We start from the raw sequence: 57,671 nt of genomic DNA, 5'->3' as shown, positions 1-57,671 counted from the left end.
AGCGCTCGAGCATCATCTGCATGCCACCGGGCGCGAGATAGGCACAGCCTGGTCTGAGCATATCGCCATTGACCGCTTCTTTGACTTCTATCTTGCACAAGCCATTGAGCCTGCTGGCAAAGGCCGGAGTAAAGGCTGCAGGCATGTGCTGTACCAATAAGATAGGATGCGGATAATCCGCCGGAAACTGGGTCAAAATTCGCTGCAATGCCACAGGGCCGCCAGTGGAGGTGCCTATGGCCAACAGCTTGTATTGTTTACCACTGGCTCTGGCTGGGGCCGCTCCGCCGCTGCGCCTCACCGGCTGGCGACTGGCGGCAGCACTTTCAGCTGTGGCGGCTTGACGCTGCAGACTGCTTGGCGCCGTGGGTCGGCTTGGGGTGGTTGCCGGCGTAGGCGCCACACTCGGACGGACTATAGGGCGGAATATACGCCTGCGTCCCAACGCCTTGACTCTTTGCTGAAGCAGTCGAATCGCCTCGTCCTTGTTGGTAGCAATGTCCTCAAAGCGTTTGGGCAGAAAATCGAGAGCCCCGGCGTCCAGCGCATCCAAGGTCGCCTTGGCTCCATCATGGGTCAAGGAGGAAAACATCAGGATCGGTGTCGGATGAGAGGCCATTATCTGCCGCACGGCAGTAATCCCGTCCATGACAGGCATTTCAATATCCATGGTAATCACCTGAGGCTTGAGCTCGGCGGCCAGTTTAACGGCTTCGGCACCGTTATTGGCCATACCTATCACCTCAAGCTCAGGATCCTGATTGACTATCTCGCTGACACGTCGTCGAAAGAAGCTCGAATCATCGACAACCAAAACTTTAATGGTCATTTAAATCCTTATACGGCACTTCAACGCTTGGATTTGGCGTAGTGCTTCAATAATCCTGGTACATCGAGGATCAGCGCGATTCCGCCGTCCGACGTAATTGTGGCCCCGGCCATACCCGGGGTGCCATGCAACATGGAGCCCAGAGGTTTAATTACCACCTCTTCCTGACCTATCAGGGCATCTACCACAAAACCTATCTGCATGGTGCCAAGCTGAACTATGACCACATGGCCATGTTTCTTGTCACCATGCTGGAAACTCATCGGCTTACGGCTGAGCCAACGCTCGAGATAGAAGAGTGGCACCGCTTTGTCCCGAACGATCACTGTCAATTGCCCATCTACAATATTGGTCTTGGTCAGATCCAGATGGAAAATCTCATTCACGCTGGAAAGCGGCAAGGCAAACACCTGCTTGGCAACTTCCACCATCAGAGTGGGCATAATCGCCAAGGTCAAAGGTACCTTGATCTCCAGACGGGTGCCTTTACCCTTGACCGAATCGATATGCACAGAGCCGTTAAGTTGAGTAATACGGGTCTTGACTACATCCATCCCAACACCTCGGCCGGAGATATCGGAAATCTCCACCTTGGTTGAGAAGCCGGGAGCGAAGATCAGGTTATAGGCTTCCTGATCGGACATTCGGGCGGCGCTGTCTTCATCCAGCACACCACGACTTATGGCAATCTCTTTGAGTTTGGCAGCGTCCATACCAGCGCCGTCATCCTCAATTTTAAGCAGGATATGGTCACCTTCCTGACTGGCCGCCAAGGTAATAACCCCGGTTCTGGGCTTACCATTGGCCTCGCGCACATCAGGCATTTCAATACCGTGATCCACTGAGTTACGCACCAGGTGAACCAGGGGGTCGGCAAGGGCTTCGACCAGGTTCTTATCCAGATCCGTGTCTTCACCTATCATTCGCAGATCTATCTCTTTATTGAGACTGCGGGCCAAGTCGCGAACCACCCGAGGGAAACGACCGAATACTTTCTTAATCGGCTGCATCCGGGTCTTCATCACGGCACCCTGCAGATCAGAGGTCACCAGATCCAGGTTGGCCAGCGCCTTGGACATCTCTTCATCTTCGCGGGATATCCCGAGGCTGACCAAGCGGTTACGTACCAATACCAGCTCACCGACCATATTCATGATCTCATCCAGACGAGCCGTATCTACCCGAACAGTGGTTTCCCCCTGAGGCACACTGGTCGCAGCCTTGGCTGGAGCTGTGTCTTTGGCAACAGCAGGAGCCTTGGCCTGAGGTTTGGCGGCCGCTTTAGGTGCCTCGACTTTGGCAGCAGCTGGAGCCGCCTTCGGCGTAGCAGCGGCATTCGCTGCCGGTGCTTTGGGTGCGGCTACTTGGGATGCAGATGCTTGAGATGCAGCAGGCGCTTTGGCACTTGCATTACCCGCAGCATGCTCTGAACCACTGGTGTTAGCGCCAGGACCGGCGCCTTTGCCGTGCAACTCATCAAGCAGCTTTTCAAACTCATCATCGGAAATTTCATCGGCATCGACACTGGCAGCAGGCGCTTCCTCTACGGCACAGTTGGCAGCGGGTGCAGCAGCAAACTGGCCTTTGCCATGAAGCTCATCGAGCAGCTTTTCAAACTCATCGTCTGTGATGTCATCGGAAGAGGTGTTGGCAGGTGCGCTATCGCTGGGCTTGGGAGCATCACCACTCGGGGCCTGAGTACTGTTGGCAGAAGGCCCCTTGCCTGAACCATGCAGGGCATCCAGCAGGGCTTCAAACTCGGCTTCATCGATTTCATCTATGCTGCCTTCAGCCCCTTGGGCCGGGGCCTTGGGGGCTTCAGGAGTTGGCGCTGCCGGCTCATCAAACAGTTCCACCCCGGCGCTGTCGAGCATGCCGTCAAACAGCTCATCAACACTCTCATCGCTGGGTTCTACTGCAACAGGAGTTTCCTCCTGAGCCTGCTCGGAGGGCAAAGGCGCTCCTGAACTGAGCAACTTGAGTTTGTCCAGCAAGACTTCATCCGCGGGCTCTTGCTCCTGACCGGACTGAGTTTGACCGAACATGGTATTTATACTGTCGAGCGCCTGCAGAATGATGTCCATCAATTCAGAGCTGACGCTGCGCTTACCGGTACGCAACAAGTCGAAGGTGTTTTCTGCCTCGTGGCATACATCCACCATGGGGGCCAATCCCAGGAATCCGGCACCGCCTTTGACCGTGTGAAATCCCCTGAAGATGGCGTTGAGCAGATCCGTATCTTCCGGATTGTTTTCCAGAGACACCAACTGTTCCTGCAACAGCTCTAGGATCTCGCCTGCTTCAATTAAAAAATCCTGGAGTATCTCTTCATCAACATCAAAGGCCATTAAATTGACTCCTAATTAGAAACCCAGACTCGAAAGCAGATCATCTACTTCATCCTGACCGTTCACCACGTCTTCGCGTTGCTCTGCGTTCAGGATAGGCCCTTCTGCCTCTATGCTCTTCTCTTCCTTGCCGCGAATTTCATCCAGCGGCTGCTCACCGAATACTGTCAGCATAGAAACCAAGCTATTTTCGACTTCCCGAACCAGTTCTATGACCCGGCGAATCATCTGTCCGGTCAAGTCCTGAAAATCCTGGGCCATCAGAATCTGATTCAGCAATTCCCGCAGGCGACAGGCATCGGCTTCGCTCTGCTGCATAAAGTGCTGTACGTCATGACACAAGCTCTTGAATTCATGCAAGGCCAGATCGCGGCGCATCAACTTGTCCCAGGCGGGCTTAACATTTTGCAGGTTGGTACTCAGAGCATCCGACAGCGGCAGACATTCCTCAACCGCGTCCATGGTCTTGTTGGCGGCTTGCTCTGTCATATCTATGACATAAGTCAGTCGCTCTTTGGCATCGGGAATATCAGTATTGGCAAGCTCAATAAGCCGGCTATCCACTTGAAAATCCACCAAGGCGCTATGCAACTGGCGGGTCAACTTGCCAACTTCATCAAACAGCTCCCGTTGCAGGGGAGTCGCCAGTTCCCGAAGTAATTCATCGGCCTTTTCCTGCTCGCCCTGACTGAGCAAGGCCACTAATTCCTGCGCCTGCTCCAGTGTCACCAGCCCGGATGTCTCTGCTTTCATCGCATCACCCCACTCAACCGAGCCGTTCGAAGATCTTATCCAACTTCTCTTTCAGCGTAGCGGCAGTAAAAGGTTTAACGACATAACCATTCACACCGGCCTGAGCAGCCGCGATGATCTGTTCGCGTTTTGCTTCGGCTGTCACCATCAATACAGGGATATGCTTGAGGTGCTCATCGGCGCGAATCGCCTTGAGCAGGTCAATCCCCTGCATACCTGGCATGTTCCAGTCGGTTACGACGAAATCAAAATCGCCCTTTTGCAGCATAGGCAGGGCTGTTGAACCGTCGTCTGCTTCCTGGGTGTTGTTGAACCCCAGGTCTCGCAACAAGTTCTTAATGATCCGTCTCATCGTTGAAAAGTCATCAACGATAAGAATCTTCATATTCTTGTCCAAGGTTTCCTCCGGTGAGCTGACATACTTAAAAGTTGCTCAATCATTAATTACGCTTGTGTCCAGTGCTTGAGTTTGGCTTTCAGCCTCAGCATGGCCTGACTATGGATCTGGCTCACCCGGGACTCACTTACCTCAAGAATGGCACCAATCTCTTTTAAATTCAGTGCTTCATCATAATATAGCGACAAAACCAAGGCATCGCGCTCTGGCAAGCGCTTAATTGCATCGGTCAAGGCTGATTGGAATTGGCTTTGGGCCAGATCCTCAAAAGTGTCGTCGGCCGGCATATCTTCCGACACCAGTACATCGGGCGCTACCCCCAGGTCTTCTATCCCTATGATTTTTCCGGTAGAAACATCATTGAGAATATGATGGTATTCATCCAGCGACATATCCAGTCGCTCGGCAATTTCACTATCACGGGCATCCCGGCCCAGCTCTTGTTCGAGCTCATCCATTACCTGAGCTACACGCCGGTTGTTGCGATGAACCGAGCGTGGCACCCAGTCGCCACGGCGTATTTCATCTATCATGGCGCCACGTATGCGGATCCCGGCAAAGGTTTCAAACTTTGCACCTTTGCTGCCATCAAATTTGGATGAAGCTTCCAGCAGTCCCATCATGCCGGCCTGCAGCAGGTCATCGAGCTGAACCGATGCAGGCAGACGCGCGAGCAGGTGATGGGCTATTCGTTTTACCAACGGTGCATATTGCTCAACGATCTGTGTCTTATCGTTTAAACCTGAGTATGCAGCCGCTTTATTCACTCGCACCTTCCTCCTGGTATTCAGTTCTTTGTACCAAACGTTCGACAAAGAACTCGAGGTGGCCTCCCGGTTGCTGAGGTATAGGCCAGCTCATAATCTTGTTGGCCAGCCCATGGTAGGCGATGCTGGCCGGAGATTTGGGATAAGCTTCCACTATCAGTTTCTGCTTTCGCACCGACTTGCGCAGGTTCTCATCGAACGGAATAGTTGCTACAAGTTCCAGTGCCACATCCAAAAATCTGTCGGTTACTTTACTGAGCTTAGCAAATAACTCCATACCTTCCCGCAAACTACGTACCATATTTGCGACAATTTTGAAGCGGAACACACCATGCTCACGACTGAGTATCTTAATCAGTGCATAAGCATCGGTAATTGAGGTGGGTTCATCACAGACAACCACGAGTACATCCTGTGATGCACGAGAGAAGCTGAGTACCATATCTGAGATCCCGGCGGCCGTATCGACTACCAAGATATCAAACTGGGTTTTCATTTCGCTGAAGGCGCGGATAAGACCGGCGTGTTGGGCCGCAGTCAACTCGACCATGGCCTGGGTGCCCGAGGTGGCGGGAATAATGCCAATTCCTTTTGGGCCACGAACAATAATATCATCGAGTTCAGACTCACCCGAGAGCACATGGGATAAGTTACGTTCGGCGCGCAGCCCGAGCATCACATCCACGTTGGCCAACCCAAGGTCAGCATCCAATACCAGGACGCGTTTGCCTTTCTCCGCCAGAGCAACCGCAGTATTGATGGAGACGCTGGTTTTACCCACCCCACCCTTGCCTCCGGTCACGGCAATCACTTTTACTCTTTCGTTATTTGGTTGATTCATCATTCGTAAACCGCTCGCTTGGTCCCGGGTCATAGCTTTACTCAAATGCATAGGTCATCTCTTCTGACCTGGCTTTATTATTAAAATGGCTTGCTTCTGTCTTGTTCAATACGGCCAATGCCTGCTTGGCCAAGGTCAGGGTATCGGCTACCTGCATATCCTCAGGAACCCTTTGACCGTCAGTAATATAACTTAATGATAACCCACTTTGGATCAACACGCTCAGCGCGGCGCCCAAAGAGACGGACTCATCAAGTTTAGTTAAAACCGCCCCTGCGAGATCAATTCGCTGGAAATGACTTACCGCCTCTTCAAGCACACGGCGTTGACCGGTTGCCGAGAGCACCAGATAGCTACGAATAGGCAAACGGTTATTGGCGGCAAGGTTATCCAGTTGTTGGTACAGGCGCATATCCCTTTGTCCCATACCTGCGGTATCTATCAAAACCAGTTTCCGGCTGCGGAACTGATACAGTATCTGCTCCAACTCATTGAGATCATGAGCTTGCTTCACCGGACATCCCATTATTTTGCCATAAGTTGCCAATTGCTCAAAGGCTCCGATGCGATAATGGTCCATGGTGACCAACAATACAGAATCCGGGCCATGATGGGCAATGAAACGGGCCGCAAGTTTGGCCAATGTTGTGGTTTTACCAACACCGGTAGGACCGACCAACGCGACAATGCCGCCCTGGCGCATTAAATCATCACCTTGATTATCAAGCAGGTTTGCCAGACTTTGCGGCAAGGCACGGCCAAGTTCAGCGCTTTGATAGTGCTGGCTTAAAGATGCCAGGCGCTCGGCAACATCAGGGGAAAACTCGGCTTCCAGTAATTTACGCTTCAACATGGCGCCGACAGGATCTGTACGGCTGCGCTGATCCGACATCAAACTGGAAAGCTGATGGGTCAACAAACCACGCAGGGAAGCCAGCTCTTCACGCATGGCTTCCATCTCTTGCTGTTGCTTGGCGCTGTTGCCCTTGCTTGCCCGCTCAGGCGTTTTTTCACGCAGCTGTGGCGCTGGCTTGTGCTCTTCGCCAAGCCCTTTGGCCCAGGCAGGCATATCTAAATCTTTGGCGCTGTTTTGCTGCCCCAGCTGTTCATTCAAACGGCTCTGTTGCCGCTCAAGCAAAGCTTGCAGAGAATCGGCAACAGGCTCCGGGTTGGTCTTACTATTGCTGCGCACATGACCACTGCCGAGGGAGACTTTGTCCTCACCCAACTCCATAAAAGGCGATGCGGTTGGCGCCGCAGCAGGCTTGGGAGAGTCGTAATCAACCGCCGCCACTATCTCTATGCCGCCGGTAACCTTCTTGTTGGACATGATTACGGCATCTGCCCCCAGAGTCTCTTTCACCTGAGCCAGCGCAGCACGCATATCTTTGGCAAAAAAACGTTTAATCTTCACTTTCGGTTACCCCTGTTGGCCAACGGCTGACACTATGCGTATCTGTTTCTCATCGGGAACCTCCTGATAGGAGATCACCCGCAGATTGGGAATAGTGTGCTTAACAAAACGTGACAGAGTAGAACGCAGCATGCCGGATGTCAGCAATATGGCGGGCTGACCGACCATTTCCTGCTTCTGGGCCGCTCCGGCCAGTGACTGCTGCATACGCTCTGCCAGTCCCGGCTCGATATTCGGACCTTCGCCCCCTGTCGCCTGCATTGACTGATGCAACATCTGTTCCAACTCTGGCGCCAAAGTTATGACGGGGATTTCAGGCTCAGGACCGGCTATCTCCTGCACTATCATGCGTTTAAGGGCAATACGTACCGCGGCGGTCAACACCTCGGTATCATTGCTCTTGGGACCGTACTCCAGCAGGGTTTGGACTATGGTGCGCAGATCCCGAATCGATACCCCCTCGTTAAGCAGGTTCTGCATCACCTTAACTACATTACCCAGGGTCATCACATCGGGAATAAAGCCATCGACCAACTTGGGCGAATGCTTGGCCAGCATATCCAGCAACTGTTGCACTTCTTCGTAGCCCAGCAGTTTGGAGGCGTTGTTGGTCAGAAGTTGACTGAGATGAGTGGCCACCACTGTGGCGGCATCCACAACCGTGTAGCCCAGAGTCTGGGCGTGCTCTCTGAGCTCGGGGGCAATCCATACCGCATCCAGACCAAAGGCGGGATCCTTGGTTTCTATGCCATCCAGCTTACCGAATACCTGTCCCGGGTTAATCGCCAGTTCGCAATCGTGACGTACTTCGGCTTCACCACTTGCCACCCCCATCAAAGAGATGCGATAGGCATTGGGAGAAAGGTCCAGGTTGTCGCGGATATGTACCGCCGGCACCAGGAAACCCAGTTCCTGAGACAGCTTCTTGCGTACCCCTTTGATACGGCCGAGAAGCTCGCCGCCCTGACCTTTATCCACCAAAGGAATAAGGCGATAACCCACCTCCAAGCCAATGGTGTCCACATGACGTACATCGTCCCAACTGAGTTCTTTGGGTTCGTTGAGGCTCTTCTCGGTGGGCCCTTTCTTGGCGAGCTCCAGCGCTTGCTGTTTGTTCTTTTCATTACGTTTGTAGATAAAGAAGGCGCCCACTGAGGCCAGCAAGGCAAAGGTTAAAAACGCCAGATGAGGCATGCCGGGCACTATCCCCATCACAAAGAGTACCGCAGAAGCGATGAGCAATGATTTGGGGTTGTCGAACATCTGCTGCACGACCTGCTGTCCCATATCGCCGGACTCATTCTGACGGGTCACCATCAGCGCGGCAGCGATGGACAACAACAGCCCGGGTATCTGCGCTACCAGGCCGTCACCTATGGTCAGCAGGGTGTAAATCTCTACCGCTTGGGAAAAGCTCAGTCCGTGCTGAACTATCCCTATGATGAAACCACCCAAGATGTTGATCACCAAGATCAAAATACCGGCAATCGCATCCCCTTTCACAAACTTGGAGGCACCGTCCATAGAACCGTAGAAGTCGGCCTCACGGGTGACTTCTTCCCGGCGTACCCTGGCCTGCTCCTGATTGAGGATCCCGGCATTGAGGTCGGCATCAATCGCCATCTGTTTACCCGGCATGGCGTCCAAGGTAAAGCGGGCACTCACTTCCGAAATACGCCCGGCACCTTTGGTTACCACGGCAAAGTTGATGATAATCAGAATGAGGAACACCACCAGACCTACGGCATAGTTACCGCCGATCACCACAGAGCCGAAGGCCTCAATCACTTTACCGGCAGCATCACCGCCGTTATGACCTTCGAGCAACACCACCCGGGTAGAAGCAACGTTAAGTGCCAGTCTGAGCAGAGTGGCTACCAGCAAAACGGTCGGGAAAGCAGCAAAATCCAGTGGCCTTTGAGTGTAAACAGCCACCAGCAGCACCACCAGCGCCAAGGCGATATTGAAGGAAAACAGGATATCCAGCAGAAAGGCCGGCATAGGCAAAACTATCATGGCCAGCGTCGCCAGGACCAGAAGCGGCGTGCCTACGCCCTTGAAGTTTGCCGGTTTTACTTGCCTCAGTTGCCCGAGCGTCGCTTTAACATCCATTCACTATCAGCCTGAAGTTTGACACTTAGACCAAGTTCAGCAAGTTTCGCGCCAAGTTAACTTCAATACTGCTTGTATTCATCCGGGATGGGTTGATTGAGGGGGATAGGTTTGGGCCGAGTGCCCTTGCCTTTTTGGTATTGCCTGAGCTGGAACACATAGGCGAGCACTTGGGCTACAGCGGTGAACAGGCCTTCGGGGATCTGCTGATTGAGCTTGGTAGTATGGTAAATCGCCCGCGCCAGAGGCGGCGCCGACACTATGGCAACCTGGTGCTCTCTGGCAACTTCACGAATTTTAAAGGCCACATCGTCGACGCCCTTGGCAAGCACAAAGGGCGCAGGTGACTTGTCTACATCGTACTTTATCGCTACCGCGAAGTGCTCGGGGTTAACCACTATCACATCGGCCTTGGGCACTTCACTCATCATCCGCCGCTGGGCCATCTCCCTTTGCAACTGGCGAATACGGCCTTTGACCTCGGGCTTTCCTTCGGTGTCCTTGTACTCGTCTTTGACTTCCTGCTTGGTCATCCGCAATTGCTTGGCGTGGTTCCAAATTTGAAACGGCACGTCAATGACCACTATCACCAGGGTGGACGCACTCAGTAGAATAAACATCCATACCAAGAGATCCAATGCATGGCGTATGTTGCCCGGCAGGTGATCCTGCGACAACCTGAGAATATCTTCAAAGTAGAAGCTCAGCAGCAGATAGGCTGACAGTGCCACCACGGAAAACTTGGCGATCCCCTTGGCCAGCTCCACCAGCGCCTGTACCCCGAACATCCTTTTAAAGCCGGTCATAGGGTTCATCTTACTGCCCTTGGGCATAAATGCCTGGGTCGAAAAACTGATACCGCCAAGAACAATATTACCGACAAAGGCCACGAAACCGAGAAACAGAATAAAACCGGCCATGGGCCAACCCAGCTCGGCGGCAACTATACCCCAGACATTGAACATGCTGTTGGTATCGAATATCTGATCCCGTTCCATGGAGAAGATACGGCTCATGACAGAGGCCAGACTGGCGGCCAGACTTGGCCCCAGCATGGCAAAGCCCACGGCTGCGGCCAACAATACCGCCGAGGTCCCCAACTCTTTTGACCTTGCAACCTGCCCCTTCTCTCTGGCCTGTTGCAAGCGCCTGGAGGTTGCCTCCTCGCTTTTTTCCTGCCCGTCTTCGTTCTCTGCCATCAGGGGACTCCATCCAGATTACAGGTCAGCTCCAGCATGTCACACAGCAACAGCTGCGCCGCATGCCAAACCTCATCGAAGTGAGCCATCACAGGCCCCAGTGTCAGCCAAAGAATAATCAGGCCACCTATCATGGTAACGGGAAAACCTATGGCAAAAATGTTCAGCTGGGGCGCCGCCCGGGTCATCACCCCGAAAGAGAGGTTAACGGTAAGCAGTGCGATAATGGCCGAGATAGACATGGTCAACGCGGCGCCGAACATATAACTGCCCCACTCAGCCAGGGTGCGATAGTTGGCAATTTTGATCCCTTCGCTGGATACCGGCAAGGTTTCAAAGCTTGCCACCAGCATACGTATCATTACCAGGTGGCCATCGACCGCCAGGAAGATCATGGTGGTCAGCAGCAAAAAGAAGTTACCTATCACAGGCGTTTGCTGCCCTGAGCTGGGATCCACCATGGAAGCAAAGCCCAAACTGGTTTGCATGCCGATTATCTGCCCGGTCAGCACAAAGGTTTGCATAATGAGCAAGGTAACAAACCCCATGGCGGTACCGATAAGAATCTGTTGAGTAGTAATAAATACTGCTGCGAGAGAGAAAAGATCCACTCCGGGCATGGGCGGCAAGACAGGCGCTATTGCCACAGTCAGGGCCAGCGCCAGCAACAAACGGACTCTGGCAGGTGTGGTATTGGCGCCAAAAACCGCCATCACCATCAACATGCTGGCCACCCGAAACAATGGCCAGAGGTAGGCGGCCAGAGTTTGTTGGATGCTGTCGAACAGTATCTCCATGGCTCAGCCCACCACTTGCGGGATCCTGTGAACCATCTCGATAAAGAAATCCATCATGGTGCGCACCAGCCAGTGACCGATAAACATCAGTGCAAACAGGGTCATCAAGAGCCTGGGCAGAAAACTCAGAGTCTGTTCGTTAATGGAGGTAGCCGCCTGAAACACTGCCACAATCAAGCCTATAATCAACCCGGGCACCACTATGGCCGAAACCATCATCACGATCACCGCCAGGGCTTCGCGGAAAATGTCGATCAGTGACTCGGGAGTCATCTGCGCCTCCTATAAACCGAAGCTGCCGGCGAGAGTGCCCATCACCAGGGTCCAGCCATCAACCAGTACAAACAGCATGATCTTGAACGGCAAGGAAACAATCATGGGGGATAACATCATCATACCCATGGCCATCAGAATACTGGCCACCACCAAATCCAGCACCAGAAAAGGCACAAACAGCATAAAACCTATCTGGAATGCGGTCTTGAGCTCACTGGTGATAAAGGCCGGGATCACCACTGTCATAGGAGCATCTTCAGGGTTGTTGATGTTCTGGTAGCCGGAGATCTCAATAAAGGAGTTGAGATCCGTGGTGCGGGTTTGTGACAACATAAACTTTTTCAGCGGCGATTGTCCGGCATCGAATGCTTGCTGCAAGGTCATGCTGTCATTCATGTACGGCTGCACCGCGTCATCATAGATATGGTCAAACACAGGCGCCATGATAAAGAAGGTCATAAACAGGCTCATACCGATAAGAACCTGATTGGAAGGGGTTTGTTGCAGGCCTATAGCCTGCCGCAGGATAGACAAGACCACTATGATACGGGTGAAAGAGGTCAGCATGATCACCATGGCCGGCAGGAAACTCATGGCAGTCATCAGCAGCAGGATCTGCATGGTCACCGAATACTGAGTCGAGCCATCCGGCCCGGTAGTCACGGTTACCGCCGGAAACAATGCATCCTGAGCCTGGGCAAAGCCCGGCAGCAGCATCAGAGGTAATAGCAGCAGTGGCCAATATTTCATGATGGTTTCACCCTGGCCTGCCTGAGCTTGGCGGCGAAGCTCTCATTGTCTATGGTCACCGGCCGCTCCAGCTTATCTACCAAAGAGACTTGCGCCGCGGTGACTCCCAGCAGGTATTGCTGCCCATCCAGTTCCACCAATACCAGCTTCTCTTTCTGCCCGAGCGGGGTAACTGCCAGCGTCTTGATAGCCGATTGGCTGCCCGGCACCAGATTGAGGCGTTTCACCAGGTAGGCCAGCACAAAAATCAACGCCAGCACCAGAATAAGCCCGCCCATCATGCTGGCCATGGTCGCCAGGCTGCTGCCACCGTCGTGAGTCAAGGCGGTAGCCGCCTGGGTCGTCGTTTGAGTCATGGCCACCGGCTTATTTGAGTTTCTTGATACGTTCGGTCTGGCTTATCACATCAGTCAGACGAATACCGAACTTGTCGTTGACCACTACCACTTCGCCGTGGGCAATCAAGGTGCCATTGACCATCACATCCAGAGGTTCACCGGCGACTCTATCCAGCTCCACTACCGAGCCCTGATTGAGCTGCAACAGATTGCGGATACTGATAAAACTGCGCCCCACCTCCATGGAGATAGTCACGGGGATATCCAAAATGGTATCCAGTTTGGCGGCTTCCTCTTCAGACAAGGGTTTGGCATCGCTCTTGAGCTCATCCAAATCAACCGCCTTGGCCTCCTCTTCAGCCTGCTCGGCCATGGCGGCAGCCCAATCGTCCATCTCTTCAGTACTCATTCTCTATCACCTTATATATCCGAGATATCCTTGGATTTACCCTTGCGGGTTACCAGCTGCAGTTCGGTCTTGACCGTTTCCGGACGCGGGATCTTGTCGCAGATCTTCAGCGCCAGGTTTTCCCTTACCCGCCCCAGCTTACATCTGTAGGTAGGCAAGTCCTCAATCTTCATCACTATATGCTCAGGCAACTCAACCGGGATCACATCACCGGCCTTGAACTCCATTACTTCCCTGAGAGTCATCTCTTTTTCAAGCAGACGTGCATCCAGCCCCACTTCGACATCCATGATCTCGTCTTTCAGCGCCTGAGACCAGCGCATATCGGTATCTTGCTTATCGCTTTGAACCCCGGCGTCCAGCAGTTCCCTGATGGGTTCAATCATAGAATAGGGCATGGTAATGTGAAAATCGCCACCGCCGCCGTCCACTTCAATATGGAAAGAGTTGACCACTACCACTTCGGTCGGGCTGACAATGTTGGCCATCGCCGGGTTAACTTCTGAATCCAGATAATCGAATTCGACATCCATCACAGGCGCCCAGGCATCTTTGTAATCTTCAAAGATAATCTTCAGCAACAGCTGTACTATGCGCCGCTCTGTCGGGGTAAATTCCCGCCCTTCGATCTTGGCATGAAAGCGGCCATCGCCACCAAAGAAGTTATCCACCAGAATAAACACCAATCTGGCTTCCATGGTAATCAGCGCCGTCCCCTTGAGTGGACTGAAGCGCACCATATTCAAACTGGTGGGCACAAACAGAGTGTGCACATACTCACCAAACTTGAGCATTTGCACGCCGTTAATGGAGACTTCGGCTGCCCGGCGCATCATGTTGAACATGCTGATCCGCAGGTGACGGGCAAAGCGCTCGTTGACAATTTCCAGGGTCGGCATCCGGCCACGGACGATACGATCCTGGGAAGAAAAGTCATAGGATTGGGCGTCGTGTCCCGACTCCTGGGCATCCTCTTCTTCGACGTCGTCCACGCCATGAAGCAGCGCATCAATTTCGTCTTGGCTTAATAAATCACTCACGATATTGCCTTCGCCTCTTGTCCCTGTTACTGCATCACAAAGCCGGTGAACAGCACTTTCTCAACGACTTTACGGCCGGTAACCGGTTGCAGTGTGTTTTGTACATTGAGCAGCGCCAACTGTCTGAGCTCATCCTTGCCTGCCTGGCTGCTGAGCTTTTCAACATCGGCACCGCTGAAAGTGGTCAGCAGTGCATCTTCAATCAAGGGAATATGCTTCTTGAGAGTGACATCGTCATCGCTGCCACGCACCATGAGCTGTACCTTTATCTCCACCAACCTGGAACGGTTGGCCCCCGGCAGGTTGAACAGAAATGGTCTGGGCATGGCCACATAGAAGGCTTCCCTGCTGTTATTGGCCTGAGCTTCTTCGGTTACCTGCTCACCTTCGGCCGCATCGACCGCAGTGTCATCTGAACCGCCCAGGAAAAACCACAAGCCAGCACCGACCAGCAGCAACACCACCAAACCAATGCCGCCGAAGATAAAGAGTTTCTTTTTGCTTTTGGGCGCCGGCGCCTCTTGCAGCTCAAGCTCTTCTTGCTCTGCCATTCTCTACCCTTTCCCTTAATCAACCGCAATGCCCGCGGAAAAATACCATCCCTATAGGTTACCTGCTCAGGCGTAATAATCTATACCCGAGCCATAACTTGTTGTGTGATTTGTGCTTTGTGCCGTTTCTTCGGCGGAAATTTCACCATTGGCACCCTCTTGGGCAAAACCACCTCCATTGCCACCTTGCTGCTCGCCTTGCTCCCGACCACCTTGAGAGATGTGGCTATCGGCCAGGTTCATTCCCTGCTCCTGCAGCATTTCTCTCAATCTGGGCATGGCCTGTTCCAGCATATCCCGGGTTTGTGGTTGGGTGACATGGAACTGCACCTGAGTCTGATCACCATGCACCTGAACTCTGACCATCATGGCTCCAAGCTCTGGTGGGTCGAGACGAATCTCAGCCTGCTGCACACCATTACTGACCATGGTAATCAACTGCTGCCGCATCACGGGGGCAAAACGCTGCACCATATCGGCGGTTTGCAGTGATTGCTCCATCCCCTGCCTCAAGGACAGTTGATATTGGGCCATCTCTCCCCTCTGGGGATGCTGTAATCCCTGTTGATGCAGCTGTTGCTGGAATGGGCTGATATCTGTCTGGGTTGATGCAGCATCGCCCTTGAGCGCCTGATGTATGGCGTCACTCACGGGGCTTCGTACCTCGGCAACAGTCTGAGCACCTTTCACCTCAGCCTTGAGTAAGCTGGCGAGAACATCCTTGGCTGCAGCTTTGTCACTCTTGCCGTCAGCGCCGACAGACGTTGCCGCCGCGGCCACCGCAGCACCCAACTTGCCGGCAGTATCTGCCTTGGCCTTATCGGCAATTGCGCTTTGCGCCAAGATCTTGTCACTCTTTTCCTCAGCGGCATTGAGCACAGCTTCACGAACCACTGCAGCCATACCATCCTGAGTCGCCGCCTTACGCGTTGCCTTATCAGCATCCGGCCAACCCATTTGTTGCTCGCCTTCCTGAGACTTGGCCTTTTCCGCTGTTGCAGCCGCCTTGTCGAGAGCCAGCAAAGGAGCATCGATAGTTTCATCCTCTGCTTTGCTATCGCCTTTGCTTGCCGCTTTCTCATCTGTATCGTCCAGTTTGGCACTGTCTTGTTCACTCTCGTCGCCTTCGTCAGCGGCAATCATCTCTGCGCCGTCCAGACTATCTGTCACTACCATGCCAAGCTCGGCACTCCCCTGCTTGAGGTTTTCCAAGAGCTTCATCTGCTCTTCGGGAGACATGGCCTTGATCTCATCTTCTTTGAGCCCGGTGAGAGCGGCAATCTGTTTCAGCAGGCTCACCTCATCCACTTCGGTGACTATGGTTCCGTCTTCAGACGGCAATTTCTTGCCCATGGCTATCTGCCCCAGAATAAGCGAGACATCGACGGCCTGCTCAGCTTGGGCACCTTCTCTGTTAAGACTGCCAGCGCTAAATCCCGGCTTGGCGCCTTGCGAGTCGAACGAAAACTTAGCCTGCGCCTGTTGATAAGCGGCGAAAAAAGCTTCGTTATCAGTAGATTGTAGTGCATCTGTGGCGGCGACTCCCTTGCCGCCCGCATTGCCGATCAGGATATTGGATAACTGCTGCATGCCTTCCTCCAGCACCTAGGCCCTCAATAGATAAAGATAGGCCGAGTCAGAATTAATGTCTCTGTCTCAAACAAAGCAAAATTCACGCCAACAAAAAATATAGAATGAATATTAAGGAATTGTCCGGGAATGGATGTCGGAATGGGCTCAATGGTTGAGCTTGCGACGGAAAAACTGCTGGGAAGCAAACTCATCGATGAGTTTCTGCTCTTGTTTGGCGGCTTTGGCTTCGGCCTGCAGGGCTTTTTTCTCCAACAACATCTCCACCGCCTTACGCTTTTGCTGCTTCTCCAGCCAATATTGCTGTCTATAGCCCCGCTGCTTATCGGCCTCGGCGACCACGGCAAGTTGTTGCCCTATGGCATCATCTACCTGACGCACAAATCGATGAAACTGCTGGTAATAGGAGGCGCCAATGCTCTGCCCCTGCTGGGCATCGAGTTGCTTCATATAGTCGAGACGGTATTCCTGCAGCGCCTGCAGCTGAGATTTACGCCTCTGGCATTCCATTTGCGCGGCTTTAAGCTGCAGCGCCGCCTGCTCTTCGGCTTCGACCGCCAGTTTCAACACTGTGTGCAAAGGATCGGATTTAGCCATCTGTAGTATTATTCCTTAAAATTGCCTGCCTTACGGGCCTTAACCCGGCTCTCTATTGAGATCAGGCTCCCCTATTGTCACTGCATTTTTGTCGAGCACGCAAACTCCCGCACTGAATGGCATTACACCTTACATTGGGCAGCAAGCTGCCCCAACATTTGCTGGCAATCGCTGAAACTAATGGCATCGCGCATCCCCTGCCGCAAAAAGGCGTTCATGGCGGGTTGCAGGCGTATGGCGTTGTCGATACGCGGATCCGAGCCTTGGGAATAGGCACCAATGGAGATCAGATCCCGGTTTTGTTGATAGAGCGAATAAACCTGCTTGACGCGCCGCATCGCTTCCAGGTGCGCCTCGCTGATCACCATAGGTGCCACCCGACTGATGGAAGCTTCAATGTCTATCGCCGGATAATGCCCTGAGTCGGCCAAGGCCCGTGACAACACTATGTGACCGTCCAAAATGGCCCGCGAGGCATCGGCAATGGGATCTTGCTGATCGTCCCCTTCGGTAAGCACAGTATAGAAGGCAGTGATCGAGCCCTGCCCTTCACCGCCATTACCGGCGCGCTCCACCAAACGGGGCAACTTGGCAAATACTGAAGGCGGATACCCTTTGGTTGCCGGCGGCTCACCGACCGCCAGGGCGATTTCCCGCTGCGCCTGGGCGTAACGGGTCAGGCTATCCATCAACAGCAGGACGTCATAGCCGAGATCGCGAAAATACTCGGCTATCCGAGTCGAGGTTTCGCAGGCACGAAGGCGCATCAAAGGGGAGGTATCGGCCGGGGCGGCTATGACCACAGAGCGGGCCCGCCCCTCTGCGCCCAGGATCTCTTCGATAAACTCTTTCACCTCCCTGCCACGCTCCCCCACCAGGCCAACCACAATAATGTCGGCCGTGGTGCCGCGGGTCATCATGCCAAGGAGCACACTCTTACCCACGCCGGAGCCGGCAAAGAGCCCCATACGTTGGCCCTTGCCCACGGTAAGCATGGCGTTGATGGCTCTGACGCCTACATCGAGCGGTTCGGTAATCGCCCGTCTGGCCAAGGGATTGATTGCCGGGCTATGGCGCGAGGCTTGTTCGTCTGTGTGCAGGGCGCCCATACCATCGAGTGGCTGGCCATTACCGTCCAGCACCCGACCAAGAAGACTCAAACCGACGCTGAGCCCGGTTTGTTCACCGAGCGGCATCACTTTGGCTCCGGGCAGCACGCCCCTGAGTTCTTCCACCGGCATCAGATACAATAGCTCATCGTCAAAACCTATCACCTCGGCAATAAGCTTACCCGCCATGGTATCTATGGCACAGAGACTGCCGACCGGCGCCCGGCAACCACTGGCTTCCAGCGTCAGGCCAACTACCCGCACCAACTGGCCGCTGGCAACAGCTTGAAACGGCGCCTGCTTTTCTGCCAAGTGTTTGAGTTCACTCAGCAGTTGGCTTCGGCGCTGCTGCATCATGAGTGTCTCCTTCGCTGGGCTGTTCGCCCTCTTGGCTTGCGTTCTCGGCCTTGTCGCTCACTGCGGCTTCATCTGCAAGCGTTTGCTCCTGCTCGCTGTCCTGTGGCGGCGGGCTTGGCCTATCGTCTATTGCGGCCTGCTGCTGGGCGGCCTTTTTCGCCAACATGGATTGTTCGGCTTCAAGATTGGCAAACACCCCTTCCAAACGGGTTTCCAGGCGCATATCCACTTGCGAGCGTTGGCTGTCCACCACACAATCGCCACGATTGAGGCCGGGATCGGCTTCCAGTGTCCAGCGGTTACGTGTCAGTTGCTCTTCACCGTAGAGCTCGCTGACCAAAGCCATATCTTCAGGGTGCAAACGCAGATTCACTTTCTGCTCTTTGAGTGGCAGGGCATCTATCCCTTGCCTGAGCGCCGCCAGTATATGTTCCGGGTGGGTCTTCAGCTCATGGGCTATGAGGTTGCGCGCCAAAGTGCCGACCAAGGTCAGTAACGATTCTTCTATCTGGGTATCCAGCAGCGCCAGCGGCGCCTCGAACTGAGCTAGCAAGGCATCGAAACGCTCTATCATGGCGGCGGCCTGTTGCAAGCCTTCTTCCCGGCCTTGCTCAAGCCCCTGGGCAAAACCTTCACTGTGGCCCTGCTCCAAGCCCTGAAGACGGCCTTCCTCCAGGCCTTTGGCCAGCCCTTGTTCCTTGCCTTCGGCAAAACCTTCCTGCTCGGCTTGCTCGCGGATAGATTCGATTTCAGCCAAAGTCGGTGGTGATACAGCCTCTTCGGCGGTCTTGGGCTCTATACGTCCAGGCTTATAGCCAAACAGATTACTCGGCTTAAGCGGCATGGCGTCACCCACATCGGGCAACTGCCAATTAACAAACTCGTCCGCTTCATCCGGCGGCAAAATGTTGTGGGACACCTTTTTGTCTGTCATTCAAACTCGCCTGTCAGAGGAATTCTTCACTGCCGCCGCCACCGAGCATAATCTCTCCGGCATCGGACAAGCGACGGGCGATGGACAATATCTCTTTCTGGGCCACTTCCACTTCGCTGATACGAATTGGCCCCATGGCCTCGAGATCGTCACGCAGCAATTCGGCGGCACGTTTGGACATATTGCCGAGGATCTTTTCCTTCAATGGCTCGTCGGCGCCCTTGAGCGCCTTCATCAGTACATCCTGCTGCACTTCCCGCAGCAGCGTCTGAATGCCACGGTCGTCGACATCTATAAGGTTTTCGAACACGAACATCAAGTCCTGGATCTGCTGCGCCATCTCTTCGTCGGACTCGCGCAGGGTTTCCATCAGTTGGCTCTCCACCCCGGTATCCAGGTAGTTCATAATGTTGGCAGCAGCCTTCAAGCCACCCATCTTGGCGGCCTGGGCGCCACCCTGACCGGCAAACTGTTTCTCCATGATGTCGTTAAGCTCCTGCAGTGCTGCAGGTTGCACCTCTTCGAGGTTGGCGATACGCATCATCAAATCGAGACGGGTGTTTTCAGGGAACTGGGCAAAGATTTCCGCCGCCTGATCCGGTTCAAGATAGGACAAAACAATGGTTTGGATCTGCGGGTGTTCGTTTTGGATAATAGTCGCCACCTGTCTGGCGTCCATCCACTTGAGCGAGTCGAGGCCTTTGGCGCCACTGCCCATGACAATCTGCTCGATAAGGTTACCGGCCTTGTCTTCACCCAACGCGGTAGTCAGTGCCTTACGCACAAACTCTTCGCTGTTAAAGCCTATGGAGGAGTATTTCTGGATATCATCCAGAAACAGCTTGTGAACCGCAACCACCTTCTCCTGGCCGAACTCCTGCATGGCCGCCATGGCCATACCCACCTTTTGAACCTGTTTGGGTTCCAAGTGTTTGAGAATAGAGGCCGCATCGGCTTCACTGAGACTCAGCAACAAAATGGCGGTCTTCTCAATCCCGTTGAGATTCTTGACGTCGAAGCCGCTCTCGGCTGGTTTATCCGCTTTTTTTTCAGGCATCTTCTTGCAACCAGTTCTTCACCACTTGGGTGGACAGTTCAGGTTCATTGGCCACCAGAGCACGTATGGCCTTAATCATATCATCATCTTTGTGCAGATCCGGTATCAGAATCGAACCGTCATCGGCATAGCTGTATTCACTTTCAGGGCGGTTGAGCATGCCCAGGGTGTCGGCAGCGTACTGATCTTCAATATCTGCCAGCTCGTGCCCCAGCGCAGGTTCATCCGGCATATTCTGGCCATCGGGGTAGATGAGGCGCTTGAGCATGGGACGCACCACGAACAGGATAAGCACCAAAATCACCAAGGCACCTATGCCGAGTTTCATCGCCCGCCAGAACCAGGGCTGCTCCCACAGAGGTGGCTCAGGCAGGTCTTCAACCAGCTGATCCATAAAGGGCACAGTCACCACTTCTATCATGTCGCCCCTTTGGCTGTTGAAGCCAACGGCGCCTTCCAGCAAGCGACGGATATTGGCCATCTCTTCACCTGTGCGAGGCACTCTGGCAACCTGCCCATTTTCACCGGCAGCACCTGCCTTGTAGTCGACCGCCACAGAGACACTGACCCGGCGTACCACACCTATCTGCTGACGGGTATGGCTGATGGTGGTATCCAGCTCAAAGTTACGGGTCGCTTCCCTATGGCTGTTGCCTGAAGTAACACTGCTGTTTTCTGCGGCATCGGCAGCGTTTTCAGGAATATTGGACTCCATCGGCGGCTGATTGGAAAGGGCTCCGGGGATACCGCCACTGCTGCCACCAACGCTGTTGTTTTCCACTGTCATTTCACTGCGAAGTGATGGCAGATCCGGGTTGAAACGTTTGGCAGTTTGCTCGACTGCGGTGAAGTCCATGCTGACATCCACCTGGGATGTGAAGTTTTCCGGACCGAGGATCGGCATTAGAATCGAGTCAATCTTGGTGCGGTATTCGTTTTCTTTTTGCTGCACCAGCTCAAGCTCGCGTCTGGCGCGGGCAGAGACCCCATCCTGACTGCCTGAGTTCAGCAAGCGGCCGTTGGAGTCTGTCACTGTAACCCGGCTGGGTTCCATGCCATGAACCGCAGAGGCAACGATATCGACTATCGCATCAACCTCTTCCTGCCCCAAACCGCCCCTACGGGTATTGACCACCACAGTGGCACTGGGTTTGGCGCGATTGCGGGCGAACACATTTTCCTTCGGCAGCGCCAGGATCACCTTGGCACGGCTGACACTATTGAGCTCTTCAATCGCCCGCGCCAAGTTCATCTCCTGACTCTGTTTCAGCCTGGCCTGTTCCATCCGCTGACTGACACCAAAGCCGGAATCCTGGCTCAGATAATCCTTGGCCTCGGCGCTGGAATCTATGCCGGCGCGGCTCAGCATCATCTTCACGTCCTGATACTTGTCTTCAGGCACAGTGATCACATCGACTTCAATCTTGTACGGTACCCGGTTCTTATCCAGCACATCGAGTACCTGCACCATCTCCTGGGTATCCATCTTGCCCAGTGGCCGATATTCTGGCTCCTGGGCCCAGATCATCACAAATACCGCCAGAGCCAGACAGATAGCCAATGCCAGGATCATGGTGATCTGCCGCAGCATATCCACTCCCCCGAGGGAGCCCAATACACCCGACTTGTTTTCCTGTTGGACCCCTTCCAGCGTTGTTCCACCGGCGGAAACATTGGATCCTGCTACTAATTCTGTGCTCACGGTGCGTTCCTGTTATCCGGGATCTGTGATGCAAGCAAGCCTTAAACAGGCATGCTCATAATCTCTTTGTAGGCTTCGACCAGCTTGTTGCGCACCTGCACTGTGGCCTCGAATGCGACGCTGGCTTTCTCGCGGGCAATGACAGTGTCAGACAGAGACACTGTGGTATCGCCCATCTCCAGCCGGGTGGCCAGATTGGATGATGTGCTTTGCAACTCACTGACATTGCCTACGGCCTGGGCCAGTAATTGGCCGAAGTCAGTTCCTGTGGTATTGCCCACCTGGCGTACAGGCGAAGACTGAAATCCCGTTGGGGCAATTTCACCTTTAAGTGATTGCATTTCTTGCAATAAAGAATTGGCACCTATTTGCATCTTCTCACTCCTGTCGTCAGCGAATTGACGAAAAATCTGGGTTACCAGACTCTATGCAATTAGTTTGCCAAAAATGGAATAGTCAAAGTTAAGCTAGGTAAACGCCCTGAATTCCCCCAGGGCCTGAGGAAAAACAATGGAATTGGAAAGCGGCCGTCAGGCCGCTTTGGAGATGACTCAGGCGGGCACCTCTATGCCCATCTCGCGCATGCGCGCCATCTTGTATCTGAGAGTGCGGGCACTGATCCCCAATTTCTCGGCCACCAGTTTGCGACTGCCCTGACACTGGGCCAGAGTCTCGAGAATAATCACATGCTCCTGAGCCTTGAGCTCATCACCGAGCGCCTCCGGTGTTTCCGGGGCCGTGGTCTCTCCCAAAGCAACATCCTGCAAATCGATAATAATATCGCCCGCTTCTATCTGCCCTTGACTCAAGATCAACGCCCGCTGGATCACGTTATCCAGCTCACGGACATTCCCCGGCCAGCGGTAGGCCAACAAACGCCGCACTGCAGCATCACTGAGCGCTGGAACCGGGTTAATCGCCGCATTTTCAGCGTGACGCGCCAACAGATGTTTGGCCAACGGGATGATATCCGCCGGTCTTTGGTTCAGTGCCGGCCAGGCAAGCGGAAACACATTGATCCTGTAATAAAGGTCTTCGCGAAACTCGCCCTTGGCCACCATCTCTTTCAGATCCCGGTTGGAGGTTGCCAGCACCCGGACATCGAGCTTGATGGTCTTGCGCCCCCCCAAACGTTCAACCTCGCGCTCCTGCAGCACCCGCAGCAGCTTGGCCTGCAATGCCAGCTCCATCTCGGAAATTTCATCGAGCAACAGAGTGCCGCCATGAGCCTGTTCAAACTTACCGGGGCAAGCCTGATAAGCCCCGGTAAAGGCGCCTTTCTCGTAGCCAAACAAGGTGGCTTCCAGCATATTTTCCGGGATGGCGGCGCAATTAATCGCCACAAAAGGCCCGTCAGGCCTTTGGCTGTGCTGATGAATGTAGCGAGCCAGCACTTCTTTACCCGAACCGCTGGGGCCACTTATCATCACAGAGGCTTCTGAGGCGGCCACCCGTTGCGCCAGTGCCAGCAAGGCCAGGCTCTTTTCATCGGCCACCACTGGGCCGCCGCTAACCACCTTGGGGCGTAAATAGCGACTCACCTGATTGAGCAATACCTGAGGGGCAAACGGCTTGGCGAGATAATCCACGGCCCCCAGCTTGATTGCGCTGACGGCATTGTCGATGGTGGCATAGGCTGTCATCAACAGGATCGGCAGCTGCGGATGTTGCTGACGCAGATAATCCAGCAGCCCCATACCGCCGATACCTTCCATCTGCACATCGCTTATCACCATATCAAAACGATTACCTTTCAAAGCGGTTATCGCTTCTTCGGCGCTGGCGACATCGACGCACTCATAACTGGCGAGCAGCAAGGTATCGAGCAGTGCTTCCCGAAGCGCGGCATCGTCTTCCACCAACAGAATTTTTGCTTCGCTCATGCCGTGCCTCCTTGAGAGTCTGTCGTTAACGGGAATGTCAGCGTGACGGTGCAACCTGCACCCAGCTTACAGCTGAGGTCCAATTTGCCGCCGTGGCTGCGCACCACTGACTGCACCACCGCCAGCCCAAGTCCTGTGCCCTGACGCTTGGTGGTAAAGAAAGGCTCCAGCACCTGCTTTTGCATCTTGCTGTCCAGGCCCTTGCCGTTATCTATCACATCAAGGCGCAGTGTCTGATCGCAGCTCAGGCGCAAGATGACTCTTGTGGCACCGGCTTCCAGGCTATTGATCACCAGATTATTGATGGCAGAACTCAAGCCATGAAGATTGACCTGCATCTCGCTATCACCTTCAATTTGCAGGCTCAATTCAACGTTTTGCCTGGCAGCGATGGGCTCACAGTTGGCCATGACTTTTTCCAGCACCGTCGAGAACGGCACTCTGTCGCAGGCTTCCTCTTGCTTACCTTTGGCAATCAACAACATATCATTGACCTGCTGCTCCAGCTCGGAAAGCCTTTCGAGCAATTTGCCCTGAAAACGCTCTCTGGAGCCGGCATCCAGCCTTGGACTGCCCAAGTTGGCGGCATAGAGTAAAGCGGCAGACAGAGGGGTGCGTATTTGATGCGCCAGAGTGGCGACCATTTTCCCGAGCGCAGACAAGCGTTCAAGGTGGGAAAGGTTTTGCTGCAACAGTCGGGTTTCGGTGAGATCGGTCAGCATAATCAGCTGCCCCTGCTCCGGGGTCAGAGGCGTAATCGCCAGCTTCACCCGACGGCCATTACGCAGGGAGACTTCATGACCATCGTCTTTTTGCGGCGCAAAGGCGCGATTGATGATAGTCAGCCAGCGCTGACCAACCAGAGGAACACCCAACAAAGATTCGGCAACCGGGTTGGCTTCACTGACCAAGCCGTCACCGTTTAGGATAACGACGCCCGAAGGCATGGCCTGCAGAATATGCTCCATACGATTGGACATATTGGCGGCTTCCCTTACCGGGATCCATTCGCGGCCATGATGAGAGATGGTTTCGAGCTGAGCCAGTGGGCTTGCAGACATATTAACCCCGTCAAAAATAAGATGCTGACAGGGTTAATGCAGAGTTTATGCCAATTTAAAAATCTAAATTATCAGTAGCTTAGTCTTTACTCATGCCGTATTTGCGCATTTTCTCCACCAAGGTGGTGCGGCGAATACCCAGCATTTCAGCGGCGCGGGCAACGACGTTGTCCTGCTGATCCAGCGCCTGACGTATCATGTCGATTTCCAATTCGGCCAAGAGATCCTTGAGATTGACCCCTTCCGGAGGCAGCTCACTGGGAAAACGGGTCTCTGGCAAATCGACCGGCTCTTCGTCATTGAAGATGGATGCCAAGGCATCACGCTCCAGTTGCTCTTCACTGACCTCGACCGAATACTCGGGCACATCGATATGGCGATACTTGACCGGCAGGTCGTTAACATCGACCAGGCCGCCCGGATAGAGGATTGTCAACCTTTCTACCAGATTGGACAGCTCGCGGACATTGCCCGACCAGGCGTGTTCCTTGAGAGAGTCGATGGCGCGTTGGGTAAAGCGCACCCGTCCCTTGCCTTCGTTGAATACCCGACTGACCAACTCCTGCAGCAGCAACGGAATATCATCCCGACGCTCACACAGAGGTGGCATTTCGATGGGGAACACATTGAGGCGATAGAAGAGATCTTCGCGGAATTCACCACCTTCAATCATGGTTTCCAGATCTCTGTGGGTCGCAGCTACCACTCGCACATCGGCGGTAATCGCCTTATTGCCACCCACACGTTCAAATACTCTTTCCTGCAGCACCCGCAGCAGCTTGACCTGCATCTGCAGCGGCATATCACCTATCTCATCGAGGAACAGGGTGCCGCCTTCGGCCAGCTCAAAACGTCCCTTACGGGCACTGATAGCACCGGTAAAGGAGCCTTTCTCATGGCCAAACAGTTCACTTTCCAACAGCTCAGGTGGAATGGCACCGCAGTTGACCGGAATAAAAGGGCCATCGCGACGCTCTGAAAGATAATGAATATTACGGGCGACCACTTCCTTGCCGGTACCAGAGGGCCCGAGCACCAGCACAGTGGCATCAGATCCCGAAACCTGGTTAATCAGATGGCGCACATTGGCAATGCCGTCGCTGCGCCCTACCAGGCTGCGGAACAGCTTGGTCTGGTTGGCACTGGTTGGTACCTGTGGCCGCTTGACCTGACCAAAGACCTGGCAAAAATGCAACAGTTCGGTCAGTTGGGAATAGCTGAGGGGTTCTTCAATCTTGCCGAGTAGATTGGAAGGATTGGCATTGCTGTGCCCCAACAGCAACATAGGCTGCCATGGCAGTTTAAGCATCAGCGACTGCAGCGCCTCGTCCTCTATGCCGTCACTGACCAATATCATGGCCCGACATCGAGTTTCCGGAGATTGCGCGTCGATAGCCTCGGGAGCCACAACTTCCACTTGCTCACCAATAAACTCTAAAACACAAGATAAGCGACTGGTGCGCTCAGAGGGGTTTCCGACAAGTAAAATTCGTTGATCTGTATGCATCATTCAGTGGGCCGCTAAGCTTTGGCAATTATGGATTCGCATTAATTATTAGTGTTAGTTGCTCTGGAAAGTCTGGCAATGCTTTCTTCACATACTCAGCTAAATTTGTAGCAATGCTGAATATTGTATTATCGGCACGATATAAGCAAGCCTAGGATGGCTTTTCTGCCTAACCCTTCCTGATTTTAGTCCAAATTCAGCACTTAAGAGCCAATATCGTCAATTAAATGGCGCAAGTCAAAAAGGCGCCAAAGGCGCCTTTATCTCGAATGGTTAATAACTCAACGGTTTTCTTCGTGAGCCGTAAGGTGATGTTTATCAGCGGGAATGGCATCCCAGGCTTCTTTGATGTCCCGCAGCACGGCCGCAACATCATCCAGCGCCTGAACATCATTATTCAGATTGGCCTCAGAGATACGCCGCAGCATAAAGTCGTAAAGGTTGCTGAGATTCTTGGCTATCTCACCACCGGCTTCCATATTCAGGCTGTTGCTGAGACCTGTGATAATACCAATCGCCTTGTTGATGAAAATTCCCTTGGACGACTGGTCGCCTTGCTCTATGGCGTAACGACTCTGGGCAATACGCTCCAATGCGCCGTTGAACATCAACTGAATGATCCTGTGCGGTGATGCAACTGAGATTTCACTCTCCAATGACACCTTACGATAAGACTGTAGCGACCCTCTCATAAATACCTACCTATTTGCATCTATAGACTTGTAAACATTGACCTGACGTTTGTTCTGACTCCTGAGCGCCAATAGCTCCTGCCTTTGTTGGCGTATCGCTTTGGCATGCTGCTCAAAAGTGGCAGTCAGCTCCAATTGCTCCTCTAGCAACTCAGGACTCTGCACTTCCTCTATCAGGGTCTGGAGCAAAGTTTGACGCCTGCTTACCAGCTCTTGCAAATTAGAGACCAACTCGTCAGTTTTTTCATCCTCGGCGGGAATTGTCAGTAAACAATCCAGAGCCCGGCGCAACAATTCGTTGATCTGATTCAGTTCTTCAGTTACCTGCATCTTTTATCCCAATCAGCTACTCTTCTTGACGACACCCGGCAAGGAGTTCAGGGCACCGATAACGTTCTGTCCCTGTGCTGACAACTGGCCAACCACCAGATCCATGGCGTTGAACTGCTTGGTCAATCTGGCTTCCAGCAACTCCATTTTAAGGGCAAAGGCCTCACGCTGATCCGCAAGACGTTGCTTATCGCCGGTATAGGCCTGATTGCGGGTGTCTATTACACCGCCGGCCTTGACGTAGGTCGTGGCCAATTCATCCATGGCGTTGGCTAGGCCGGTATCCTTGGTGGAAAACAGCGCTTCGACCCCGTCCATATTGGTCTTGATGGCCTCATCAAGCTTGGCATCATCAATCGAGAGTTTGCCATATCTGTCGGTTTTAATGCCAATATCATAGAGTGCAATAGTACCGTCGGCCGTCGCCACCCTGTCACTGATCCCGGAGCGTAACTGAGATTCCAGTGAGCGGATCATGGAGTCCCCCTGCAGCGCTGCAGCCTCTTTTTTGTCTACATCATAGGCCGAGAGCTTTTCTATCGAGGTGATCAGGCTGTTGTAGGCATCAACAAAACCTTTGACGTTTTCTTTAACCGCATCGGTATCCTGAGCTATGGTCAGCTTGGTGGTCTTGTTGACATCAGCATCAGTGAGGTTGAGCGTCACGCCGGGGATGGCGTCTTTCACTTCATTGGATTGGGAAGTCAGCTTCTGGCCGTCAATATAGAGTACGGCGTTGCTGGCAGCCTGGATCTCTTCAAGATTACCGGCACCAAACATATCTGAAAGCCCAGTGCCTGAAGTATCAGTTGCGGTTACGCTTATCTGGTTATCCGTGCCTTCTTTGTCGGAGCTGAATACCAAACGGCTGCCGGCATCACTGGTGATGACAGTGGCGGTAACACCCGAATTATCGGCATTGGCATTCACTTTTTTGGCAATATCTTCAAGAGAATCTGTGGCTTCCACATCGATGCTGAAATTCTCGCCATTGACCGCAAATTGTAGGCTTCCTTCACCGACCGCGGCACTGGCATCGGCGGTGGCAGCACCGGCAACCTTGTGTTGCTGTGCCAAGGCCTCAATCTTGATGTTGTAGGAGCCGGGCAAAGAGTTTTTACCTGCAGTGGCAGTAAAGAAGTCTTCGTTGCCCAAGGTGACAGTACGTTGATTCAAGGCGCCGCCATCCTGGAGCTTTTTCAGCGCATCCTGGAACTTGGACAGCTGGCTCTTGAGGGTTCCTATGGCAGAAACCTTGGCATCTATCGTATCTTCGGTCTTATTGAAAATCGCCTCTTTAGGCACTTTCTCGGCGTCAACCAAGACCTTGACTATCTCGGTAATATTGAGCCCCGACCCCAAACCTGTTGCTGTTAATGCCATATCAACCTCTATCTCACGTTAAGCCTTTTAGGCTTCCGTCTTCATCAGCAGTCCTGCTACTTCTGAAAGTTTAGCAGCCAGCTCCAAAGCTTCCTCGCTGGGGATCTGTCTTATCACATCCCCTGAGTCTACATCCATCACGCTGACAACGTGAGTACCGGATGTTTCGTCCACTTTGAATGCCAGTCCCTTGCGCATCATAGACATGGTATTGGAGAGTTCTTCCGCCACCTGCTGCAGCTGCTCGGGATCTTGCTGCGCCTCCTTGTTCTGCTCCGCCTCATCGACCGGCTTGAGCAAGGCTGTCGCCTCGGTTTCCGCGTTCTTGGGGGCAGCTTCTTTCAACTGTCCCGGCTTCACTTCTGTCCTCACTGGGACAGCATTGGATAAGGTAGTAACTTCCATCGCCTATTCTCCACTCAGTTGACCTAACTGCCTTCAATATCTTCCTTCCATGAATGCAGCAAAGGGAGATCCGTTGCCGAACCTCCCTTTTACTGACGCGATAGCTAACCTGAAAGATTACAGCAGTGACAGTGCAATCTGTGGCAACTGGTTAGCTTGGGCCAGCATGGCCGAACCTGTCTGTTGCAGCACCTGGCTCTTGGTCATGGCAGAGGTTTCTTTGGCGAAATCCACGTCCACGATACGGCTCTTGGCGTCGGCAACGTTGGCCTGAGTGTTGGCGCTGTTGCTGATGTTGTGTGCCAGACGGTTCTGGATGGCACCCAACTCGGCGCGTTGTGAGTCGATGTTCTTGATAGCGGCATCGATCTTACCGATAGCTGAGTCACGACCAGCAGAAGTCAGTACAGTCAGAGAGTTAACAGAGAGAGTACCAGCGTTGGTGGTCTTCACTTTAACTGTTACATCTTCGCCATCCTGGTGACCTACCTGGAACTTTTTACCGGCAGAGAAGCTACCTGTCATCAGCTTGGTGTTACCAAAGGCGGTAGTGTTACCGATAGCTGTGATTTCAGTTGCCAGCGCATCCATTTCGTCTTTCAGCGCCTGCAAGTCAGCAGTACTGTTGGCACCGTTTTCAGACTGGATGGCCAGGTCACGCATACGTTGCAGCATGTTGGTCTGCTCCTGCATCGCACCTTCAGAGATCTGGGCGATGGAGATAGCGTCGTTGGCGTTACGCATGCCGACTTCAAGACCTTGCACCTGGCTATTCAGGCGGTTAGAAATCGCCAGACCTGCAGCATCATCTTTAGCACTGTTGATACGCAGACCACTTGACAGACGCTCCATTGAAGTAGCCAGGCTACCGTTGGAGATGTTCAGGTTTTTCTGAGCTTTCAGTGATGTTACGTTGGTGTTTACTGTAATAGCCATAATGATTTCCTCTTTACCTGGCTTGGAAAACTAGCCTGTCTTCGTTTGAGCCAGGCGGGTCTTACTGGTTACAGTATCTTTAACGGCACCCCTGTTTTGATCTTTAGTCATTTTTTTCAAAAAATCATCAATTCTTCTTAACTCAATGATTGTTTGAGAAAAATAATATCGCCAGTGGTGATGAAACCACTGACGATATTGCCATTTCCACTCGATTAGCCAAGCAGAGAAAGCGCGACCTGTGGCAATTGGTTGGCCTGTGCCAGCATGGCGGAACCCGTCTGCTGCAGTACCTGGTTCTTGGTCATGGCCGAAGTTTCCTTGGCAAAGTCCACATCCACGATACGGCTCTTGGCATCGGCAACGTTAGCCTGAGTGTTGGCACTGTTGCTGATATTGTGGGCCAGACGGTTTTGCACCGCACCCAATTCAGCGCGCTGGGTATCTATGTTCTTGATGGCGGCGTCAATCTTGCCAATGGCAGAGTCACGACCGGCAGAAGTCAGTACCGTCAGCGCATTTACCGACATTGATGCGGCATTATTGGTTTTGACCGTCACTGTCACGTCTTCACCGTCTTGGTGACCGACCTGGAACAGCTTGCCACCGGAGAACTCACCAGTCATCAGCTTGGTGTTACCAAAGGCTGTGCTGTTACCGATAGCGGTGATCTCATCACGCAGCTGATCCATTTCATCTTTCAGCGCCTGCAGATCGGCGGTGCTGTTGGCACCGTTTTCAGACTGGATGGCCAGGTCACGCATACGTTGCAGCATATTGGTCTGTTCTTGCATCGCGCCTTCGGCAATCTGGGCGATGGAAATCGCGTCGTTGGCGTTACGCATGCCCACTTCCAAGCCGCGAACCTGAGAGTTCAACCGGTTGGAGATAGCCAGACCCGCGGCATCATCCTTGGCGCTGTTGATCCTAAGACCACTGGACAGGCGTTCCATAGAGGTCGCCAGGTTACCACTGGATATGTTCAGGTTCTTCTGTGCCTTCATCGAGGTCACGTTAGTATTAACGGTAATAGCCATGTTGAGTTCCTCTTCCTAGTTTTAGCGCCAAGACTCGGAGCTTGGCTAAATTTGTTAACAATTTATCTGACAGACGGGTAGGTCTTTGCTTTCTGTTAAATAAAGTCAAACAGGGAAACAGAACCCACTCTGCTGAACACATTTGAAACGGCGTTCAACGCCAGCTGCTGTTTTTGAAACTCGGTTATCGCCGAGGCGTAATCGAGATCTTCCAGCAGTGACAATGCCGACTTATTCACCAGCTCTTCCTCTGTATGATTGGAGCTGTAGCTTTCGAGGCTTTTGAGATTATTCCCGGCCACCCCTCTGGCCACACTGAGCTGATTCAAGCCGCTATCAACGTTATTCAATAACTGTGCCAACTCAGCTTTTCCTTCCGGGGTATTGACCCGGTTGGGATCCTCCAGCAGATCGATTGCCTGCTGAATGGTATCGAAAATAGGTACCTCGGCATCGGGCTCCATGGTGAAGTAATCCCCGCCAGCCGGCGTGCCGTCCAGCTTCACCTCAATGCCATTGAAACTCACGGGATTACTGGCATCGAAGTTGGCCACATTAGCCACCGCAGTGCCACCCGAGTCCAACACTTCCAAATCAACCCCACCGGCACCATTGTCGGTAAAGTTAAAGGTGTAGGTATCGGCCACATGAGCCGCGGGGTTATCTATCTTGGCGCTGAGTACCCTGAAGTCCCCGGTTTGAGAGGCCAAATAATTGACGCCATAGTCACCCAAACCATTGGGCACCTTCATAAAGGCCGAGTCCCCTGGGATGTTGGTGCCCATGGCAACCCCTTGAGCCACCAAGGCGTCACGAACGCCGCTGTCACCGCTGTAAACCATGTTGCCGCTGGCATCAAAGGCAAACGGCTGAGTGTCTGTGCTGTACCCGGAGAACAGATAGTTGCCTGACTCATCCTGGGTATTGGCAATACTCATGAGTTCATCCAGACTGCCGCGCAGCTCATCGGCAATCATTTGCCGCTCTGACGGTGCCAGGGTGCCATTTACTGCACGCAACATTTGCTCTCGAATGCTGGTAACCAGAGTTTCGGCACTGCCGAGCTTGCTTTCCGCCATCGACAAATGATTCTTGCTGTAGTCCACATTCTTGAGATACTGCTGCACCAGCGCGTTTTGCTGATAGAGATTGTCTATGCCAATAGCCGCAACCGGATCGTCACCGGCAGTGTTGACCTTTTTACCGCTGGAGAGCTGCTCGAGGATCCTGTTGGTATCCGTTTGCTTCTGCAGAATGCTGTTTAAGTTCTGCTGGTACATCTGTGAAGTTGAAATACGCATCTCTCAAGCTCCTATCGAACCGAACTGAACAAAGTGTCGAACAGGGTATTGGCTGTGGTCATGATCCGTGCCGATGCCTGGTAGGCCTGCTGGAACTGCATCAAGTTGGCCGCCTCTTCGTCCAGGTTAACCCCGGATTCCGACTGCACCCTGGCATAGGCCTGGTTGTAAATGGCCTCCGCCGAACCGGCCCTGACCTGGGCGGATTTGGTTTGACTGCCAATATCCAGCTTGGTCTTTTCAAACACATCTCCCAGGGTCGACTTACCATTGTTCATTATCTTGCTGTCACTGAGCTTGGCCATGGCCACGGCATTGGTGTTGTCACCCGGCGCAAAGCTGAGATCAAAAGTGAAACTCTCACTGCCGCCACTGCTGCCATCGACTTCGAAGGTAAAGCCAAAGGCGCTGATCTGCGGCGGAGTGCCCGCAGCCGTCCCGGTTGCCAAAGAAGCGCCGTTGACATCAAAGACTTCATAGGTAGGCGGATTGACACTGGTATCCAGGGTGAAGGTCAGCTCACTGTCAGTCACGGGGAAGTTAGCCGCGCTTCTGTCATCTATGCTGACCAACTTCACTGAAGTGCTGCCTGAATTACCTGTCCCGGCGGTGATTTTCGGCGCCGCAGCGGCAATGCCCTTGGGATCGGACATCACTACACCTATGTTGGCTGCCGCATTGGCCGTTGGCCGTATTTCAAACCTGTCACCGGCGGCCATGGCACCGGCGTCGATATTGATACTGAAACCGTTGGCGCCTTCTAAAGTGTTGCCATTGAGCGTCAAGTTGGTCACGGCTCCCGTCTTCATATCCTTGAGTTCATAAGTACCGGCGCTGGTATAGTTCAGCTCATAACTGCTGCCGGACAGGGCGCCGACATCATCGATATTAACGCTCAAAGAAGCTGTGCCCGGATTACCCGAATAGGCGCCGACACGGCCGGCGGCAATCACAGGGTCATTGATATCGGTAAAAATAGCTTGTCCCAGCTCGCCATTGAGATCGAAACCCTGGGACTGCATCTCGTTAAAGGCATCGGCAATCCCCAGCGCCAACTGCCCCAGCTCATGGCTGGCGGGCATCAGGGTGTTGTCACGAAAATCAAATAAGGCGCCCAGTTGACCACCAAGCTTGGCGGGGTCTGCCTTCAATTCACTGCCACCAAGGCTATAGGTCAGCTCAGGCTCATTAGGGAAGGGGTCACCTGTGGTCACGCCCATGGTCATGGCCACTTCACCGGACACCAGCATAAAGGAGCTGCCCAGCATGATGGAGCGGGCACCGTTTTCCAGCGGGATCACATTGACTTCGGCATATTGGCTCAATTCCTGGATCAGGGCATCTTGCTTATCCAGCAGCTGCGCATCGTTACCCGGCGTCTTCATCAGTTCAAGATTGATCTGCGCCATCTCTTTACTGATCTCATTGATCCTGGTGGTAATGCTTTCAATCTGATCATTGGTTTGCTGCACCTGACCACTCAGATGGCTCTGCATCTGATTGAGATTCTGCGCCAGTTGCGAGGCCGAGTTGAGCACAGAGCCGCGGATCCCCAGATCAGAGGGCAGGTCAGCCAAGCTGTTGAGGCCGGAGAAAAAGTCGTTCAATGAGGCTGGCACCGCCTTGCCTATTTGGGAGAACAGCTGATCCAGCTCGCTGAGCTTGGTGTAGCTGGCCTCGGCGGCACTGAGCCCTGTTTGGCCGATACGCAGCTCTCTGGCGGCATAATCGTTGTAAATACGCTTAACTTCCTGCACATAGGTACCTGTGCCATAGAAGTTATTGCCAAGACGCATTGAGGTGGAGGTGCCCTGAATTGCCACCTGACGGTGATAGCCTTCGGTATTGACGTTGGCAATATTGTTACTGGTCACCCCCAATTGTGATTGGGCGGCCAGGATCCCGCTGCGGGCTATACTGAACAGATCCATAGACATGGGTTATCGCTCCTGCACCTTTACTGGCCCGGCTTTGAGCCGAACTCCTGCAACAATTGGCCAAAATCGGCCTTGATGGTATCCAGCACTTTCATCACCTTGTTGGCATATTGAGGATCCGTGGCGTATCCCGCCTCGGCCAGTGCCTTGATAAATTCGCCGGGATTGGCGGCCATCTTGCGCGCCTGGCTATAACGATCGTTGTCGGAAATAAAGCTGACAAAGTCGTTAAAGCTCTGCTCAAAACTGTCATATACCCGGAAGTCCGCCTTTTGCCGCACAGCAGTGCCCTGCTCATATTCCAGGGTAGACACTGCCGCTTTCTCGCCCTGCCAACGCCTGTCGGCCTTGATGTTGAACAGGTTGTTGCTGGACTCGCCTTTATGGCCACGGACCATTTTCTGGCCCCAGCCGGTTTCCAGAGCCGATTGCGCCAGCAGCACTTCGGGTTGAGTCCCCAAAGCATCGGCAGCGGCCTTGGCATGAGGATAGAGTTGTTTGACGAATTCTTCCTGGCTGCCGATGGCCGGCCGCGCCTGCCGCCATGACGGCAATACTTTGCCGCTCAATACCTGCTGCAGGCTGTCATTGCTTGGCAGCGCGGAGGCTTTGGCCGTTTCAGCTTCAACACCGGATATCTTCTCCGTCTGGCCGCCGTTTAAGGCCGCGACACTGCGGTTATCGACATCACCGCGGAGCACTGAGGCCGGGGTAATGTCGGAGTTTTCAGGTGACAACTGCTGCACCATGAGATCCGCCAGCCCCAACATACCTTTGGACGACAGCTCCACCGACATCTGCTGATCGTGCATCTGCTCGTAGAACTTGGTGTACTGGCTGTTCATCGGGCTGTCGGATTCAAATATCGCATTGGCATCACGCATGCTTTTCATCAACATCTGCACAAAGATGCCTTCAAACTGCTGCGCGACTTCCTTGAGCGCCGCCTTTTGATCCTGCTGCGCCTGGGCTCTGAGCTTGTCCAGCCCTCCGAGATCCAGAAATTGCGAAGCATCAGCCATTTTGTTCATAGTCGATAAACCAATGTGCCATTAATCAGATGATGATGAGTTCACCATGCAAAGCCCCTGCCATCTTTAAGGCTTCGAGGATGGCCAACACATCCGATGGCGCCGCGCCGACCATATTCACCGCCCGCACCAACTCATCGAGGGAAGTGCCCGGGTTGAACATAAACATACGTCTATTGTCCTGAGCCACATCTATGGTGCTGTTGCTGGTCACCGCAGTCTGGCCACCGGCCAGGGCGTTGGGCTGAGAAACCTGAGTCGCTTCGGCAATGGTGACGGTAAGGCCGCCATGGGTCACAGCCGCCGGCAGGAGTTTTACGTCCTTGCCGACCACTATGGTGCCGGTGCGGGAGTTGACTATCACCTTGGCCGATTCATCGGCAGGCTCAACCTGAATATTTTCCAGGGTGGCCAGGAAAGATACCCGCTGCGACACATCTCTGGGGGCACTGACCTGAATGGAAGAAGCATCGAGCGCCCGTGCCATACCCGGGCCGAGTAAGCCATTAATGGCATCGGCGGTGCGCTTGGCGGTGGAGAAATCGGCTCTGTGCAGGTTAAAAGTCAGGTGATCGCCATTACCGAAGGGGCTGGCCACTTCACGCTCGACTATGCCGCCGTTGGGAATGCGGCCCACGGTTGGCGTGTTCTGGATAACCTTGGAGCCATCCAGGCCCTCGGCACTGAAACCGCTAACCACCAGACTGCCCTGGGCGATGGCGTAAACATTGCCGTCCACTCCTTTGAGGAAAGTCTGCAGCAGAGTGCCGCCGCGCAGGCTCTTGGCTTCACCCAGGCTCGATACCGTCACATCCAGGGTTTGTCCTGGCTTGATAAAGGGTGGCATATCGGCATGCACTGCCACCACGGCAATATTCTTGATCTTGGGCCTGAAGTTATCCGGCAAATTGATGCCGAAATTCTTCAGCATGGTCTTGAAGGTCTGCTCCGTGTAACGGGTCTTCTCCCCGGTGCCCGGCAAACCGACCACCAGACCGTAGCCTATCAACTGGTTATCCCTGACCCCTTGGATATCGGCGATATCCTTGATGCGCTCGGCCTGTCCCGGCAGGGAAACCAGCAAACAGGCAAGTGCCATGATTAATTTGATTTTCATGAGCTTATCCTCAGAAAGGCCACCAGTCAGAGAGGAAGAACTGGCTCAGCCAGCCCACCTTTTGCGAATCGGCAAAGGTGCCGGTACCGCTGTATTGAATACGGGCATTGGCGACTTTGGGCGAATCTATGGTGTTCTCGGGAGTAATATCCTGCGGCCGAATAATGCCGGTTACCCGGATAAACTCGTCGCCATTGTTGATGGTGATCCACTTTTCACCGCGAATAACCAGGTTGCCATTGCCCAGCACCTGCATCACGTTGGCCGAGATCTGTCCGGAGAGGCTGTTGCTCTGATCGGCATCGGCCTCACGATTGGTATCCATGCTGTCGCCGTAACGGAAATCCAGCGGATTGCCCTTGATGGTGACATTGCTGCCGCCCATATAGAGCGGGTTCACCGACATGTCCGAGCCTTTCTTGATCTTGTTGCCGACGCTTTTCTTCGCCTGGGTTGACTCCACCAGCACCACAGTGATGATGTCCCCTACCCTGTGCGCCCGCAGATCCGAGTAGAGCGAAGACGCCTGGCTATCCTGATAAATAGAGCCGGTCGGGGCTATCCGGGTTGGCGGTGCTTCGGGATACACAGGCGCATAATAGGGATCATCGGCTATGGGTTTATTCTGGGTAGCAGTGCAAGCCCCCAGAAACAAAGCCGGAATGATAAGGAACAAGGGTTTCATCACATCACCTCATCACAGATTCTGGTTCACGTAGGCCAGCATCTGGTCTACGGCCGAAATGACTTTGGAGTTCATTTCGTAAATCCGCTGACTCTCAATCAGGTTAACCAGCTCTTCGGTCACGTTCACGTTGGAGGTTTCCAGCGAGCCCTGACGAATGGAGCCCAAACCGTCGAGCGAAGCCGTGCCCTGAATTGGGGTACCGCTGGCGCCCGTCTCCAGATAGAGGTTTTGCCCTATGGGATCCAGGCCGGACGGATTGATGAAATCAGAGATGGTCAGCTGGCCCACCACCTGGTTTTCGGCGGCGCCCGGGGTTTTAACCGACACTTCACCTTCGGCGGAAACGGTGATACTGGTGGCATCGTCCGGAATGGTAATGGCGGGCTGCAACACATAGCCGGCGCCGGAAGTCACTATCTGGCCGGTATCATCCCGAGTAAACTGGCCGTTACGAGTGTAAGCCGTGGTGCCATCAGGCAGCTGGATTTCAAAGAATCCCGGGCCTTCAATCATCATGTCCAGCGCGTTATCTGTGGTTTGCAGATTACCCTGGGAGAAAATCTTCTGGGTGGCCACCACCTTGGTACCTGCGCCCAGGTTAAGGCCATTGGGCAGCTTGGTGTTGGAAGCACTGATACCACCGGCCTGATTGACCGTCTGGTACAGTAAGTCTTCAAATATCGCCCGGCCCTTTTTGTAGCCTATGGTGCTGGCATTAGCGACGTTATTTGAAATCACCGAGATGTCTGTTTGCTGGGCATCTAGCCCAGTCTTACTTATCCATAACGCGGGATGCATATCAATTACTCCTAGCTAATGCGCATCAATGAAGCGGACGACTTGTCGTTCTCTTCTGCGGTTTTCATCATTTTTACCTGCAGCTCAAACTGACGTTGCAGCTCAATCAGGTTGACCATTTCATCCACGGCATTGACATTGCTGCCTTCCACAGCGCCGCTTTCCACATTCACAAAGGGATCGGCGGCGGCCGGATTGCCGTCCAGAGTGCGGAACAAACCATCTTCACCGCGCATCAGGTTCTGATTGCCCGGGTTGACCAGTTTGATGCGGCCCACCTCTTCAATCACCTCGGCGGTTGCGCCCTGAGGACGAATGGAGATGGTGCCGTCGGTGGCAATCTGGATTTTGTCTATCGGCAACGGCAGCACTATCGGGCCGTTATCGCCCATTACCGGGTTGCCCCTGTCGTTACGCAGTAAACCTGTGGTGTCAAAACTCAGACTGCCGGAGCGGGTATAGGCCTCGCTGCCATCGGCTGCCTGCACCGCAATCCAGCCCTGATCTTTGATGGCTATGTCCAGATCCCGCCCGGTCGATTTGATAGGGCCGGACTGAAAGTTGGCCGAGGGCGACTCTGTCATGGCAAACACCCGGGTAGGCAATCCTTCACCGAAGGCTTGCATCGCACGGGCCTGAGCCATGTCTGACTTGAAACCATCTGTGTTGGCATTGGCCAGGTTGTTACCCCGAACCGCCAGCGCATTCATGTTTTGTTTGGCGCCAGTCATGGCGACATAGAGAAGTTTGTCCACCTGCTGCTCCGTCAATCTTTTTACCTATTCAGGTAAAAGCAAACATCGTGCCAATAAAATGAGCAATCGAGCGCAGTGACAACAGAAGAACTTCAGTAACTTGGGAGTATGTACGGGGAGAAGCGGCAAGACATTGCCGTAGCGGCAATGTCTTGCGCAGGAGGAATTAGCGGATCTGCAGTACTGTCTGCTGCAGTGTATTGTTCACTTCCAGAGTACGGGAGTTGGCCTGGAAGTTACGCTGAGCCGAAATCAGGTCCACCAGCTCAGTGGTCAGGTCGACGTTGGCCTGCTCCAGCGTTGAGGAACGGATACTGCCGAACACGCCACTATTGGCCTCACCGGCCAGCGCTGCACCTGAGTCCAGGCTCGCTTTCCAGGAGGTGTTACCTACCTGGCTCAGACCCTGTTCATTGGAGAAACGCGCCAGAGCCACCCGCGCCAAAGGCACGGTGGAGCCATTACTGTACTTGGCTGAGATCAAACCGTCTGTACCCACTTCCACATTGGTCAGACGACCCACAGTCACCCCATCCTGCGTCAATTCAGTGGCGTTGAACTTTTCCGAGAACTGGGTCGGGTTGTTGAAGTCTATGGTTATCGTCTGGGTTCCGTCCGCCGCAGGGCCGAGAACATTGGCACCGCCAACACCCAACTGCTCTGTGGTGATCACCGCCGGATCTGAACCTATATAACCGCCGACATCGTTGAACTTGAGCACGGCGCCAGTCCAGCCGCCTGCAGTTTGCGCTGTGCCTGTACCATCCGGGTTACCGTCACCATCAGTATCTGTCTGGTAGCTGCCAGCGGCGCCGCCCAGATTGACCGGCTTGTCGTCGATAGCATAATAAGCCACCCAGTTACTCTCGCCCGTGTAGGCGCCATTGTCCGGACGCACAAAATAGGTGGTCAAGGTGTGGGAGTTACCCAGGGAGTCATAAATGGTCACTGCGGTTGAGTTGTTGAAAGTGTCTGACTTGGATGGGTCAAACAGCGCCGGATCTTTGGTGGCCTGGGTGGAGTCCAGGTTCATGCTGATGCCAACATTATTGGTCTTCTGCGGGCTACCGGCAGTATCCGGGATCTGCACCGGCTTGGTAGTGGTCAAACTCACAGAGGTGGAGTTGCCGTCTTTATCGACGGGGAAGCTCTGCAGGAAGTTACCTGCGGCATCGACCAGGAAACCGTTTTCATCACGCTTGAATGCACCGGCGCGGGTGAAAGAGTAATCCTGACTGCCAACATTGGGAGACGTCACGAAGAAACCGCCACCATTGATCGCCAAATCCAACGCATTGTTGGTGGAGTTCAGATTACCCTGGTGGAACTGCTGCGCCACCTGAGTGGTGGTCACACCGCCGCCCACAGTGGTTCTGCCGTTGGAGAAAATCGAGCTGGCGTAAACATCGGCAAACTCGGCCCGGGATTCTTTAAAGCCGACAGTATTGACGTTGGCAATATTGTTGGCTGTGGTATTGAGATCTTTCTGCGCCGCAGCAATCCCACTCAGAGCAATGTTAAAAGACATAATTCACCTCATGATTTTCAGATACTGTCCGGCGCAGCCGGGGCAGAAACAGAATTAAACTTCGGAAACGGCCAGCACGTCGGCCAGTCTGATCCCGCCAATACCTCTTAAGTTCAACACGGCGCCACTGGCCGAGTTGAGCGATACACTGGTCACGTGGGCATAGGCACTGACAATAAGATCCTGGGACTTGCCATCGACAACCCCACTGGCCTTCATGGTGTAGATACCGGCCTCAACGGGTTTACCGTCCTTATCCAGGCCGTCCCATTCCACGTCTATGTTGCCGCCGGCACTGCCATCCACATCAAAGGTCTTGATTACCTGGCCGGCTTCATCCTCAACTGTCACCTTGATGGAAGGCATTTTCTCTGGCGACGTGATCACCCCTTTGAGGGTCGGGTCTTCCTCGGAAACATAGCCGGTGCCCGCCGGGATCAACACTTTCTGCCCCACCAAGCCAGATGCCTGCAATGCCTGACTCGAGGTCATTACCGTGTTGAGGTTCACTATCTCCTCGTTGAGCTTGGAGATACCATCCACGGTAGAAAACGACGCCATCTGGGCAATCATCTGGTCGTTGTCCACAGGCTTGAAAGGATCCTGCATCGACAACTGCCTACTCAGCAGCGAGAAGAAATCTTCCTGGGTCAGCTGTTGATTGTTGCTCTTCTTGGTCTCCGAATCCCCTTTGACACTTATGCTGTCGAGGAAGGGGTTAACTGAACTTACACTCATGGGCTATGTCTCCCTTTATTTGCCCATTCTCAGGGTCTGCTGCAGCATGGACTTGGCTGCATCGGCCACCTGGACGTTCATCTGATAGGAGCGGGAGGCGGAAATCATATCGGCCATCTCTTCCACTACATTGACATTGGGTTTGTAGATAAAACCATCGGCATCGGCCATGGGATGATCCGGCGAATACTCTTTCAACAAGGGTTTATCGCTTTCCACTATGCCCTTAACCTTTACCGCAGCGCCTTGTTGCTGTTGACCATTGGCCTTGGCCAGCTCGGCCTCAAAAATGGGATGCCGCGCCTTGTAGGTCTTATCGATACTGGAAGAGACGGAATCTGCGTTGGCTATGTTACTGGCGGTAGTATTCAAGCGCACAGACTGCGCCGACATTCCCGACCCCGCAACATTGAAGATATTGTACAAGCTCATGATTAATCTCCTTTCAATGCCTTTTTCATCCCGGCGAACTTACCGTCGAGGAACCCAAGCGACATCTGATATTCAAGCGCATTTTGCATAAAGGCCTGCTGCTCTTTTTGCATATCGACAGTATTGCCGTCACCCGTGTCCGGCTGATCCGGTACCCGATACTGCACATGCTGGGCTGTCAGCGCCTTGAGGTCGAAATGCTTTTCAGAAGTTGCCGCCATGCTCATCCCCTGTTGCCGCCCTTTTGCCGCCTGCAACGCCGAGGAAAAATCAACATCCCGAGCCTTATAATGTGGGGTATCGGCATTGGCTATATTGCTGGCAAGCACTTCGGCACGCTGGGCGCGAATGCCCAGAGTGTATTGATGTATGCCAAGGGCCTTATCGAAACTGATCGCCATAAAACCGCCTCCTCCAATGACTCGACAAAAACAAAGCAAGCTTTGTGCCAGATGTAGAGTGGAGGATAACAGATAAGGCAATGATGGCCGTTAGGGTGAAAGGTAAAACAGAAAAGGCCCGTCCAAGTTGACGAGCCTTTCAAACTATTTAATTAAAAATCAAATAATTAGGTGGTTAATTTTTCTTTTGATAATAGATGCCTGGGTTACAGCGCACCATGTCAAATTCATCGGTCAACCCGGCAATCGATTCACTGGCGCCCAAAAACAGTATCCCCTTGGGATTAAGGGCGGCAGCAAATTGCCGCAGTATTTTTGCCTTTGCCTCCGGCGCAAAATAGATAAGCACGTTGCGGCAAAAGATAATGTCAAACTTGCCGAGTAAGGTGTAGCTTTCAAGCAGGTTGTGGGCCCGAAAACTCACCAAACGGCGCACATTCTCTTTAACCCGCATATTGCCGTTGGGCAGGGCTTCAAAAAACTGACGCTTGCGCTCTTCAGACAGGCCGCGGGCCAACGCCAGCTTATCGTATTCGGCGTTTTTACAACGCTCCAGCATGGACGGCGACAAATCTGTGGCCTGAATCATGGCGCCGCCCGGCAAAGCACCCGGCTTACGCTGCTGATATTCAAGCACTGTCATCGCCAGTGAATAGGGTTCCTGGCCGGATGAACAGGCTGCCGACCAAATCTTCAACGGTCGCCCCAGCTTGGCATAACCGGGCAACAATGTATTGCCGAGCAGGTCAAAAGGATACTTGTCCCGAAACCAGAGGGTTTCGTTGGTGGTCATGGCATCGACGACTTCAGCGCGTAACTGACGCTCGGTGGGCCGCATCGACTGCTTAACTACGTCCGACAGGGATGGCAAGCCATATTTCCCCATCAAAGGCGCCAAACGGCTGCGAACCAAATACTGTTTGTTCTCACCCAATACAATGCCACTGTGCTGTTCAAGAAACAGCCTGAATTGATTGTACTCAGTTTCTGCGAGAGATTTATCTGGCACCTTAGTGTCCTAACTATCCGTGAAAACGTCGCTGCAACTCAATGCAGCGCCATTTAAAAACTGGGTCAGCGTTATACCCCAGCCCCATTTGCAACACAAGACATCAAACTCACTATAGTCATAAAAATCCACAGCAGACAGCGACTATAAACTCAGATGCTTGTTAACTGCCGATGCCAATTCATCGGGGTTGAACTTGGCAATAAAATCGTTGGCGCCCACTTTTTGCACCATGGCCTGGTTGAACACCCCACTCAACGAGGTATGCAACACCACCTTGATATGTTTCAGCTTGGGATCATCACGGATCTCGGCGGTCAGGGTATAGCCATCCATTTCCGGCATCTCAATATCTGAAATAATCAGCGGGATCTCATCGGCGACATTGTCCATCTCCGACGCGATGCTTTTCAACTTATCCAGCGCTTCCCGGCCATCTTTGGCGGTATCTATCTGCAGGTTCAACGAAGACAGCGCCCGAATGATCTGCTTACGGGCCACCGAAGAGTCGTCAATCACCATAATATGATAGTGCTGCTCTCTGTCGATTGTGAGAGATTCATCGATTTCTTGACTGATGTCTGTCTTAACCGGCGAAATTTCATCGAGAATTTTCTCAACATCGAGAATTTCAACCAACTCACCTTCGATTTCGGTCACCGCGGTCAGGTAGGAGTATCGCCCTGCCCCTTCCGGAGGCGGCATGATGGACTCCCAGTTCATATTGATGATCCGCTCGACAGACTTCACCAGGAAGCCCTGCACGCTGCGGTTGTACTCGGAAATAATGATGAAGCAATCCTTGACATCATCTATGGGTTTGCCGCCGGTCGCCGCACTGAGGTCGATAACCGACACTGTGGTGCCGCGAATATGGGCCACGCCCTTAACGAAGGAGTTCAACTTGGGCAGTGCCGTCAGCGGTGGGCACTGCAGAACCTCTTTAACCTTGAACACGTTGATCCCGAACCTTTGCCTGCCGTTGAGTTTGAACAACAGAAGTTCGAGACGGTTTTGTCCGACCAGTTGAGTGCGCTTGTTGACTGATTCAAGAATGCTCGACATAAGGCTGCCTTGTTGTCTTTGTATTGATAAATACCTGCTGTCACGCAGACAGGCATACTATTTGCTTTGTCCAAGACACTGGGTCTCAGTCAAATTTCTGACTAAACCTGTGGTGAAGCCAGCACTGGGATCCGCGAATCATTGAAAGTATAGGTGTAATCTGGCGAGACAAGCTAGCCCGTTCATTATGAAAGTAAATTTTGCGTACATTTTGGCTACAATTTTAATGCCCATCCCAGCGGTGGCGGCAGAGAATAGCTTTGTTCCCAGTATATCGGCCGTAGAAAGCCTGGCTAAAGAGGCAGTTGCCAAAAAAGTGCTGGCGGCCGAGAATGCTCAAATTACCATCACCCCGCAGCGACTGGATTCCAGGCTCAAGCCCCCCAGATGCAATTCGCCTTTGACGGCCGAACTTGCCAGCGACAGAGAGATAAGCCGCAACAATACGGTACGCATAGGTTGTAACAGTCCGGAACTCAGCTACCCGTGGCAAATCTATGTCTCGGTGCGGGTGGATATCAGTTACCCTGTGGTAGTGGCTACCCAGACACTGGCCCCGGGCACTGTGCTTGGGCCGGAAAATCTGGCGCTGCGTTACATAGATGAAACCAGTTTGCGCGGCGCGCAATTTGACGATATAGCCACAGTCACAGGTACCCGCCTCAAGCGGCGCATAGCCAAAGACTATCCGGTATTTGCCGCCAATCTCTGCTTTGTCTGCAAAGGTGACAGAGTCTCCATCTATGCCCGTAACGAGAAGTTTCAAATAAAAACTGTTGGTGAAGCCCTGCATGATGGTAACCTTGGGGAACAGATTCGGGTAAAAAACACTCGCTCAGACAAAGTGTTGGAGGCTACTGTCACCAATGTGGGCGAAGTGGAAGTTCGAATGTAAAAAATGCTAAAGTTCCACTTGGCGGTGCCGATAAGACAGCAAGGTAATCAGAGAAAAGGCTGGAGCCGAGATGGCTATGGATATTAAACAACTGCAAAATCAACCCAGGGTGAACACAGGTTCAGTCCCCAAGAACACAGCTCAGAGCAGCCAAACAGCTCAGCAAGGTGCTGCTCCGCAGAAAGCTGACTCTGTTGTGGTGTCACAACAGGCGCAGCAACTGCAAGGAGTACAGAGTAAAATGGCCTCCCTGCCGGAAATAGATCAAAAGAAGATCACCGAAATTAAATTGGCGATCGCCGAAGGCAGATATAAGGTTGACCCGGAAAAACTGGCAGCCAACATATCTCAATTCGAATCAGAACTGAACGAACTCAATAAAGGGTCCTGATGCCTGATACCCCGGATATCACCAGCCTGATAGCACAGCAGACGACTCAACTCGAGCGTCTGCTGAACTTGATTGAGCAGGAAAAAAACGCCCTGCTGGATCGCAATGCCGATAATCTGCTGCAACTGGCCAAAGACAAGGGCGACCTGCTCAATGAGGTCAAGGCGGTAGATGAGGCGCTCTCCTCTCATCCTGAACAAGCCAAACTCAGTCAGCCACCATTGGCCGAACAGGTCAGTGAAGCTCGCGAACTATTGGCCGCTTGCCAACTGCGCAATCAGGAAAATGCCGGCCTGATAGAGCTGAGCATGGCCAGTATCAATCGCCTGGCGCAAGCGCTGCAGGTCAGCCGTAACGCCTCCAGCCTGACCTATGACGGCAAGGGTAAAACCTCAACCATCGCCACCCTGGGCAACGATCTCAAGGCTTGATTAAGACCCGGCTGCTGTTGCTTATAGCTTATTGCGTAAGCTCAACTCTTTAGCGAGAATCATTGCCTGTGGTCCCTGCCCTAGGCTGAAATCAAGATGGTAACCAGGGCACTCAACCCAGAACGCAAAGCTCAGCCCTCAATTCAGCAACACATCTTAAGCCATAAAAGGCCACAAAAAAGCAGCCAAACAAGGCTGCTTTTTGCTTATGCCAATTGAAGGTGCGAGCCACTCTCTACAAAATTTACAAAAGTGAACGCCGCGAGGACTTATTCGCTACCGGCCTAAAAATAAGTGATCTCTTTGACTCGCTGGGGGCGATTTTGCTGCTGATACAGATCCCACACCCGGGCGAAATCCAGCTCCAGTTCGGTCACATAATGATCTCCGGCCGGATAACTGCGCACCACCTTAGCGCCGCGGATCACCCCGGAAACCGAGGCCTGGATATTATCGCCTTTCAGCATCCAGTCACTGACTTTGCTGTCGGCCGACAATCGCTGACCATAGACTTGTTCGGCCAATTCACGATAAGCAGCAATCTTGGATGCCTGCATCGCCATCAGCACCTTTTGCGACTGTTCCTTGGCCGGTTGGCTGGCCAGCGGGGCATAGCCTATTGCCGTCAGCTTGGGAAAACTGCTCGGCGCCTCAGTCTCCCACTGCACATATCTGTCCTTATCGGCGCAGCCCCCGAGAATTAACGCCAGCGCCAGCGTGGCCAATGACAGTGTTTTGTTCCAATGCTTCATTACTTGTCTCCCACTATCCGGCCCTTATCCTCACCACGGCTTTCGTAGCGATAAAGCAGCCCTTCTTTTGACACCACCTTATTGGAAGGCGCCAGGTAGCCGGGCAGCTCTTGCTCCTGTACCCGCACACCGGCTGCCGAAAGCACCCGGTTGTTGTTGACGTTGACAATTCGGCTGTTGAACAGCATTTCACCTTTGGCCTGACTCATGCTGGTGACCAGTACATGCTCCACCGCTATATCGGTCGGCAGTTGCTGCCAATCACGGGTAAGGATGAAATCCCCCTGGGACGTTACCCGCACCGCATCGGCCAGGTTCAAATCCACCAGGTTGAAACCGCGCTGATGAAAGGCCGTCATCAGCCCCTGCTGCAGTTGTGAAGCGAGCGCATTGCTGCTCTGCATGTCTTCCACCATCACAGGTGTCATCACCAATAGCGGCTGGGTCGGCTTGAGAGCGTCATTATGAGTTACCAACTCATCAACCAATTGCTGCGCCAATAGATTGACTGGCGCCGCTTGCGACTTGACCTCGGCCTGCTGTTGCGGCGAAGTCATGCTGCAAGCAGGCAGCAAGAGTAAAGGCAATATACACAGGGCTTTATACATAATATCCATCCCACTGGTACCCTGGCGGGCACTTGCTTTATTGAGGAACCTGGCGACTCTTGGACCTGGCATGAACCTTGGCCTACCTGACTTATGCCGCGCTTTCTCCGAGGTTGTCATTAAGCACTACTGCTAACTCGATTAGCGCCAAGTTCCTTTCACTGGGTAAAGCTATGCAAATAAAATACCAACCTAAGTTAGGGAAGGTGCGAGCAAGTCCCATGTGTGCTCTGCGTCGGCTTACGGGCTTGGATGCAAGGCGTGGTTCGCAGCAAATGGCCTTAGTCCTTTGCAAGAAGCACAACACAACAGACAGGCCTGTAAACCACGCCCTTCGGGGCTTTCACAGCAACCGGCTCTCTGCGTTATCCGACTTCGACAGGCCCCGGCATGCCTTCAGTCAGATGCCTTGAACGCCAATTGCTGTGCAAGCCACTCTCTACAAAAGAGAAGGCCACGAGGACTTATTCGCACCTTCCCTAGGCCTGCAGACCAAGTACAAACAGATGACACCGGCGAACAAACCCAGTTGCCTGGCAGCTTATTACAGGCTTTTACGAAGATGTTTAAAGGGCTTATCTACGCCTTTTCATTACCCACACCTTCATCTGCCCCTTCAATTTACCCACTGGCAGGCAATGGGAACTTATATTCTCTGTTCCCTTATCGGCAAACTCTTGCCGCGCTTTAGTTATGGTCGCAAACTGCGCTGCATCAGCTGTGATTGGATGGCGCTGGCATAAAATTTGAATAGCAAGCGATACCAGTTTAAGTGGCGGCAAAATTCCGTCACCCTGACTCCTATTTTGAGGAACCGTCTTATGAGATTGCGCCCCTTGCTCTTGCTGCCGCTGCTGGGCATCAGCCTGAACGCCATGGCAGAGTGGACCGAGGCCCGAGGTGAAGCCAAAATAATCAATGGCAATTTGACCCAGGCACGGGAAGCGGCAATGGACAACGCCATCAACATGGCCTTGCTCTCCCGTGGTGGCAGTTTTCAATCGACCCAGAGTGTCAGCCAGGGGCGCTTGACCCAAAACGATTTCAGCCTTTCCAGTCAGGCGCAGATAAGCAGTGTCGAACTGGTCAGCGAAATGCGCCAGGGAGACAAGCTCAAGGTGGTTATGCGGCTCGATATTCTCGATGGCCCGGATAACAAGTGCCAAAGCTCAGCCATCAAGGCCGCTATCCTGGTGCCACAGGCCAGCATTAAGGACAGAAGCCAACTGCGTTATGGTCAGTTGGAAAATTTCCAGCGAAGCCTGTCCGAACGGATAGCGGCAACGCTGGATAAACAATCCTCCACCAGTTTTGCCCACCTGCACGCCAAAGAGCGGCTGGATATCAAAGAAGAGCTTATCAATATCCGGGGTTACCGTTTGCCGACCTGGATAAGTGAAATTACCGACAGCCAGTATCTGTTGCTGCCGCAAATCATAGATATCTCCACCGAACCGGCCGAGTCCGGCTTTATGGGCCTGTGGGACAGCGAGCCTCAGCGACTGTTTCAGTTGCAGCTCAGCCTCTATCATGGGATCAGCGGCGAGCAGATCTGGTATCAGAACTACAGCATTTCCGCGCCCTGGGAGTTTGCCAAAAATGAATCCGTCGCCCCCAACAGCGACAGATTCTGGCGTGCCAGTTACGGGCAGGCCATAGATAAGGTGCTGGCCAATGCCAGTAAAGATATCGATATGGCACTGGCCTGCAGACCGCTGCTGGCACAGATAGTCGTGCGTCAACAAGATAGAGTGATACTCAACCTGGGACGACGCAACGGCATCCGCGTTGGCGATCAGTTCCAAATCGTGCTGCAACAAAACCTGCCCGACCGCATGAACCAGATGCGCGCCGTGGCCGGAGAAACCCGGGCGAAAATCACCATAGATCAAGTCACAGAGGAAAGTGCCATCGCAGTGCTCAGCGGTGAAAATGCTGCCCTCAACATTCAGGTGAATGACATCGCGATTAAGATTTAAGCAATTAAATCCAAAGCCTTTTCATCCGGGTGAAAACCAGTATAATCACTGGCGTCTCCCTATAGCTCAACAGGATAGAGCAGTCGCCTCCTAAGCGACCGATCGGGGTTCGAGTCCCTGTGGGGAGACCACTACTTTCTTCTTGTGCTTGCTAGCACAAGTCTCAAGCTTCTTTTAGAACCATCCACCTGCCGATCCAGGCGCTTCAAATTAATGATTTTGTTCTCTGATAGTTTTCTCTTTGGGAAAAAACTGAGTTAGTGATGTGGTCATCTTGGCTTTAAAGCCCAAAGTAGCCAACCAACTTGGATTTAGCTCTCGCTAAGCAATGACCCTTCACCTGCGGTGCGGATGGACAGGAAGCTCGAATGCAGTGAAGGAAAGGACATCCGAGAACGGTCCTTTTCGCACAGGCGAACCTGTGACATGGCGAGACTTGTGCTGCAACATGCTTTCGAGCGCGAGTCAGGGATGTCGAGCTGGCTCGTTGTACATGGATGCATTTGCTCCACAACCTTAGGCCGCTGACAAGGCGGATATCATGGCTTTAAGCCAGAACTCACCAATAAACTTGCGCTTAGCTGCCAGTTCACCATCACCTGCGGCGCGAATGGGCACGCCGTGAAGGACAGGACGTCCGAGAACAGTCCTTTTCGCACAGGCGATCCTGTGACTCGCTGCAAGTACATCCTTGTAAGCTCTGCCTCGGCATCCATGCCTCGGAAGGTCACAGTTCCGCCTGTGCCTGGGAATTAGGTGCATATCTTTAGCAACTCAGTTGTGCTTCGGGTATTCCGGCAGTCAAAACCAACCGCTACGGCGATGAAGCCCTAACCCGCCTTCGAGGCATTGTCAGCTTTGGGGTGACAATCATCACCCGAGTGCACCAATGGACCATTTCTCAACGAGAAACCCATAAAGAGTATCAGGCAGACAGCTTTTCCTTGGAGTGCTGTCAATAAGTGTACAGAAATAGCTATGTTTGTCTCATAATTACTTGGTATCATTGACGATTGTAACTTTAACTTCAGAAGCTAAAGCTAAACAAAGGCTATAATTAGAATGACACGTTCAAATAAAGAAAACCTTAGGGTAAAATCAAAAAATACGGCCTACGCACGCTTTTTTGCGGCCAGAAGATATAAAATGCTTAACTCGTTATCACTATTTTCATTAACAGCGTCTTCATTCTCACTAATATTCATAACTTTGGTAGATAAATACTCTAACTCTAAAATATTTGTCGAAAACACTATTGATCTTCTCCTAGTGATATCTGCAATTATTATTTCTGCGCTATCTCTTGCCATCGCCCTCTCTAATTACTCTGAGAAATCAATTAAAATGTTAAAGAGTGGCGAGGAGCTGAATGAATTAGTAAGAAAAATAGAGCATTTAAGTGATGATGAATATTATGAACAAAAAGAGGCTCTTAATAAAGAGTACACCACTCTCATAAAGAACAGTGAAAACCATCAGGATTTTGAATTTCATTATGGAAAGAAAGAAAGAAAGCGGGAGGAGAGAATAAGTAGCGAAACAACCACTACGAATATAGCTGATTTGATGCGTTTTCGTTTAAAAAGGTACACCACACCCTCTGCTTTCTGTTCAATATCTCTAATCTACATTTCATTCACGTTGCTAACTTTAGTGCTTTTTATTAAAGAGAATGACATTCTTATAGAAAAACAACCAATAAAAGAATGCACTGCCAACACAGACAAGGGGAAAGTCGAAAAAAATGTTGAACCAGACATTTGACCAAAACTCATTACTGAGACTCACAAAAAGGCATGAAATAATAAAATTTTCTCTAGGTCGAAACCTAGAGGAATATAAAGTATCGCTTTCAAAAATCTCTAAGGAAATTAAAGATGAACATTATGAATTGAAATCATGCTCTAGTCACAAAATCACAAGAAATAATAAAACCACCACAATTTACTCAGTAACTGATGCTGCTGACTATTATGCCTTAAAGAAAATAACCGACAATATCAAACGACTATATCGAGTAAAATACTCAAGCCGACATGAAATATCCGAGCAAATACTAAGAATATTTGAAGATAGCTCAGACATGATGATATTAAGACTTGATATAGCATCATTTTTCGAGTCAATAAATATCGGCAAAGTAATTGAAAGAATAAAAACTGATAATATTCTATCTAGGAAGTCACTAGAAATTATAGAAAATACAATAAAAAATCTTAGAATAGCAGGGTTACCAAGAGGTTTGCCTATAAGCTCGCCCCTGTCAGAAATCTTTATGGAAGAGTTTGATGAGAGCATTAGAAGTTTAGATGGAATTTATTACTATTCAAGATACGTGGATGACATTATAATTATTTCAACTAACTCCGACAAAAGCCTAAAATCAATTATAACGAAAGAACTAAAATATATTGGACTAGAGGCTAATGAAAAAACTGAGGAGAAAGAAATAAGTAAAAGCACTGAAACAGTAACTTATTTAGGATACCAATATACACTTCACCCTATTTCAGAATCGAACAAGTTAAATAAAAGACATGTCTCAGTTAAAATGTCTAAAAATAAAATAAATAAAATAAAGACAAGAATTGTATTAAGTCTAATAAACTACAACATTCAAAACAAGTCGTATAAAAATAAAGCTATCGACAATTTACACAGACATTTTAGAGACCGGACTTTAAGAAATAGAATTAAATTCCTATCTGGCAACTATGAAGTCAGAGACAACAGCCAAAATAAAAATAATGACGATGAGGGAAAAACCGTCTTGAAGGGTGGGGTATTTTATAATAACCCACTACTAAACAATATCGAACAACTTGAAGAGTTAAATGTCTTTATAAGAAGTTTGTTATTTACAAATAAAAATTCACTTTTTGGGAAAAGAATAAGAAGAATCCCAATAGAGTTAAGAAGAGAGTTAGCATCAACAGATTTCAAGCATGGATTTGAAAGTCGTGTAACACATCGATTTTTTGATTTTCAACTGAAAGAAATTTGTGAGATATGGAAATGACAGAAAACACACAAGATAAAAAGAATAAGAATGGAAAAGTCACTTTAAGGAAAAGCGATTTTAATCGTGTGATATTGACTGACGTTCAGCCATATGAACTTCCATTTATTCTGACAAACGAAGGATTTTATAGCTATTTAAACAGAATACATGATAAAAACAGTATAATTGAAAAAATTATAAATTGTGATGCCGTTACTCGCCCTTTAGTTTATACAATTAACAAAGGCCAAGCATCATCAAGAAAGCTATATCTTATTCACCCATCAAATCAACTCTCATTTTGCAATTTTTATCGTGATTATAAACTACTTATAACTCATCTTTGCAACAGAAGCACTTATAGTTTGAGGTTTGCTAACTCAATTGCTACAACATATTATGAGAAGAGTTATAGCCGTCCACATAAAGATTATAAGGATGAAGGGGTTGAATGCTTCAATGAAGAGGTTTCTTTAAAATATGCCAGCTCATTTTTCAAGTATAAAAACTATGACTTTCTTTACAAATTCTATGACAGCTATGAGTTCCACAGAATAGAAAAAAAATTTACAAACCTTTACAAGTTCGATATATCAAAATGCTTTGACTCTCTATCAACCGGGATGTTAATAAAAGCTCTGAGAGGCGAAAAAAACAAAAAGGAACTAAGGAACTCCTTTAGCTTTGAAACCGAGTTCATCAGGAGAATTGAAAACTGTAATAATGGTAGAGACCATGGGATTGTAATTGGCCCTGAATTTTCTAGAATTTTTGCAGAAATTATTTTACAAACTATTGACTTAAACATAAAAAAGGAACTGGGAGAAAAAAATCTACATCAAGGAAGGGATTATGAAATCAGAAGATACGTTGACGACTTTTTCCTTTTCTTCAATAAGGAAACCGTAAAACGAACCGTTATGGAAGTTATTAGCGATAGACTGGAAGATTTTAAGTTCTATTTAAATGAATCTAAATCTGTGCACTTCACTATACCATTCATAACCCCGATAACATCAGCAAAAAAGTCCATACAAGATGAGCTGAATAATCTTTTTGACATTTTTGACGATCAGGAAGCAAATATAGGCCCATCGGAAAACACTGTTCAAGATGAGCCTCACCACAACTTAAGCATCATTAAGAGCCTAAACAGGTACAATTTAATATCAAACAAAAAAATCCGAGATATAAAGTGTATTATTAAAGAAAATAACGTTGATTACTCAGGTATCACAGGGTATTTCTTCACCCTAATAAAAATGAAAGTTGCTGAAATGGATAGCAGGTATAGCTCAAAAATAATTGATGAAATTCAGTCTGAGAGATTATGTAGATTTGCACTAATAATTCTCGAATTAACATTTTTTGTTTACAACATGGATTTGAGAGTTCGAAGTACTTATCTTGTAAGTCAGATAATAATAATCACCAACAGACTTTCCAACAGAATAAATCAAGAACAAAAAGAGCGTGTAATAAAGAAAATTCATGACGAGTCTCAGGGGGCAATAAAGAAATCCATAGCAACTGATTCACATAACCAAGTAGAGATGCTCAATCTAATTATAGCACTTAGTGCTATTGTCGACGATTATAATCTAGATCAAGAAATACTATTTGAATTATTGGGATTCAATACCGAAACATCAAATTACTTTAAACTTATGGTAGGTCTTTTCTACATTAAAAACAATGTCAAATACAAGAAAGTAAAATTCGCAATAACCAGAAAAATAGTTAAAATCATTTCAAACAAGTCCATTAAGGATGACTCTGAAGCTTTACATCTATTCTTAGACTCCATGAGCTGCCCATTTATTAGCATTAAAAAAAAGGAAGAAATTTTCAAACAAGCTATATCAAATTTAAATATATCTGAAGCTGATACTTTAAGCCTCAATCAGTTTTTGAAAACTGCGGATAAATACTGGTTCATAGACTGGAGAAAGTCGGCTCAAGGACATATCGAGAGACTGCTACTTAAAAAGGAGTTGAGAACCCCTTACGGTTCGTGATAGCTTTGTACTCCGAGCAGGCTAGGATATGAATACTGGGTACTCGTACCTTGGATACACACACAACATAACCCTTATTTTAGCCTGCTCACTTACTCGAGAATTTCTCATACTACTTCAATCAACCAAATTTCTTATGCGAAATCGATAATAATCGCTGTCTTTCATTTTCTTTTAATAAAGTAATCGCTTTCACCAGTCTATCAACACTCGACTCCCGAATATCAGTCCCTAACAATTAGGTCGTGGTGATCCCAAGCTCTGCCCTGACATTCTCCACATCTAAGTGGGCATAGGTGCTGGCAGTAATACTTATGTCACTGTGGCCTAGCAGCTTACTGGTGATTTGCCCGTGGTTTCAACATCAGCCGCCACGCATCACGCTACAACTGCTGATCGACCAACGCAGATCATGAATGGTGACACTTTGCCTTCGCCCGCAGTCCCGCTCTTTCAGTTATCCGGTCCTAGAAGCGGCCCTGACTGGATTTTTCGGTCACACCGCCTGTAAGGCTGTTATCTGCATAAACATCATTTCAGTATCAATGGTCTATATCTATCCCATTGATTGTAAAGGGTCTTCAACTCTTGTAAAATCCTGTAGCAAGCTTGAGTGCGGGCTACTTTTGTGGTCACTGGAAGGAAAATCGGTAAATGGAATTAGTCAGCTCTTCGCATTGCGCAGCATCTTATGCTGCTACTCCATCTGTAATTGTCGATGCCATATTCGGTGCACTTTTCGATGCACTTTACCAGGCATCTTGCAATCCATCTCGTTCCACATTTTCCGGCGCACTATCGACAGCAAATCAGGCCAAATCCAGGGCCTGTGTCCCCCTAAGCCCAACTTAATCAGAACGATAAAACTACAGCATTAAGCATCTGCAGCGGCCGACAGGCTAATAACCATACCCTACAATAAGTTGTTTATATTATGTCCCAGTTTATAGAATCCCTTCCCGACTACTTTAATACTGTTAAAAACAGTGACGGCTTTCCTGAGAAATTCATCAACGACCTTTTCCTGATTGGTAAATGCAGCGCCGATACCGACTGCGTGAAAGAGATCCGCAAGCTGCTGAATCAGCATGCGAGCCAGGATATTCAGAATGCCTTCAAGTGCCGCAAGAAACTGATTAAAGGCGAGAAAGAGCCTGATATGAGAGATGTCTTCTGTGTCCTTTGCGAATATGCCAGCCTGTCGGCCGAGCTGGATGTCGATTACCTCTATGCGAGGCTGGGACATACCATTATAGATATTCGAGCCGGTCAGCCACTGGAGGCACTCTGCGAGCGACCCGAGCTGTTGGCACGTTTCCCCTCGGTGACTTTTCTGGCCATCGAAGAAGTGCCCTTTTGTGGACAACAGTTGCCTGAAAGTATCGGTAGCCTGCCACTGCTTGAAAAGCTCAACATTGAAGGCGATTACAAGACACTGCCCAAGAGCATTGAAAAGCTAAAGAAACTGCAAGAGTTTAAAATTGACTCTGTGCCGCTGGAAAGTCTGGATCTTGATTTTCGCCAACTGACAAACCTCAGCAGCCTAACCTGGTACTATACCCCTATCTGCGGCGCCGAGCTGTTTGATTTACCGGCCGGATTGACCAAGATTGATCTGGGCCGAATCCCGGATTTACAACGCCTTGGTACTAATCTGGATAAGCTGCCACAGCTGCAACACTTGAAAATCTCATGCTGTCCCCAACTTGCATCTATTGATGAGAAACTGACCTTAGCCAACCTCAATAATCTGACACTATGGAAGAACCCGTTATTGAGTTCAATCCATGCCAATACGGTTATTGGCAATCAAAAAACATCTTTCACTAATGGCATAGATATCCGCTTTGCCCCAAAGGTATATGAAGATATAACCCGGCTTCAGATCCAAGAAAAGAAACTGCTGGCATTGGTCTGTGAGCATGCTGCATGTTTTCCTCATCTCAAAGAGTTGCACCTGGGTTATGCCAGAGACTTAACCGGCATTCGCTTCCCTTTTGGAGCGTTTTCGCAACTGGAGAGCATCTGGGGAGCAGATTTCGTCGACGACGGCTTCTGGGATGAACTACCTCTATGTCAAAGCCTTAAAAATCTTAGTTTTAATTCGACCAGCTCGGAAACCATACCCGAGTCGTTTAAAGAGATAGCGGCGCTGGACAGCCTCAGCATAATAAACGGCCAGAAACTCACCATAGATGCGTCATTGTTGCCACGAAACATCAAAAAGTTGGAAATCGACCGCTGTCATCGCCTTATTGCACCGACCAGGCTACTAACCCTGGATGAACTCATTCTAAGCTATTGCCCGGTGGACAATGAACGGCAGCTGTTCAGCAATATTTCTACAGCTGTGATGAAATACTACCCTGACGATGACACGCCGGACACGGGGGAAGAGCTGTCTCAATACCTGCCTCAGCCAGAGCGACTCACTTCCTTCACCACTAGACTGGCGACAGCTAAAATCGCCGATCTATTAATGCATTGTCACAATCTAGCGTCGCTCAATATTGACCCAGCCCAAGTTGAGACTGAGCTTGAGGATGGATGCGCAAACCCAAGGGAGGCTTTACCTGGTTTGAATTGCCCCGCCGTTACCCAGTTGACCTCGCTGGAACTGCACAATACAGACGTCGTTACCCTTGGCCCATTGCTAACGAGTAGCCCCAAGCTTGAGACAGTTAAACTCAACAAATTCGACGATTTCCCTGCCAATGTTTCGCTGCCACGGCTGAAAACCCTGTTGATTTCACGCAGTGATCTTAAAACCCTGGCTTCACTCGATGCGCCGGCATTGGAAACCTTGAAACTGGTCCTGTGTTATGAGTTTGGTCTGGAGGCCACCAAGGCCCTGGTGAAATATACCCGCTTGCATCACCTTAAACTGATGGGAATGCACAAGAGCCTGGATCATTTCCCCATGGAGCTGAAAACACTACCGTTAAAACGGCTTTCTCTGAGAGGCGGCGATATCAAGGTTATCCCTGATTTTATCGGTGAGTTTAGCGAGTTGGATACCTTATCTCTGGAGGACTTTGTCACTGAGTCTCTGCCCGAATCCATGTTGGCGCTTGAGAAGCTGGAACGCTTGAGTATCGATTGCTGCAAATTCCTTAAACCTATCCCTCCCAGCTTTAGAAAGCTCAAGCTGAAAGTCCTTTGCTACACCATAAGCAAATTCAGCGGTTTCAACATGAACCCCAAGCTGTATCAAAACTTGCTGACCCCGAATTACACCGAGCAGACCAAGTATCTCGACGATTAAGTTATTAGGTCGATTCAACAGAGCCGCTCAGCACCCCAGTAAGACTTAAACTCGTAAAAGGTTTACAAACTGGAACGCGATTTGCTGCACTGAAGCGCCATGGAGTCACCAGAGCCATTTTTTTGACAAG

55 protein-coding genes and 1 tRNA gene (1 of these 56 cut by a window edge) are annotated in these 57,671 nt (G+C 51.4%); 9 read left to right on the top strand and 47 right to left on the bottom strand.

The window, feature by feature from the left end; genetic code table 11:
• The 45 genes from N512_RS0101310 to N512_RS0101085 all read right to left on the bottom strand — a co-directional run.
• On the bottom strand, positions 1 to 829 hold the 5' portion of the coding sequence (locus N512_RS0101310) for a protein-glutamate methylesterase/protein-glutamine glutaminase (RefSeq protein ID WP_028779141.1). The gene continues 320 nt to the left of window position 1, outside the view; only the first 829 of its 1,149 coding nucleotides appear in the window; its start codon is at positions 827 to 829; its stop codon lies off the left edge, out of view.
• A 20-nt stretch (positions 830 to 849) separates the two neighbouring features.
• A complete protein-coding gene (locus N512_RS0101305; protein ID WP_028779140.1) occupies positions 850 to 3,177 on the bottom strand; it encodes a chemotaxis protein CheA in 2,328 nt (775 codons plus the stop codon).
• A gap of 15 nt (positions 3,178 to 3,192) precedes the next feature.
• Positions 3,193 to 3,930 (bottom strand): protein phosphatase CheZ, encoded by a 738-nt coding sequence (locus tag N512_RS0101300; protein ID WP_028779139.1) that lies wholly within the window; start codon positions 3,928 to 3,930, stop codon positions 3,193 to 3,195.
• Positions 3,931 to 3,943: 13 nt separating this feature from the next.
• Complete coding sequence (gene cheY, locus N512_RS0101295) at positions 3,944 to 4,327, bottom strand: chemotaxis response regulator CheY (protein ID WP_025011074.1); 384 nt, start codon at positions 4,325 to 4,327, stop codon at positions 3,944 to 3,946.
• 47 nt (positions 4,328 to 4,374) lie between these two features.
• The gene (locus N512_RS0101290; protein ID WP_025011073.1) at positions 4,375 to 5,094 is read right to left on the bottom strand and encodes an RNA polymerase sigma factor FliA; all 720 of its coding nucleotides are present in this window, start codon (positions 5,092 to 5,094) and stop codon (positions 4,375 to 4,377) included.
• Positions 5,087 to 5,968, bottom strand: coding sequence for a MinD/ParA family protein (locus tag N512_RS0101285; protein WP_028779138.1), 882 nt, complete (start codon positions 5,966 to 5,968; stop codon positions 5,087 to 5,089). The genes N512_RS0101290 and N512_RS0101285 overlap by 8 nt, the downstream gene beginning before the upstream one ends.
• Positions 5,969 to 5,972: 4 nt before the next feature.
• Entirely contained in the window at positions 5,973 to 7,349 is a 1,377-nt protein-coding gene (flhF, locus tag N512_RS0101280) for a flagellar biosynthesis protein FlhF (RefSeq protein WP_028779137.1), read from the bottom strand.
• A 6-nt stretch (positions 7,350 to 7,355) separates the two neighbouring features.
• A complete protein-coding gene (flhA, locus tag N512_RS0101275) occupies positions 7,356 to 9,461 on the bottom strand; it encodes a flagellar biosynthesis protein FlhA (RefSeq protein WP_028779136.1) in 2,106 nt (701 codons plus the stop codon).
• A gap of 62 nt (positions 9,462 to 9,523) precedes the next feature.
• Complete coding sequence (gene flhB, locus N512_RS0101270) at positions 9,524 to 10,660, bottom strand: flagellar biosynthesis protein FlhB (protein WP_028779135.1); 1,137 nt, start codon at positions 10,658 to 10,660, stop codon at positions 9,524 to 9,526.
• Complete coding sequence (fliR, locus tag N512_RS0101265; RefSeq protein WP_025011070.1) at positions 10,660 to 11,457, bottom strand: flagellar biosynthetic protein FliR; 798 nt, start codon at positions 11,455 to 11,457, stop codon at positions 10,660 to 10,662. The genes flhB and fliR overlap by 1 nt, the downstream gene beginning before the upstream one ends.
• A 3-nt stretch (positions 11,458 to 11,460) precedes the next feature.
• Positions 11,461 to 11,730, bottom strand: a complete 270-nt coding sequence (gene fliQ / locus N512_RS0101260) for a flagellar biosynthesis protein FliQ (RefSeq protein WP_025887440.1) — start codon at positions 11,728 to 11,730, stop codon at positions 11,461 to 11,463.
• 9 nt (positions 11,731 to 11,739) lie between these two features.
• Positions 11,740 to 12,450, bottom strand: a complete 711-nt coding sequence (fliP, locus tag N512_RS0101255; protein ID WP_231473482.1) for a flagellar type III secretion system pore protein FliP — start codon at positions 12,448 to 12,450, stop codon at positions 11,740 to 11,742.
• 29 nt (positions 12,451 to 12,479) lie between these two features.
• Positions 12,480 to 12,839 carry a flagellar biosynthetic protein FliO gene (fliO, locus tag N512_RS0101250; RefSeq protein ID WP_025011068.1) on the bottom strand — a complete coding sequence of 120 codons (360 nt, stop codon included), beginning with the start codon at positions 12,837 to 12,839 and terminating at the stop codon, positions 12,480 to 12,482.
• 10 nt (positions 12,840 to 12,849) lie between these two features.
• Positions 12,850 to 13,230, bottom strand: coding sequence for a flagellar motor switch protein FliN (fliN, locus tag N512_RS0101245; protein WP_025011067.1), 381 nt, complete (start codon positions 13,228 to 13,230; stop codon positions 12,850 to 12,852).
• 11 nt (positions 13,231 to 13,241) lie between these two features.
• A complete protein-coding gene (gene fliM / locus N512_RS0101240) occupies positions 13,242 to 14,270 on the bottom strand; it encodes a flagellar motor switch protein FliM (protein ID WP_025011066.1) in 1,029 nt (342 codons plus the stop codon).
• A 26-nt stretch (positions 14,271 to 14,296) separates the two neighbouring features.
• The gene (gene fliL / locus N512_RS0101235; RefSeq protein WP_025011065.1) at positions 14,297 to 14,821 is read right to left on the bottom strand and encodes a flagellar basal body-associated protein FliL; all 525 of its coding nucleotides are present in this window, start codon (positions 14,819 to 14,821) and stop codon (positions 14,297 to 14,299) included.
• A gap of 66 nt (positions 14,822 to 14,887) precedes the next feature.
• Positions 14,888 to 16,411, bottom strand: a complete 1,524-nt coding sequence (locus tag N512_RS23655) for a flagellar hook-length control protein FliK (RefSeq protein WP_051472586.1) — start codon at positions 16,409 to 16,411, stop codon at positions 14,888 to 14,890.
• Between the two features lie 147 nt (positions 16,412 to 16,558).
• Entirely contained in the window at positions 16,559 to 17,008 is a 450-nt protein-coding gene (gene fliJ / locus N512_RS0101220) for a flagellar export protein FliJ (protein WP_028779132.1), read from the bottom strand.
• A 122-nt stretch (positions 17,009 to 17,130) separates the two neighbouring features.
• Positions 17,131 to 18,471 carry a flagellar protein export ATPase FliI gene (gene fliI / locus N512_RS0101215; protein ID WP_028779131.1) on the bottom strand — a complete coding sequence of 447 codons (1,341 nt, stop codon included), beginning with the start codon at positions 18,469 to 18,471 and terminating at the stop codon, positions 17,131 to 17,133.
• On the bottom strand, positions 18,440 to 19,408 hold the full coding sequence (fliH, locus tag N512_RS0101210; RefSeq protein ID WP_028779130.1) for a flagellar assembly protein FliH: 969 nt from the start codon (positions 19,406 to 19,408) through the stop codon (positions 18,440 to 18,442). The genes fliI and fliH overlap by 32 nt, the downstream gene beginning before the upstream one ends.
• Before the next feature lie 13 nt (positions 19,409 to 19,421).
• On the bottom strand, positions 19,422 to 20,465 hold the full coding sequence (gene fliG, locus N512_RS0101205; RefSeq protein ID WP_025011061.1) for a flagellar motor switch protein FliG: 1,044 nt from the start codon (positions 20,463 to 20,465) through the stop codon (positions 19,422 to 19,424).
• Positions 20,458 to 22,167 carry a flagellar basal-body MS-ring/collar protein FliF gene (gene fliF, locus N512_RS0101200; RefSeq protein ID WP_051472585.1) on the bottom strand — a complete coding sequence of 570 codons (1,710 nt, stop codon included), beginning with the start codon at positions 22,165 to 22,167 and terminating at the stop codon, positions 20,458 to 20,460. Before fliF ends, fliG begins: the two co-directional genes overlap by 8 nt.
• Positions 22,168 to 22,208: 41 nt before the next feature.
• Complete coding sequence (gene fliE, locus N512_RS0101195) at positions 22,209 to 22,541, bottom strand: flagellar hook-basal body complex protein FliE (protein WP_025011060.1); 333 nt, start codon at positions 22,539 to 22,541, stop codon at positions 22,209 to 22,211.
• A 177-nt stretch (positions 22,542 to 22,718) separates the two neighbouring features.
• Positions 22,719 to 24,050: a sigma-54-dependent transcriptional regulator gene (locus N512_RS0101190; protein ID WP_028779128.1), complete on the bottom strand. Its 1,332-nt coding sequence runs from the start codon at positions 24,048 to 24,050 to the stop codon at positions 22,719 to 22,721.
• Complete coding sequence (locus N512_RS0101185) at positions 24,047 to 25,111, bottom strand: sensor histidine kinase (RefSeq protein WP_028779127.1); 1,065 nt, start codon at positions 25,109 to 25,111, stop codon at positions 24,047 to 24,049. Before N512_RS0101185 ends, N512_RS0101190 begins: the two co-directional genes overlap by 4 nt.
• A gap of 79 nt (positions 25,112 to 25,190) precedes the next feature.
• Entirely contained in the window at positions 25,191 to 26,621 is a 1,431-nt protein-coding gene (locus N512_RS0101180) for a sigma-54 dependent transcriptional regulator (RefSeq protein WP_028779126.1), read from the bottom strand.
• A 278-nt stretch (positions 26,622 to 26,899) separates the two neighbouring features.
• Entirely contained in the window at positions 26,900 to 27,310 is a 411-nt protein-coding gene (fliS, locus tag N512_RS0101175) for a flagellar export chaperone FliS (protein ID WP_025011058.1), read from the bottom strand.
• Between the two features lie 6 nt (positions 27,311 to 27,316).
• The gene (locus N512_RS0101170; RefSeq protein ID WP_025011057.1) at positions 27,317 to 27,640 is read right to left on the bottom strand and encodes a hypothetical protein; all 324 of its coding nucleotides are present in this window, start codon (positions 27,638 to 27,640) and stop codon (positions 27,317 to 27,319) included.
• 12 nt (positions 27,641 to 27,652) lie between these two features.
• Positions 27,653 to 29,023, bottom strand: coding sequence for a flagellar filament capping protein FliD (fliD, locus tag N512_RS0101165; protein ID WP_028779125.1), 1,371 nt, complete (start codon positions 29,021 to 29,023; stop codon positions 27,653 to 27,655).
• Positions 29,024 to 29,050: 27 nt separating this feature from the next.
• Positions 29,051 to 29,383: a flagellar protein FlaG gene (locus N512_RS0101160; RefSeq protein WP_371872775.1), complete on the bottom strand. Its 333-nt coding sequence runs from the start codon at positions 29,381 to 29,383 to the stop codon at positions 29,051 to 29,053.
• Positions 29,384 to 29,545: 162 nt separating this feature from the next.
• The gene (locus N512_RS0101155; protein ID WP_025011055.1) at positions 29,546 to 30,364 is read right to left on the bottom strand and encodes a flagellin N-terminal helical domain-containing protein; all 819 of its coding nucleotides are present in this window, start codon (positions 30,362 to 30,364) and stop codon (positions 29,546 to 29,548) included.
• A 215-nt stretch (positions 30,365 to 30,579) separates the two neighbouring features.
• Positions 30,580 to 31,401 (bottom strand): flagellin N-terminal helical domain-containing protein, encoded by an 822-nt coding sequence (locus N512_RS0101150; protein WP_025011054.1) that lies wholly within the window; start codon positions 31,399 to 31,401, stop codon positions 30,580 to 30,582.
• 95 nt (positions 31,402 to 31,496) lie between these two features.
• The gene (gene flgL / locus N512_RS0101145; RefSeq protein ID WP_028779124.1) at positions 31,497 to 32,702 is read right to left on the bottom strand and encodes a flagellar hook-associated protein FlgL; all 1,206 of its coding nucleotides are present in this window, start codon (positions 32,700 to 32,702) and stop codon (positions 31,497 to 31,499) included.
• An 11-nt stretch (positions 32,703 to 32,713) separates the two neighbouring features.
• Positions 32,714 to 34,639, bottom strand: a complete 1,926-nt coding sequence (gene flgK, locus N512_RS0101140; RefSeq protein WP_028779123.1) for a flagellar hook-associated protein FlgK — start codon at positions 34,637 to 34,639, stop codon at positions 32,714 to 32,716.
• Between the two features lie 20 nt (positions 34,640 to 34,659).
• On the bottom strand, positions 34,660 to 35,670 hold the full coding sequence (gene flgJ, locus N512_RS0101135; protein ID WP_028779122.1) for a flagellar assembly peptidoglycan hydrolase FlgJ: 1,011 nt from the start codon (positions 35,668 to 35,670) through the stop codon (positions 34,660 to 34,662).
• Between the two features lie 25 nt (positions 35,671 to 35,695).
• Complete coding sequence (locus N512_RS0101130; protein WP_025011052.1) at positions 35,696 to 36,787, bottom strand: flagellar basal body P-ring protein FlgI; 1,092 nt, start codon at positions 36,785 to 36,787, stop codon at positions 35,696 to 35,698.
• A 10-nt stretch (positions 36,788 to 36,797) separates the two neighbouring features.
• On the bottom strand, positions 36,798 to 37,472 hold the full coding sequence (flgH, locus tag N512_RS0101125; RefSeq protein ID WP_025011051.1) for a flagellar basal body L-ring protein FlgH: 675 nt from the start codon (positions 37,470 to 37,472) through the stop codon (positions 36,798 to 36,800).
• A gap of 12 nt (positions 37,473 to 37,484) precedes the next feature.
• Positions 37,485 to 38,273 (bottom strand): flagellar basal-body rod protein FlgG, encoded by a 789-nt coding sequence (gene flgG / locus N512_RS0101120; RefSeq protein ID WP_028779121.1) that lies wholly within the window; start codon positions 38,271 to 38,273, stop codon positions 37,485 to 37,487.
• Between the two features lie 11 nt (positions 38,274 to 38,284).
• Positions 38,285 to 39,028 carry a flagellar basal-body rod protein FlgF gene (gene flgF / locus N512_RS0101115; protein WP_028779120.1) on the bottom strand — a complete coding sequence of 248 codons (744 nt, stop codon included), beginning with the start codon at positions 39,026 to 39,028 and terminating at the stop codon, positions 38,285 to 38,287.
• Positions 39,029 to 39,194: 166 nt separating this feature from the next.
• Entirely contained in the window at positions 39,195 to 40,556 is a 1,362-nt protein-coding gene (gene flgE / locus N512_RS0101110) for a flagellar hook protein FlgE (protein ID WP_028779119.1), read from the bottom strand.
• Between the two features lie 54 nt (positions 40,557 to 40,610).
• Positions 40,611 to 41,294 carry a flagellar hook assembly protein FlgD gene (flgD, locus tag N512_RS0101105; protein WP_025011048.1) on the bottom strand — a complete coding sequence of 228 codons (684 nt, stop codon included), beginning with the start codon at positions 41,292 to 41,294 and terminating at the stop codon, positions 40,611 to 40,613.
• Positions 41,295 to 41,309: 15 nt separating this feature from the next.
• On the bottom strand, positions 41,310 to 41,726 hold the full coding sequence (flgC, locus tag N512_RS0101100) for a flagellar basal body rod protein FlgC (RefSeq protein ID WP_025011047.1): 417 nt from the start codon (positions 41,724 to 41,726) through the stop codon (positions 41,310 to 41,312).
• A gap of 2 nt (positions 41,727 to 41,728) precedes the next feature.
• Positions 41,729 to 42,127, bottom strand: a complete 399-nt coding sequence (gene flgB / locus N512_RS0101095) for a flagellar basal body rod protein FlgB (RefSeq protein WP_025011046.1) — start codon at positions 42,125 to 42,127, stop codon at positions 41,729 to 41,731.
• Positions 42,128 to 42,302: 175 nt separating this feature from the next.
• On the bottom strand, positions 42,303 to 43,136 hold the full coding sequence (locus N512_RS0101090; RefSeq protein WP_028779118.1) for a CheR family methyltransferase: 834 nt from the start codon (positions 43,134 to 43,136) through the stop codon (positions 42,303 to 42,305).
• Between the two features lie 144 nt (positions 43,137 to 43,280).
• Positions 43,281 to 44,201, bottom strand: a complete 921-nt coding sequence (locus N512_RS0101085; RefSeq protein ID WP_025011045.1) for a chemotaxis protein CheV — start codon at positions 44,199 to 44,201, stop codon at positions 43,281 to 43,283.
• A gap of 187 nt (positions 44,202 to 44,388) precedes the next feature.
• Between N512_RS0101085 and flgA the strand changes: the two genes are divergently transcribed.
• The 3 genes from flgA to N512_RS0101070 all read left to right on the top strand — a co-directional run bounded on the left by flgA (position 44,389) and on the right by N512_RS0101070 (position 45,918).
• Positions 44,389 to 45,096 carry a flagellar basal body P-ring formation chaperone FlgA gene (gene flgA, locus N512_RS0101080; RefSeq protein ID WP_028779117.1) on the top strand — a complete coding sequence of 236 codons (708 nt, stop codon included), beginning with the start codon at positions 44,389 to 44,391 and terminating at the stop codon, positions 45,094 to 45,096.
• 70 nt (positions 45,097 to 45,166) lie between these two features.
• Positions 45,167 to 45,487 carry a flagellar biosynthesis anti-sigma factor FlgM gene (gene flgM / locus N512_RS0101075; protein ID WP_025011043.1) on the top strand — a complete coding sequence of 107 codons (321 nt, stop codon included), beginning with the start codon at positions 45,167 to 45,169 and terminating at the stop codon, positions 45,485 to 45,487.
• Entirely contained in the window at positions 45,487 to 45,918 is a 432-nt protein-coding gene (locus tag N512_RS0101070; RefSeq protein ID WP_037473786.1) for a flagella synthesis protein FlgN, read from the top strand. Before flgM ends, N512_RS0101070 begins: the two co-directional genes overlap by 1 nt.
• A gap of 284 nt (positions 45,919 to 46,202) precedes the next feature.
• Here N512_RS0101070 and N512_RS0101065 read toward each other — a convergent pair whose 3' ends face one another.
• Complete coding sequence (locus N512_RS0101065) at positions 46,203 to 46,670, bottom strand: LPP20 family lipoprotein (RefSeq protein WP_051472584.1); 468 nt, start codon at positions 46,668 to 46,670, stop codon at positions 46,203 to 46,205.
• Complete coding sequence (locus N512_RS0101060) at positions 46,670 to 47,287, bottom strand: FlgO family outer membrane protein (protein WP_051472583.1); 618 nt, start codon at positions 47,285 to 47,287, stop codon at positions 46,670 to 46,672. Before N512_RS0101060 ends, N512_RS0101065 begins: the two co-directional genes overlap by 1 nt.
• 812 nt (positions 47,288 to 48,099) lie before the next feature.
• Here N512_RS0101060 and N512_RS0101055 point away from each other — a divergent pair.
• The 6 genes from N512_RS0101055 to N512_RS0101025 all read left to right on the top strand — a co-directional run bounded on the left by N512_RS0101055 (position 48,100) and on the right by N512_RS0101025 (position 57,541).
• Positions 48,100 to 49,257 (top strand): flagellar assembly protein FlgT, encoded by a 1,158-nt coding sequence (locus N512_RS0101055; protein ID WP_028779114.1) that lies wholly within the window; start codon positions 48,100 to 48,102, stop codon positions 49,255 to 49,257.
• Positions 49,258 to 49,312: 55 nt separating this feature from the next.
• Positions 49,313 to 49,388, top strand: a tRNA-Arg gene (locus tag N512_RS0101050).
• A 931-nt stretch (positions 49,389 to 50,319) separates the two neighbouring features.
• Positions 50,320 to 51,021 (top strand): SLATT domain-containing protein, encoded by a 702-nt coding sequence (locus tag N512_RS0101040; RefSeq protein WP_028779113.1) that lies wholly within the window; start codon positions 50,320 to 50,322, stop codon positions 51,019 to 51,021.
• Positions 51,002 to 52,276: an antiviral reverse transcriptase Drt3a gene (gene drt3a / locus N512_RS0101035; protein ID WP_028779112.1), complete on the top strand. Its 1,275-nt coding sequence runs from the start codon at positions 51,002 to 51,004 to the stop codon at positions 52,274 to 52,276. The genes N512_RS0101040 and drt3a overlap by 20 nt, the downstream gene beginning before the upstream one ends.
• Positions 52,267 to 54,276, top strand: a complete 2,010-nt coding sequence (gene drt3b, locus N512_RS21915; protein ID WP_051472582.1) for an antiviral reverse transcriptase Drt3b — start codon at positions 52,267 to 52,269, stop codon at positions 54,274 to 54,276. The genes drt3a and drt3b overlap by 10 nt, the downstream gene beginning before the upstream one ends.
• Positions 54,277 to 55,210: 934 nt before the next feature.
• The gene (locus N512_RS0101025) at positions 55,211 to 57,541 is read left to right on the top strand and encodes a leucine-rich repeat domain-containing protein (protein ID WP_028779111.1); all 2,331 of its coding nucleotides are present in this window, start codon (positions 55,211 to 55,213) and stop codon (positions 57,539 to 57,541) included.
• Positions 57,542 to 57,671 lie beyond the last annotated feature (130 nt).

The sequence above is a fragment of the Shewanella sp. 38A_GOM-205m genome (assembly GCF_000518445.1).
Lineage (GTDB): Bacteria > Pseudomonadota > Gammaproteobacteria > Enterobacterales > Shewanellaceae > Shewanella > Shewanella algae.
The sequence above is the reverse complement of the archived record's forward strand: the minus strand, read 5'-3'. Positions and strand labels throughout refer to the sequence as shown.

Bases quoted from the DNA above. Each gene is read 5' to 3' on its own strand.
- flgA (WP_028779117.1), top strand. From the start codon at position 44,389: ATGAAAGTAAATTTTGCGTACATTTTGGCTACAATTTTAATGCCCATC.
- fliI (WP_028779131.1), bottom strand. From the start codon at position 18,471: ATGCAGCAGCGCCGAAGCCAACTGCTGAGTGAACTCAAACACTTGGCA.
- fliR (WP_025011070.1), bottom strand. From the start codon at position 11,457: ATGGAGATACTGTTCGACAGCATCCAACAAACTCTGGCCGCCTACCTC.
- N512_RS0101055 (WP_028779114.1), top strand. From the start codon at position 48,100: ATGAGATTGCGCCCCTTGCTCTTGCTGCCGCTGCTGGGCATCAGCCTG.
- flgB (WP_025011046.1), bottom strand. From the start codon at position 42,127: ATGGCGATCAGTTTCGATAAGGCCCTTGGCATACATCAATACACTCTG.
- N512_RS0101060 (WP_051472583.1), bottom strand. From the start codon at position 47,287: ATGGATATTATGTATAAAGCCCTGTGTATATTGCCTTTACTCTTGCTG.
- fliO (WP_025011068.1), bottom strand. From the start codon at position 12,839: ATGACTCAAACGACGACCCAGGCGGCTACCGCCTTGACTCACGACGGT.
- drt3b (WP_051472582.1), top strand. From the start codon at position 52,267: ATGGAAATGACAGAAAACACACAAGATAAAAAGAATAAGAATGGAAAA.
- fliD (WP_028779125.1), bottom strand. From the start codon at position 29,023: ATGGCATTAACAGCAACAGGTTTGGGGTCGGGGCTCAATATTACCGAG.
- fliS (WP_025011058.1), bottom strand. From the start codon at position 27,310: ATGAGAGGGTCGCTACAGTCTTATCGTAAGGTGTCATTGGAGAGTGAA.
- fliL (WP_025011065.1), bottom strand. From the start codon at position 14,821: ATGGCAGAGCAAGAAGAGCTTGAGCTGCAAGAGGCGCCGGCGCCCAAA.
- N512_RS0101300 (WP_028779139.1), bottom strand. From the start codon at position 3,930: ATGAAAGCAGAGACATCCGGGCTGGTGACACTGGAGCAGGCGCAGGAA.
- flgC (WP_025011047.1), bottom strand. From the start codon at position 41,726: ATGAGCTTGTACAATATCTTCAATGTTGCGGGGTCGGGAATGTCGGCG.
- flgD (WP_025011048.1), bottom strand. From the start codon at position 41,294: ATGAGTGTAAGTTCAGTTAACCCCTTCCTCGACAGCATAAGTGTCAAA.
- N512_RS0101185 (WP_028779127.1), bottom strand. From the start codon at position 25,111: ATGTCTGCAAGCCCACTGGCTCAGCTCGAAACCATCTCTCATCATGGC.
- fliJ (WP_028779132.1), bottom strand. From the start codon at position 17,008: ATGGCTAAATCCGATCCTTTGCACACAGTGTTGAAACTGGCGGTCGAA.
- flgL (WP_028779124.1), bottom strand. From the start codon at position 32,702: ATGCGTATTTCAACTTCACAGATGTACCAGCAGAACTTAAACAGCATT.
- flgH (WP_025011051.1), bottom strand. From the start codon at position 37,472: ATGAAACCCTTGTTCCTTATCATTCCGGCTTTGTTTCTGGGGGCTTGC.
- N512_RS0101305 (WP_028779140.1), bottom strand. From the start codon at position 3,177: ATGGCCTTTGATGTTGATGAAGAGATACTCCAGGATTTTTTAATTGAA.
- flhB (WP_028779135.1), bottom strand. From the start codon at position 10,660: ATGGCAGAGAACGAAGACGGGCAGGAAAAAAGCGAGGAGGCAACCTCC.
- N512_RS0101150 (WP_025011054.1), bottom strand. From the start codon at position 31,401: ATGGCTATTACCGTTAATACTAACGTGACCTCGATGAAGGCACAGAAG.
- N512_RS0101085 (WP_025011045.1), bottom strand. From the start codon at position 44,201: ATGTCGAGCATTCTTGAATCAGTCAACAAGCGCACTCAACTGGTCGGA.
- flhA (WP_028779136.1), bottom strand. From the start codon at position 9,461: ATGGATGTTAAAGCGACGCTCGGGCAACTGAGGCAAGTAAAACCGGCA.
- N512_RS0101130 (WP_025011052.1), bottom strand. From the start codon at position 36,787: ATGAAAATCAAATTAATCATGGCACTTGCCTGTTTGCTGGTTTCCCTG.
- N512_RS23655 (WP_051472586.1), bottom strand. From the start codon at position 16,411: ATGCAGCAGTTATCCAATATCCTGATCGGCAATGCGGGCGGCAAGGGA.
- N512_RS0101190 (WP_028779128.1), bottom strand. From the start codon at position 24,050: ATGAGCGAAGCAAAAATTCTGTTGGTGGAAGACGATGCCGCGCTTCGG.
- fliE (WP_025011060.1), bottom strand. From the start codon at position 22,541: ATGCAAATAGGTGCCAATTCTTTATTGCAAGAAATGCAATCACTTAAA.
- fliG (WP_025011061.1), bottom strand. From the start codon at position 20,465: ATGCCTGAAAAAAAAGCGGATAAACCAGCCGAGAGCGGCTTCGACGTC.
- N512_RS0101040 (WP_028779113.1), top strand. From the start codon at position 50,320: ATGACACGTTCAAATAAAGAAAACCTTAGGGTAAAATCAAAAAATACG.
- N512_RS0101285 (WP_028779138.1), bottom strand. From the start codon at position 5,968: ATGACCCGGGACCAAGCGAGCGGTTTACGAATGATGAATCAACCAAAT.
- N512_RS0101170 (WP_025011057.1), bottom strand. From the start codon at position 27,640: ATGCAGGTAACTGAAGAACTGAATCAGATCAACGAATTGTTGCGCCGG.
- fliP (WP_231473482.1), bottom strand. From the start codon at position 12,450: ATGCTGCTGCCGGGCTTTGCCCAGGCTCAGGATGCATTGTTTCCGGCG.
- flgJ (WP_028779122.1), bottom strand. From the start codon at position 35,670: ATGAACAAAATGGCTGATGCTTCGCAATTTCTGGATCTCGGAGGGCTG.
- flgK (WP_028779123.1), bottom strand. From the start codon at position 34,639: ATGTCTATGGATCTGTTCAGTATAGCCCGCAGCGGGATCCTGGCCGCC.
- flgE (WP_028779119.1), bottom strand. From the start codon at position 40,556: ATGTCTTTTAACATTGCTCTGAGTGGGATTGCTGCGGCGCAGAAAGAT.
- flgG (WP_028779121.1), bottom strand. From the start codon at position 38,273: ATGCATCCCGCGTTATGGATAAGTAAGACTGGGCTAGATGCCCAGCAA.
- N512_RS0101155 (WP_025011055.1), bottom strand. From the start codon at position 30,364: ATGGCTATTACAGTAAACACCAACGTAACATCACTGAAAGCTCAGAAA.
- N512_RS0101065 (WP_051472584.1), bottom strand. From the start codon at position 46,670: ATGAAGCATTGGAACAAAACACTGTCATTGGCCACGCTGGCGCTGGCG.
- fliQ (WP_025887440.1), bottom strand. From the start codon at position 11,730: ATGACTCCCGAGTCACTGATCGACATTTTCCGCGAAGCCCTGGCGGTG.
- drt3a (WP_028779112.1), top strand. From the start codon at position 51,002: ATGTTGAACCAGACATTTGACCAAAACTCATTACTGAGACTCACAAAA.
- N512_RS0101180 (WP_028779126.1), bottom strand. From the start codon at position 26,621: ATGATGCATACAGATCAACGAATTTTACTTGTCGGAAACCCCTCTGAG.
- flgM (WP_025011043.1), top strand. From the start codon at position 45,167: ATGGCTATGGATATTAAACAACTGCAAAATCAACCCAGGGTGAACACA.
- N512_RS0101070 (WP_037473786.1), top strand. From the start codon at position 45,487: ATGCCTGATACCCCGGATATCACCAGCCTGATAGCACAGCAGACGACT.
- fliH (WP_028779130.1), bottom strand. From the start codon at position 19,408: ATGACAGACAAAAAGGTGTCCCACAACATTTTGCCGCCGGATGAAGCG.
- N512_RS0101025 (WP_028779111.1), top strand. From the start codon at position 55,211: ATGTCCCAGTTTATAGAATCCCTTCCCGACTACTTTAATACTGTTAAA.
- fliN (WP_025011067.1), bottom strand. From the start codon at position 13,230: ATGAGTACTGAAGAGATGGACGATTGGGCTGCCGCCATGGCCGAGCAG.